We start from the raw sequence: 57,671 nt of genomic DNA on the forward strand, positions 1-57,671 counted from the left end.
GTTACTGTTCCACTCCGATCAGGGATCGCAATATGGCAGTCGCCAGTTCCGCCAGAGACTGTGGCGCTACCGCATTCGCCAGAGCATGAGCCGCCGAGGCAACTGCTGGGATAATGCACCGATGGAGCGAGTATTTCGCAGCTTGAAATCAGAGTGGATACCGACCACGGGCTACATGACCGGGCAGCAAGCTCAACGAGACATTGGCCAATACCTGATGAGCCACTACAACTGGATTCGACCTCATCAGTTCAACGATGGACTGGCTCCAGCGAAAGCTGAAGAAAAACTCAAAACCGTGTCCGGGATGAGTTGACCACTACACGGATAACTTGGACCTCAAACAATTTAGGAGTTATCCCATGGCATTGACACAACTGCTGATGACGGATTTGCTTCTGAGCCCGTTTGCTTCTCGAGTTACGTCTGGCCCGATGTTTGCCGCGTACTCGCCCTATGGCGATCACCGTGCGCCTACTGGTTTCACGAAAGTTGGCTTCACAGGTCAACTGCGCGAGCTGAAACCAGATATTTATTTGTTTGGTAATGGGTATAGAGCGTACAGCCCGGTGTTGATGCGCTTTCTTTCGCCGGATAGATTGAGCCCGTTCGGTGCTGGCGGCAGGAACGCTTACGCGTATTGTCAGGGGAACCCTGTCACTTTCCATGATCGAAGTGGTAGGTCATTTTTTTCGGCGCTTATTAGCGCGTGGAATTCGATTTCTTCACACACCGCCAATCTTCTGGGTTCCTCTGCGCCCGCTATTGGAAACGTGAGCGCCGCTATTGGGTCACGTTACAATCCTGAAACCACCAACCCTTTGCGAACAGTATCTGGAGTCGCTGAAACAACTGCCTCAGTGGTCGCAACCAGCGCTTTCTTTTTAGGTTCAGATCCTGTGATGAATACGGCGAATACGATAGCTGGCAGCATATCAATAGCTAACTCAGGCATGAATTTAGCCTCTGATTTTAGCCAGCCGCGTGCCAATATGGGCACTATTCCTGAAGGTATCGTCATTGATATTGGACCTGCCCAAGATCCTGGTGAGCAACGACCGTTGACCCAGGCCTACAATCGGCAGAACTCGGCCCTGAGTGGTGCTGAGGCCAATATTTTAAGGCAGGAGCTGGAGATCGCCAAGGCCGAAGCAACCAGTTGGGAGGCTCGAGCGTTAGCTGCTGAACAACGGCTTTCCCGTGTTCAGCAGAAAACCACTATTGCGCTTGAACGTATTCGGGGTGGCTGAAAGTTAACTCAACGTCGGCCATCTGCTGCAACAATGTTAGATATGCGGTTGCAGGCTGCGCGGTGACTGGCGTGGATGATTTTGACAGTGGCGTGCGCTCCGCTCCCCGGACACGATCGACGCTTGGTATTTTTGATAGTTGTCAGCTCCATGGGCCTAGGACAGGATCGAACCCATACCTTGCTCGTCTATTAACCTGGACCGCAAAGAATCGAGGGTTTGGCTTATGGGGCCGACACAGCTGCTGATTACGGATCTGCTCAAAAGCCCGGTTGCTGTTCGGTCTGCATCCGGCCCCATGCCCGTGGCGTACGTGCCCTATGGTTACCGACCTCTGTCTACCGGCTTCACGAAAATCGGTTTCACTGGCCAGCTGTTGGAGCTACGAGGGGGCCATTACCTGCTAGGCAATGGATACAGGGCTTACAATCCGGTACTGATGCGATTTCACTCACCAGATCATCTGAGTCCGTTCGGGCGGGGAGGCATCAATGCTTATACCTACTGTGAAGGTGACCCAGTCAATTGGCGGGACCTGTCTGGACGAAACAGAAAAAAGGCTTCTGGCAAGTCTGTCAGTTTGTCTTTGAGTAAAAAAAGCAAGACTGGGGATCTGTCGAGCGGAGAGCGCATATACTTAGAAAGAGTCTATGAGCCAGGTGTAAAAAGACGCAAGTATGAAGGACATTTGACCGCGCTAAGCACTGCAATAGACGATACCGAGAGACTCATTAACGCTCAACGCTCACCTAGAGGAGAGCCGCACTCCGATAAAAGCTTAAAACGTCTTGTTGAACTTGCGCAGCTAACAGTTGAGAGGGCGAAATACACTGATGCAATTACAAGGATTGAGAGGGAAATTGAAAAATCAAAGCGGAGCTTGTTGTATGGCGTTGATGCTATTCCGCAGGTTGACGCTCTGGATATTGATCTGGGATATGATCAGGCCATTCGGGGTATTGAGATGCGAGGTGATGATGATCTCCCTCCAGCCTACTCCTGGCGCGCTGGGTCATTCTGAATGCTTCTATAGTTCATCAACTGATTTGGTGACTGCGAACGCTTAAGTTTTCAAGATTCTCTAAATTCAACCCAGTAGTGACAATCGAGATCGTGGGAGTTCAGTGGCAAAGACTGAACCACGAGTAATCATGTCTATGGAGCCTACCATGCCCCACTCATTATCGATTTTTCAGTCAGACCGACAGTCCAGCGTGATGGCTTCGAGAGTGGACGGCGTACAACGATCAATTCAATACACTCCTTACGGTCATGCTAATCTTCCTGGGTTATCAAGGGCGGTTGGATATGCTGGGCAGTTGCGCGAGAAAAATTTTGGCTGGTATATGTTGGGGAACGGTTATCGCATTTACAATCCAATAATCATGCGCTTCCACTCGCCAGATCGCCTCAGCCCGTTCGAACGTGGAGGTGAAAACCCATACACGTATGTCGATAATGATCCGATGAACTTTACTGATCCGGATGGGCTATCTAAGCAGATGTGGGTGGTCGCTTCAACCGTTGGGCTTGCGAAGTCTGGAGTCGGGTTGATCCATAATGGAATTAAGTCGATAAAAAGTATGGGTTCAGCTCTTTCCTCTGATTCTTCAGTAGATCGCACCAAGGTAGTCATGGATGCGGCAGGCTATACACTTAAAGCCACCGGGGAATCAATTTCTTTTGTTGCGAGTGCTGTGAAACTATCGAAGTCGCTCAGAGAGATAGATCCAACCTATGCTGGGGTAGATGACAGTGCGAGTGATTTCGGTCTAGTCATCGCCTATGTGACCGGTCAAGCGTTAGCTGGAGTTGGAGAAACCTTGTTATTAGGCATGACAGTTACCGATCTTCTTCGCCGTTTTGTCAGGAGTGATGGAGACGCGGCGCATGCACATCAAGAACAAGTCAACCAGAAATTACTCCAGTGGGGCCCTGGCGAGCAGCAAATGTCACGTGACAATGAGAGAGGTTCCAGTCAATAAATGAGTAATGTCAGAACGAGAAATGACTGAAATTTTTAATCGTAAAAACTTTGCTTTTTGCCGTGGTTCTGATAGTGGCTCATGAATAGGGCTGATAGCACACCGTCAGCCATGGCGAGCGGGCGGTGTGCCTTGTACAGTGCTTATTGCGCCTGCACTTCCTTCAGGTAGCTTGCTGGCTCTGCCCCGAGGTTGTGCAGAACTCGCTGACTGTACCAGTCAATGAAGTTTACAACGCCAAATTCGTAAGTCTTCGAGTAGGGACCAGGCTGATACGCCGTGGAGTTGATTCCCCGCTGGTTCTCTTCCGCCAGTCGCCGATCCTGGTCATTGGTTGCATCCCACACCTTGCGCATGTCCTCGGGGTTGTAGTCCACCCCCTCCACTGCATCCTTGTGCACCAGCCACTTGGTGGTGACCATGGTCTCCTGCGCGCTGATCGGCCACACGGTGAACACGATCATGTGGTCGCCCATGCAGTGGTTCCACGAATGTGGCAGGTGCAGGATGCGCATCGAGCCCAGGTCCGGGTTCTTGATCCGGCCCATCAGCTTCTTGCACGCCACCTTGCCGTCCAGGGTCATCGACACGGTGCCCTTGAGCAGCGGCATGCGCACGATGCGGTTACGCAGGCCGTGGCTCTTGTGCAGGTATGGAATCTTCTCGGCTTCCCAGGCGGCGGCCGAGGTGGCGACGTGGTCCTTGAATTCCTGGCTGGCGCGCGGGTCGTTGGTGTCGTCCCACTCCAGCAGGGTCTTGAGCAATTCCGGGTGCGAGCCGTTGCAGTGGTAGCACTCGCGGTTGTTCTCCAGCACCAGCTTCCAGTTGGCCTTTTCCATCAAGGTGGTCTGCACCGCCACCTTGGTGTTCTCCATGTCGTACGGTTCCATGTAGTGGTCCAGGGTGGCGAGGAACTCGTCGATGGCCGGAGGGTTCTCGGCCAGGCTGATGAAGATGTAGCCACCGGCGACCTTCACGTTCACCGGCTTCAAGCCGTACTGGTTCATGTCGAAATCGACGCCCATCTCGGTGCCGGCGAACAGCAAGCGGCCATCGAGCTCGTAGGTCCACTGATGGTACGGGCAGACCAGCTTGGCCACCTTGCCCTTTTCGCTGACGCAAAGGCGCGAACCGCGGTGGCGGCAGACATTGTGGAAGGCGTGCACCTTACCTTCGGCGCCACGTACAACGATGATCGGGTTCTTGCCGATCTGCAGTGTGAGGTAGTTGCCCTTGGCCGGGATCTCGCAAACCAGGCCGGCGATCAGCCATTCCTTGTGGAAGATCTCCTGCATGTCGATCTGGAACAGGCGCTCGTCGCAGTAGAACGGCTGCGGCAGCGAGTAGGTGCGCTCGCGGGTCTGCAGCATCTCGGCGGTGGCCTTGCGTGCAGGTTCCAGTGGATCGCCCAGGCTCAGGGTTGCGGTGACGTCCATCGTGTGGTCCTCGGGGCCGCATGCGGCCGGCAAAAGGTGGCTAATCGTTGTTGTTGTGCCGCAAGGCTGTCTGCCAGAGGAAACAGCAGTGGGTGGTGCCGAGGAGTGTGCGTTCGGGCACTGAAACGACCATGCCCATGGGCGACATGGCCGAATCGAATTCCGACGCGCCAGCCCCTGTAGCGCGGGGCTGGTCGCGATAAGCACGCCGATGTCGCGGATGGGAATGTACGGCGGCGGCGGGATGCGCATTATCGGAGCCATAAGAAAGGCCGACAGTCGGCTGCTGGAGATGAACATGTCCGATACCTTCCTCAATCCGGTCACCACCCAGACCTGGGCCAATGGCCGCCACATCGTGCGCTGCGTCAAGGTCATCCAGGAGACCTGGGACGTGCGCACCTTCTGCTTCATGGCCGACCAGCCGATCATGTTCTTCTTCAAGCCGGGGCAGTTCGTCACCCTGGAGCTGGAGATCGAAGGCAAGCCTGTGATGCGTTCGTACACCATCTCCAGCTCGCCGTCGGTGCCCTACAGCTTCTCTATCACGGTCAAGCGGGTGCCGGGCGGGCTGGTGTCGAACTTCCTCCACGACACCATGCACGAAGGCGCAGAGTTGCCGGTACACGGGCCGGTGGGGCTGTTCAACGCCATCGACTTCCCGGCGCAAAAGCTGCTGTACCTCTCCGGCGGCGTCGGCATCACCCCGGTGATGTCCATGGCCCGCTGGTTCTACGACACCAACGCCAACGTCGACATGGTGTTCGTCCACAGCGCACGCTCGCCGAAGGACATCATCTTCCACCGCGAGCTGGAGCAGATGGCCTCGCGCATTCCCAACTTCAGCCTGCACATCGTCTGCGAGAAACACGGGCTGGGCGAGCCGTGGGCGGGGTATCGCGGCTATTTGAACCAGCGGCTGATGGAGCTGATCGCGCCGGACTATATGGAGCGGGTGATCTTCTGCTGTGGCCCGACGCCCTACATGAACGCGGTCAAGCGCATGCTCGAGGCGGTCGGCTTCGACATGCGCAATTACCACGAGGAATCGTTCGGCGCGACACCGGCGGAGGCCAAGGCCGACGCCGTGGAGCAGGCGGAGGCGGCGGCCGATGCGCCGGACGTGGACGTGGCCGATCTCAACCTGGTGGAGTTCGTCGGCAGCGACAAGAGCATTCGCGTGGCCCCAGGCGAGACCGTGCATGCAGCGGCGGCCAAGGTCGGGCTGATGATTCCCAAGGCCTGCGGCATGGGCATCTGCGGTACCTGCAAGGTGCTCAAGCTCGGCGGCGAGGTGGAGATGGAGCACAACGGCGGCATCACCGAGGAGGATGAGGCCGAGGGCTACATCCTGTCATGTTGCAGTGTGCCGAAGGGGGATGTGCGGATCGAGTATTGATCCGTCAGGAGCGCCGTGGGCAGGTCCGCTCCGGTGCCATGCAGGATGATTGCGACTTTAGCGTCTTGCGCGACAGCGCAATCAGCTGGGCGTGTACTGGCGTGAAGATATTGGCGAGCTGTCTGCTGAGCTCGCCTACCTGGTAACTTTGGCAGTTACATTACTGTTGAGCTGTTAGCACCATGCCGGGTATGACACTTCAGTAAGGTTCACCGTCATGTTGACCACTTGCTTGCTTGTCTGTGATCAGCAGAAGACGCCGCTCGGTAGCACCCGCTTTGCCAGCTGTGGCTACACGCCCTATGGATCGCTTCCTTCACACGACGGGCCGAAGGTCGCCTTCTGCGGCCAGGTGCGTGATAGGTGGAAGGATCTTTATCACCTTGGCAACGGCCACCGTGTCTACAACCCGGCCCTCATGCGCTTCCAATCGGCTGACAGGCTCAGCCCGTTCGAGGCGGGAGGTCTGAATGCTTACGGTTACTGTATCGGTGACCCGGTAAACCAGACCGACTCGAGCGGCAAAGCGCCAACCCCTGTATCTCGACGGCCAGGCATGTCCCAGCCCCAGGCTGGTGTGACGTTCGGAGCAGTGCTGAGCGAAGTGACGCCCATCGTGGCTATCAGTACCGCAGTGCTCCAGACGCTGAATGATGTTTCGAACCGGTACACCCAGTCGGCGGGCAATTACAAACCACTCTCTGCGTCGAAGCAGACAGGGATTGCGATCGCCTTCTGGGTCAGCGTTTCCAAGGCCGCTGGAGTGGCAGGGCTATTCGAGGTACCAACCGATGTTGTCACTAGCGCGTCGCTGGTGAGCACTGGCTTGAACTACTGGGAAACGACGCGGGATATCTATCAGCGCATGCGCTCATCGGAGGCTAGTGTCGTCGGTATGTTGGCCACGACTGCCTACCAGGTTACGGGTGCGAAGGTGGTCGTGGACCAGTTGAGGAGTAAGGGCGAGCAGATACGGGGCAGTGAGTATGAGTCTTTAGCGGGTGCTAATCGATTGGAGATGACGTTCGACTGACCGGCCCCTTGTGCTGCAGGCTGGCATTGGCTGCCAGCCTGCAGCACAAGGGTTCAGGTACGGAACCGCGCCACCAATCCATTCAGATCCACCGCCAGCCGCGACAGTTCGGCACTCGCCGCGCTGGTCTGGTGGGCGCCTGTGGCGCTCTGCACCGACAGGTCGTTGATGTTCACCAGGTTGCGGTCCACCTCGCGGGCCACCTGGGCCTGCTCCTCGGCGGCACTGGCGATCACCAGGTTGCGTTCGTTGATCTGCGCCACCGCGCCGGCGATGGTGTCCAGCGCCAGGCCTGCGCCACGGGCGATGTTCAGGGTCGACTCGGCGCGCTCGGTGCTGGTGCGCATCGAGTCCACGGCCTGTTCGGTGCCGCCCTGGATGCTGCCGATCATCCGTTCGATCTCGCTGGTGGACTGCTGGGTGCGGTGAGCCAGGGCCCGCACTTCGTCGGCGACCACGGCGAAGCCGCGGCCGGCTTCACCGGCGCGAGCAGCCTCGATGGCGGCGTTGAGCGCCAGCAGGTTGGTCTGGTCGGCCAGGCCGCGGATCACGTCGAGCACCTTGCCGATATCCCGGGACTGCTCGGCCAGGTGGGCGATCAGCTTGGCGGTGGCCTGCACGTCGCCGCTCATGCGCTCGATGGCGCCGACGGTCTCCATCACCAGGTCGCGGCCATCGCCGGCCGAACGGCTGGCTTCGCTGGATGCCTCCGAGGTGCTGACCGCGTTGCGTGCCACTTCCTCGACCGCGCTGGTCATTTCGGTGACGGCGGTGGCGGCCTGCTCGATCTCATTGTTCTGCTGCTGCAGGCCACGGGCGCTTTCGTCGGTGACACTGTTCAGCTCTTCGGCGGCCGAGGCCAGCTGGGTGGCGGAGCCGGCGATCAGTTGCAGGGTGTCGCGCAGCTTGTCCTGCATCTTGGCCATGGCCTTGAGCAGACGTGCGGCCTCGTCGGTGCCGTCGGCATGGATGCTGTGGGTCAGGTCGCCTTCGGCGATCTGCTCGGCGGCCTTGAGCGCCTCGTCGATGGGCTTGACGATGCTGCGGGTAAGCAGGAAGGCGAACAGCAGGGTCAGCACGGTGGCCGCGACCAGCAGTCCGATCACCAGGGCGAAGGCGTGGTGGTACTGGCTGGCGGCTGCATCGTTGGTGGCGGCGGTCTGCTCGGTGTTGATGCGCACCAGGGTGTCCATCAGCTTGTTGATCTGCTCGGAGTTGTCCAGCAGCTCGCTGTTGAGCAGGTCGCGCAACTCGTCGACGCGCCCGGCCTGGCTCAGGCTGCGCATGCGCGCCTCGAGCTGGCGGTACTGGTTGAGCAACTGGGTGTACTGGTTGAGCGCGGCTTTCTCGTCGGCGGCGCTGACCAGCGGCTCGTAGATGCGGCGGGCCTTGTCGATCTGCGCATTGCGCTCGTCGAGCAGGCGCAGGGTTTCCTGTTGCGTGGCCGGCTCGCGGTTGAGCAGCAGGCGGTAGGAGAGGGTCCGCAGGCGCAGGTTCAGCGCGGTCAGTTCGTCGAGGGTCTTGATGCTTGGCACGCTGACCTCTTCGATGATCACGCCGGCCTGACGGATGTTACCCATCTGGATCAGCGAGAAGACGCCCAGGCCAAGCATCAGCAGGCCGATCACGGAAAACCCGAGCAAGGCGCGCGGGGCGATATTCATGTTGCGTAGGGACATGGAGGCGGTATCCAGGGCAAGTAGAGGAGGCGCGGTCCATGCGACGAAAACAGATCTGCCTGCCTATCGGTCGCGCCCGGCGACTCTTTAGGGCAGAAAGATGAAATTGTGAGGCAGCTATCTAGTTTCCTGACCAGCGGTTGACCCAGGTCGGAACAAGGCGGGGGTTCCCCTGTCAACCTGACCAGGTAAAAACCTTTTGAATCCTATATTTAATGGCGGGGGCGCGGCTTTTTCCTTATCGTGTGCGCCCTTTGCAACAACCCGAGATAGACGCATGTTGGAAACTTCCCTGAATCAACTCGAGCAACTGGTCAGCGACCTGATGCACAAGAACGCGCAGCTGACCGAACAGAACGCCAGCCTCAGCCAGGAACTGGCCCAGTCCAAGGAAGAGAACGACAGCCTGCAGTTGTCCCTGATGGAACAGGAAGAGAAGCACGGCGCCACCGCCGCGCGCATCCAGGCCCTGGTCGATCGCGCCAGTGCAGGTGTCGTAGGCGCATGAGACTGCAAGCGCAGCCGATCAATGTCGTGTCGATCCTGGGCAACGACTACTCGATCAAGGCGCCCGAAGGCCAGGAAGAGACCCTCTCCCAGGCGGTGCGCATGCTCAACGTCGCCCTGGCCGAGACCAAGCGCAACTACCCGACCCTGATCGGTGACAAGCTGCTGGTGCTGGCGGCCCTGAACCTGTGCTCCAAGCAGATCGAACTGCAGCACGAGCACGCCCGGACCCTCGAGCGCACCCAGGCGCAGATCGACGCCACGGTCGACGCCATCAGCAAGGCCGTTTCCGACGTCTGAGCCGGCTCATCGCGGGGCAAGCCCGCTGTCACGTCGCAGCAAATGGCGTGGCAGCGGCCTTGCCCCGCGACGAGGGCGATCCTTCTTGCTAGCGATCGCTGGAACAACTGGATACTTGAGTGTATACACTTCCTGAAAACAATAATTATCAGGGAGCGGCACATGCGCATCTGGCGGCGGAGCATCCAAGGGCAATTGATCGCGAGCATGGGCGCCGCCCTGCTGGCGAGCATCCTGGTGGTGGCGGTGATCTACACGATGGCGCTCAACCGCCTCACCGAGCGCTATCTGGTCGACACGGCACTGCCGACCAGCATCGAGGCGATCCGCAACGATATCGAGCGCATGCTGGGGCAGCCGCTGGTGGCCGCTGCGGACATTGCCGGCAACACCCTGCTGCGTGACTGGCTCGCCACCGGCGAAGACCCTGCCGAGCTGCCGCGCTTCATCGAATATCTAGACGCCGCCAAACAGCGTAACCATGCCTTTACCACGCTGTTCGCCTCTACCGTGAGCGGCAACTACTACAACGAAAAGGGCCTGGATCGTACCCTCAGTCGTGCCAACCCCAAGGACCAGTGGTTCTACGGCTACATCGACAGTGGCGTCGAGCGCCTGCTCAACATCGACATTGACGGCTCCACCGGCGAGCTGGCGTTGTTCATCGACTACCGCGTGGAGAAGGCCGGCCAGCTGGTGGGCGTGGCCGGCATGGGCCTGCGCATGACCGAACTGTCGGCGTTGATCCACGACTTCAGCTTCGGCGAGCACGGCAAGGTCTTCCTGGTCCGCAATGACGGCTTGATCCAGGTCCACCCGGACCAGCAGTTCAGCGGCAAGCGCCAACTCGCCGAGCAACTCGACGCCGAGGCGGCCAAGGCCGTGATGAGCGGCGGCGATGCCCTGCGCAGCACCCGCTTCAGTCGCGACGGCGAGGCTTACCTGGCCCTTGGCCTGCCCCTGCGCGATCTCAACTGGACGCTGGTTGCCGAGGTACCGGAAGCCGAGCTGTATGCCCAGGCGCGCCAGGCCATCTGGCAGACCTGTCTGATCGGCGGCGCCGTGGCGTTGCTGTCGCTGCTGTTGGTGGTGCTGCTGGCGCGCGGGCTGGTGCGGCCGATTCGCCAGGTCACCGCGGCATTGGTGCAGATCGGCAGTGGCGCGGGCGACCTCAGCCATCGCCTGGATGATTCGCGCCAGGACGAACTGGGTGACCTGGCCCGCGGCTTCAACCGTTTCCTCGACAGCCAGCGCGACCTGATCGGTGAAGTGTTGCGCACCACCGAGCGTCTGCACCTGTCGGTGGAACAAGTGACCCAGGTGGTGGACAACACCGCCGAGCGTTCGGGCCGCCAGCAGGAAATGACCGAGATGGTCGCCACTGCCGTGCACGAGATGGGCCTGACCGTGCAGGACATCGCGCAGAACGCCGGTTCCGCTGCGCACGCCTCGCAGACGGCACGTGACGAGGCGTTGCAGGCACGGGAAGTGGTGCATCGCTCGATTCACAACATCGAGGGCATGTCTGGCGAGATCGGCCGCGCGGCAGAGGCGGTCACCCAGCTGGCTGACGAGGTCGCTTCGATCGACGAAGTGCTGACGGTGATCCGCAGCATTTCCGAGCAGACCAACCTGTTGGCGCTCAATGCCGCCATCGAGGCGGCCCGGGCCGGCGAGATGGGGCGTGGCTTCGCCGTGGTGGCTGACGAGGTACGCACCCTGGCGCGGCGGACCCAGTTGTCCACCGACGAAGTGCAACAGATGATCCAGCGCCTCAAGCATGGTGCAGGTGCGGCAGTGGCGTCGATGCAGGCCGGGCGCGAGGCGACCGGCAACGGTGTCGAGTCGAGCCAGCGCACGGGCGCCTCGCTGGGGGCGATCACCGACCAGGTCGAGCGCATCAGTGGCATGAACGAGCAGGTGGCCACGGCGACCGAGGAGCAGTCGGCGGTGACCGAGGAGATCAACCGCACGGTGCAGGGTATTTCCGACCTGGCACGGCAGACGGCGACCGAGGTGCAGGGATGTCGCGAGGAGTGTCAGGCGCTGCGAGGATTGGCCGATGACCTGGCACGGCAGATGGGCGGATTCAAGCTCTGAGTGTCCTTTTCGCTGATGCGAGCAGCGTGGGAGCGGACCTCGCATGAGGCCGCTCAGGTAACGCTCAGGCGCCGACGATGGCGCGGATATCGGCGGCCAGCTCTCGCACGCGCGCTTCCTGGGTATCCCACGAGCACATGAACCGCGCGCCGCCGCTACCAATGAAGGTATAGAAGCGCCAGCCCTTGTTGCGCAGGGCTTCCAGCGCCGGTTCGGGCATCTGCAGGAACACCCCGTTGGCCTCCACCGGGAACATCAGCTCCACCCCGGGCAGGTCGCTGACCAGCGATGCCAGCAACTGCGCGCAGTGGTTGGCGTGCCGGCCATGGCGCAGCCAGGCGTCGTCTTCCAGCAGCCCGACCCACGGTGCCGACAGGAAACGCATCTTCGAGGCCAGTTGCCCGGCCTGCTTGCAGCGGTAGTCGAAGTCCTCGGCCAGCTCGCGGTTGAAGAACAGGATCGCCTCGCCTACCGCCATGCCGTTCTTGGTGCCGCCGAAGCACAGCACATCGACGCCGGCCTTCCAGGTCAGCTCCGCAGGGCTGCAGCCGAGGAACGCGCAGGCATTGCTGAACCGCGCACCGTCCATGTGCAGGTTCAGGCCCAGCTCCTTGCAAGTGGCGCTGATGGCCTTGAGTTCGTCGGGGCGGTACACCGTGCCCACCTCGGTGGCCTGGGTGATGGTCACCACCCGCGGCTTGGGGTAGTGGATGTCCTGGCGCTTGAGCGCCACCTCGCGGATCGAGGCGGGAGTCAGCTTGCCGTTGACGCTGGCGGCGGTCAGCAGCTTGGAGCCGTTGGAGAAGAACTCCGGCGCGCCGCATTCGTCGGTTTCGACGTGGGCGGTCTCGGAGCAGATCACGCTGTGGTAGCTCTGGCACAAAGAGGCCAGGGCCAGGGAGTTGGCCGCGGTGCCGTTGAAGGCGAAGAACACTTCGCAGTCGGTCTCGAACAACTTGCGAAAGTACTCGGCGGCGCGTTCGGTCCACTGGTCATCGCCGTAGGCGCGTTCGTGGCCCTGGTTGGCCTTTTCCATCGCGGCCCAGGCTTCGGGGCAGATACCGGAGTAGTTGTCGCTGGCGAATTGCTGGTTGTTGTTGGTCATGACGCCTGTCCTTTTTACGACGCAGGCACGCACTCTAAACCATCGATTCGGCGGTTGCCTATACAGGTGATCCGAAGGCTGCGCCGCTCCCTCGTTGTTTGCCACCGCGTCTCGAGCAATGTCGTAAACGCGCCATTGCAAGGCGCGCGCAGGCATCTGTGCCCCCCGGCCCGGCCATACCATCGGCGCAAAGGGTGAGAAGACCCTCACTAGACAAGAAACGATCGCTGCCGGGAGATACACGATGTTCAGCAAGCAAGACCAGATCCAGGGTTACGACGATGCACTGCTGGCGGCGATGAATGCCGAAGAGCAGCGTCAGGAAGATCACATCGAGCTGATCGCCTCGGAGAACTACACCAGCAAGCGCGTGATGCAGGCCCAGGGCAGCGGTCTGACCAACAAGTACGCCGAGGGTTATCCGGGCAAGCGCTACTACGGTGGCTGCGAGCACGTCGACAAGGTCGAGGCGCTGGCCATCGAGCGCGCCAAGCAGCTGTTCGGCGCCGACTATGCCAACGTCCAGCCGCACTCCGGTTCCTCGGCCAACGGCGCGGTCTACCTGGCCCTGCTGCAGGCCGGCGACACCATCCTCGGCATGAGCCTGGCCCACGGCGGCCACCTGACCCACGGCGCCAAGGTGTCGTCCTCGGGCAAGCTGTACAACGCCGTGCAATACGGTATCGACACCAGCACCGGGCTGATCGACTACGACGAAGTCGAGCGCCTGGCCGTCGAGCACAAGCCGAAGATGATCGTTGCTGGCTTCTCGGCTTACTCGAAAACCCTCGATTTCCCACGTTTCCGCCAGATCGCCGACAAGGTCGGCGCACTGCTGTTCGTCGACATGGCCCACGTCGCCGGTCTGGTCGCCGCTGGCTTGTACCCCAACCCGATCCCGTTCGCCGACGTGGTCACCACCACCACCCACAAGACCCTGCGGGGGCCGCGTGGCGGCCTGATCCTGGCCAAGGCCAACGAAGAGATCGAGAAGAAGCTCAATGCCGCCGTGTTCCCTGGTGCCCAGGGCGGCCCGCTGATGCACGTGATCGCCGCCAAGGCAGTGTGCTTCAAGGAAGCGCTGGAGCCCGGGTTCAAGGCCTACCAGAAACAAGTCATCGAAAACGCCCAGGCCATGGCCCAGGTGTTCGTCGATCGTGGTTATGACGTGGTCTCCGGCGGCACCGATAACCATCTGTTCCTGGTCAGCCTGATCCGCCAGGGCCTGACCGGCAAGGACGCCGACGCCGCCCTGGGCCGCGCGCACATCACCGTCAACAAGAACGCCGTGCCCAACGACCCACAGTCGCCGTTCGTCACCTCGGGCCTGCGCATCGGTACTCCGGCGGTCACTACCCGCGGTTTCAAGGTCGCGCAATGTGTAGCCCTGGCCGGCTGGATCTGCGACATCCTCGACAACCTCGGTGACGCTGATGTCGAAGCCGATGTGGCGAAGAACGTCGCGGCCCTGTGCGCAGATTTCCCTGTCTACCGCTGAGTGGAGTCACACACCATGCAACGTTATTCGGGCTTCGGCCTCTTCAAGCACTCTCTCAGCCACCACGAGAACTGGCAGCGCATGTGGCGCACGCCAACACCGAAGAAGGTCTACGACGTGGTCATCGTCGGTGGTGGCGGCCATGGCCTGGCCACCGCCTACTACCTGGCCAAGGAGCACGGCATCACCAATGTCGCGGTGATCGAGAAGGGCTACCTGGGCGGCGGCAACACCGCGCGCAACACCACCATCGTGCGTTCCAACTACCTGTGGGACGAATCGGCGCACCTGTACGAACACGCGATGAAACTGTGGGAAGGGCTGTCGCAGGACATCAACTACAACGTGATGTTCTCCCAGCGCGGCGTCTACAACCTGTGCCACACCCTGCAGGACATCCGCGACTCCGAGCGCCGGGTCAACGCCAACCGCCTCAACGGTGTGGACGGTGAGCTGATCCGCACCGAGCAGGTCGCCGCCGAGATCCCATACCTCGACTGTTCGAAGAACACCCGCTACCCGATCCTCGGCGCCACCGTGCAACGACGGGGCGGCGTGGCGCGCCACGACGCGGTGGCCTGGGGCTTCGCCCGTGCCGCCGACGCCCTGGGCGTGGACCTGATCCAGCAGACCGAGGTGATCGGATTCCGCAAGGAGAACGGCGCGGTGATCGGTGTCGAGACCAACAAGGGCTTCATCGGTGCCAAGCGCGTCGGCGTGGTCACCGCCGGCAACTCCGGGCACATGGCCAAGCTGGCCGGCTTCCGCTTGCCGCTGGAATCGCACCCGTTGCAGGCGCTGGTGTCCGAGCCGATCAAGCCGATCATCGACAGCGTGATCATGTCCAACGCCGTGCACGGCTACATCAGCCAGTCCGACAAGGGGGACCTGGTGATCGGTGCCGGCATCGACGGCTGGGTCGGCTACGGCCAGCGCGGTTCCTACCCGATCATCGAGCACACCCTGCAGGCGATCGTCGAGATGTTCCCGATCCTCTCCCGGGTGCGCATGAACCGCCAGTGGGGCGGCATCGTGGATACCACCCCCGACGCCTGCCCGATCATTTCCAAGACCCCGGTGAAGAACATGTTCTTCAACTGTGGCTGGGGCACTGGCGGTTTCAAGGCCACCCCGGGCTCGGGCAACGTGTTCGCCGCGAGCCTGGCCAAGGGCGAGATGCACCCGCTGGCCGCGCCTTTCTCCATCGACCGTTTCTACAACGGTGCGCTGATCGACGAACACGGCGCCGCTGCCGTCGCCCACTGACCCGGAGACAACCGTCATGTTGCAAATCTTCTGTCCCCACTGCGGCGAGCTGCGCTCCGAGGAAGAATTCCACGCGTCCGGCCAGGCCCACATCGCCCGTCCGCTGGACCCGAACGCCTGCTCCGACGAGGAGTGGGGCACCTACATGTTCTTCCGTGACAACCCGCGTGGCATCCATCACGAGCTGTGGGATCACGTCGCCGGTTGTCGCCAGTACTTCAACGTCACCCGTGACACGGTGACCTACGAGATCCTCGAAACCTACAAGATCGGCGAGAAGCCTCAGGTCACCGCCACCACCCGGCAGAGCGCCGCGCCAGTGACCGCCAAGGCCCAAGGGGAAAAAGCATGAGCCAGACCTATCGTCTCGCCAGCGGCGGGCGCATCGACCGCAGCAAGGTGCTGAACTTCAGCTTCAACGGCAAGACCTACCAGGGCTATGCCGGCGACACCCTGGCCGCCGCGCTGCTGGCCAACGGCGTCGACATCGTCGGGCGCAGCTTCAAGTACTCGCGTCCGCGCGGCATCATCGCCGCCGGTACCGAGGAGCCGAACGCCATCCTACAGATCGGCTCCAGCGAAGCCACCCAGATCCCCAACGTGCGCGCCACCCAGCAGGCGCTGTACGCCGGCCTGGTGGCCAGCAGCACCAACGGCTGGCCGAACGTCAACAACGACATGATGGGCATCATCGGCAAGGTCGGCGGCAACATGATGCCGCCGGGGTTCTACTACAAGACCTTCATGTATCCCAAGTCGTTCTGGATGACCTACGAGAAGTACATCCGCAAGGCCGCGGGCCTCGGTCGCGCGCCGCTGCAGAACGATCCGGACAGCTACGACTACATGAACCAGCACTGTGACGTGCTGATCGTCGGCGCAGGCCCTGCCGGCCTGGCCGCCGCCTTGGCCGCGGCCCGCAGCGGCGCCCGGGTGATCCTCGCCGACGAGCAGGAAGAGTTCGGCGGCAGCCTGCTCGACAGCCGCGAGACCCTCGACGGCAAGCCGGCCGCCGACTGGGTCAACGCCGTGGTGGCCGAGCTGGAGGGCCTGGCGGACGTCACCCTGTTGCCGCGCAGCACGGTCAACGGTTATCACGACCACAACTTCCTGACCATTCATGAGCGCCTTACCGATCACCTTGGCGACCGCGCGCCGATCGGCCAGGTACGCCAGCGCGTGCACCGCGTGCGTGCCAACCGGGTGGTACTGGCGGCTGGCGCCCATGAACGTCCGCTGGTATATGGCAACAACGACGTGCCGGGCAACATGCTGGCCGGCGCGGTGTCCACCTACGTGCGCCGTTATGGCGTGGCCCCGGGCCGCAAGCTGGTGCTGTCGACCAACAACGACCATGCCTACCGCGCCGCGCTGGACTGGCACGACGCCGGCCTGCAGGTGGTCGCCATCGCCGATGCCCGCCACAACCCGCGTGGCTCGCTGGTGGAGGAGGCGCGTGCCAAGGGCATCCGCATCCTGACCTCCAGCGCGGTGATCGAGGCCAAGGGCAGCAAGCACGTCACCGGCGCCCGCGTGGCCGCGATCGATGTGCAGTCGCACAAGGTCACCAGCCCCGGCGAAACCCTCGAATGCGACCTGATCGCCACGTCCGGCGGCTACAGCCCGGTCGTCCACCTGGCCTCGCACCTGGGCGGTCGCCCGGTGTGGCGTGAGGACATCCTCGGCTTCGTGCCGGGCGATGCTCCGCAGAAGCGCGTATGCGTGGGCGGCGTGCATGGCGTGTATGCCCTGGGCGAGGTGATCGCCGACGGTTTCGAGGGTGGCGTGCGCGCGGCCACCGAGGCCGGTTTCAAGACCAGCGCCGGCACCCTGCCGAAGACCGTGGCACGCAAGGAAGAGGCCAGCGTGGCGCTGTTCCAGGTGCCCCACGACAAAGGCACCGCGCGTGCGCCCAAGCAGTTCGTCGACCAACAGAACGACGTTACCGCCGCCGCCATCGAGCTGGCGACCCGCGAGGGCTTCGAGTCGGTCGAGCACGTCAAGCGCTATACCGCGCTGGGCTTCGGCACCGACCAGGGCAAGCTGGGCAACATCAACGGCCTGGCCATCGCTGCCCGCTCGCTGGGTATCGGCATCCCGGAAATGGGCACCACCATGTTCCGCCCCAACTACACGCCGGTGACCTTCGGCGCGGTGGCGGGCCGGCATTGCGGTCACCTGTTCGAGCCGGTGCGCTTCACCGCGCTGCATGCCTGGCACCTCAAGAACGGCGCCGAGTTCGAGGACGTCGGCCAGTGGAAGCGGCCGTGGTACTTCCCCAAGCCGGGCGAGGATATCCACAGCGCCGTGGCCCGCGAATGCAAGGCGGTGCGTGACAGCGTCGGTCTGCTGGATGCCTCGACCCTGGGCAAGATCGATATCCAGGGCCCGGACGCGCGCGAATTCCTCAACCGCATCTACACCAACGCCTGGACCAAGCTCGACGTGGGCAAGGCCCGCTACGGCCTGATGTGCAAGGAAGACGGCATGGTCTTCGACGATGGCGTCACCGCCTGCGTCGGCGACAACCACTTCATCATGACCACCACTACCGGTGGCGCCGCCCGGGTGCTGCAGTGGCTGGAGCTGTACCATCAGACCGAATGGCCAGAGATGAAGGTGTACTTCACCTCGGTCACCGACCACTGGGCGACCATGACCCTGTCCGGCCCCAACAGCCGCAAGCTGCTGGCCGAGGTCAGCGATATCGACCTGGACAAGGACGCCTTCCCGTTCATGAGCTGGAAGGAAGGCCTGGTCGGCGGCGTGCCGGCGCGGGTGTTCCGGATCTCGTTCACCGGCGAGTTGTCGTACGAGATCAACGTCCAGGCCAACTACGCCATGGGCGTGCTGGAAAAGATCGTCGAGGCGGGCAAGCAGTACAACCTGACCCCGTATGGCACCGAGACCATGCACGTGCTGCGCGCCGAGAAGGGTTTCATCATCGTCGGCCAGGACACCGATGGCTCGATGACCCCGGACGACCTCAACATGGGTTGGTGCGTGGGCCGCAACAAGGCCTTCTCGTGGATCGGCCTGCGCGGCATGAACCGCGAAGACACCACCCGCGAGAACCGCAAGCAGCTGGTGGGCCTGAAACCGGTCGACCCGAACGTGTGGCTGCCCGAGGGCGCGCAGTTGGTGTTCGATCCCAAGCAGCCGATCCCGATGGACATGGTTGGCCATGTCACCTCCAGCTACGCGGCCAACTCCCTGGGCTATTCGTTCGCCATGGGCGTGGTCAAGGGCGGGCTCAAGCGCCTGGGTGAGCGGGTGTATTCGCCGCAGGCCGACGGCAGCGTGATCGAGGCCGAGATCGTCTCGGCGGTGTTCTTCGATCCGCAGGGCGAGCGGCAGAACGTTTGAATCGCAGGCCTGTAGGGGCGGTGCTTGCCCGGTTCGCCGGCAAGGCCGGCCCCTACCAGGTTGGTGCGCAGTCCTGTAGGCGCCGGCCTTGCCGGCGAACGGGCGAGCACGCCGCTGCATCTTTGCGACGAACAAGAATTCAAGGCAGGTAAGAAATGAGCGCTATCAACGTCTTCCAGCAAAACCCCGGCGCCGACGCCAAGGCCCAGTCGCCGCTGCACCACGCCGAGCTGGCCAGCCTGGTCGGCAAGGGCCGCAAGAACGCAGGCGTGACCCTGCGCGAGAAGAAATTCCTCGGCCACCTGACGATCCGTGGCGATGGCCATGACCCGGCCTTTGCCGGCGCCGTGCACAAGGCCCTGGGCCTGGAGCTGCCGGTGGCCCTGACCGTGGTGGCCAACGCCGATATGTCGTTGCAGTGGATGGGCCCGGACGAATACTTGCTGATCGTCCCCGGCGGGCAGGAGTTCGCCGTCGAGCAGAAACTGCGCGATGCCCTCGACGGCCAGCACATTCAGGTGGTCAACGTCAGTGGCGGGCAGACCCTGCTCGAGCTGCGCGGCGCCAACGTGCGCGACGTGCTGATGAAATCCACCAGCTATGATGTGCATCCGAACAACTTCCCGGTCGGCAAGGCCGTCGGCACCGTGTTCGCCAAGTCGCAACTGGTGATCCGCCGCACTGCCGAGGACACCTGGGAGCTGGTGATCCGTCGCAGCTTCTCCGACTACTGGTGGCTGTGGCTGCAGGACGCGTCGGCCGAGTACGGCCTGGCCATCGAAGCGTAAGGAGCAGCACCATGAGTCGGGCACCGGACACCTGGATCCTCACGGCCGATTGCCCGAGCATGCTCGGCACGGTCGATGTGGTGACGCGTCACCTCTACGAGCAGCGCTGCTACGTCACCGAGCACCACTCCTTCGACGATAGGTTGTCGGGGCGCTTCTTCATTCGCGTGGAGTTCCGCGCCCCGGACGCTTTCGACGAAGACGCTTTCCGCGCGGGCCTGGCCGAGCGCAGCGAAGCCTTCGGCATGGCTTTCGAGCTGACGGCGCCGAATCACCGCCCCAAGGTGGTGATCATGGTGTCCAAGGCCGACCACTGCCTGAACGACCTGTTGTACCGCCAGCGCATCGGTCAGCTGGCCATGGACGTGGTCGCGGTGGTGTCCAACCACCCCGATCTCGAACCCTTGGCGCACTGGCACAAGATCCCCTACTACCACTTCGCCCTCGACCCCAACGACAAGCCGGCGCAGGAGCGCAAGGTGTTGCAGGTGATCGAGCAGACGGGGGCGGAACTGGTGATCCTCGCCCGCTACATGCAGGTGCTGTCGCCGGAGCTGTGCCGACGGCTCGATGGCTGGGCGATCAACATCCATCACTCGCTGCTGCCCGGGTTCAAGGGCGCCAAGCCGTATCACCAGGCCTACAACAAGGGCGTGAAGATGGTCGGCGCCACCGCGCACTACATCAACAACGACCTGGACGAAGGGCCGATCATCGCCCAGGGCGTCGAGGTGGTGGATCACAGCCACTACCCCGAGGACCTGATCGCCAAGGGGCGCGACATCGAATGCCTGACCCTGGCGCGGGCTGTTGGTTATCACATCGAGCGGCGGGTGTTCCTCAACGCCAATCGCACCGTGGTGCTTTGACGATTGCCGGGGCTGCAAAGCGGCCCCGGCTTTTGCCTGCCGCAAAAAGGCATTCCCCTGTCGCATCCAGTCACCGCCCCACCTCCTATCCAGCCCACAATCCTCCTCATTCCAGTAACACAGGCCGCCCACGGAAATGGCGGCGCTTTCCACCACCGCTGCATAAATACAAATCAAGCGAGGTAAGAGCATGTCTGGTAACCGTGGAGTGGTGTATCTCGGCGCGGGCAAGGTCGAGGTGCAGAAGATCGACTACCCCAAGATGCAGGACCCGCGCGGCAAGAAGATCGAGCACGGTGTCATCCTGAAAGTGGTCTCCACCAACATCTGCGGCTCCGACCAGCACATGGTCCGCGGCCGCACCACCGCCCAGGTCGGCCTGGTACTGGGCCACGAAATCACCGGTGAAATCGTCGAGATGGGGCGTGACGTCGAGCGCCTGAAAATCGGCGACCTGGTGTCGGTACCCTTCAACGTCGCCTGCGGCCGCTGCCGCTCGTGCAAAGAGATGCACACGGGAGTCTGTCTCACCGTCAACCCGGCCCGTGCCGGTGGCGCCTACGGCTATGTCGACATGGGCGACTGGACCGGTGGCCAGGCCGAGTACGTGCTGGTGCCCTACGCCGACTTCAACCTGCTGAAACTGCCGGACCGCGACAAGGCCATGGAGAAAATCCGCGACCTGACCTGCCTGTCCGACATCCTGCCGACCGGCTACCACGGCGCCGTGACGGCGGGCGTCGGCCCGGGCAGCACCGTGTACGTCGCCGGTGCCGGTCCGGTCGGCCTGGCTGCCGCCGCTTCAGCCCGCCTGCTGGGCGCGGCCTGCGTGATCGTCGGCGACCTCAACCCGGCCCGCCTGGCCCACGCCAAGGCCCAAGGCTTCGAGGTGGTCGACCTGTCCAAGGACACCCCGCTGCACGAGCAGATCATCGATATCCTCGGCGAGCCGGAAGTGGACTGCGCCGTCGATGCCGTTGGCTTCGAAGCCCGTGGCCATGGCCATGAGGGCGCCAAGCACGAAGCCCCGGCCACCGTGCTCAACTCGCTGATGCAGGTGACCCGTGTGGCTGGCAAGATCGGTATCCCCGGCCTGTACGTGACCGAAGACCCGGGCGCGGTGGATGCCGCCGCCAAGATCGGTGCACTGAGCATCCGTTTCGGCCTGGGCTGGGCCAAGTCCCACAGCTTCCACACTGGGCAGACCCCGACCATGAAGTACAACCGCCAGCTGATGCAGGCGATCATGTGGGATCGCATCAACATTGCCGAGGTGGTGGGCGTGCAGGTGATCAGCCTGGACCAGGCGCCGGAAGGCTATGGCGAGTTCGACGCGGGCGTGCCGAAGAAATTCGTGATCGACCCGCACAAGACCTTTAGCGTGGTGTGAGTGAGGGAAACGCCCCGACAAGGGGCGTTTCTTCAGGGCCGTATGGTTTGGTATCAGGTGCAATATCGCCAGGGAAGCGTTCAAGTGCCTGAGAAGAAACCGACCAGACGGCGGGTGAAAGTGTCATCGGCTCGTAGTTTTTCCACTTTCGCATCAATCGTGCTCCAGTCGTCTATTGTCAGTTTGAATAGGTTTCGTGAAAGCCTGTGTCGTTCTAGTGTTATTTCGCGTTCTGTTTTCAGTTTTAGTTCCCTCATTTCCCTGATGTAGTTTCCCAAGAGCGGTGCTTCTATTTTCGTTAGCGGTGAATCAATACTAATGTGGCCATTTAAGGCTTGCTCGTTGATTTCGATACTTTCTTTCTGGATTTGCGTGAGTTTCTTAAGTTTTTCTATGCGCTTATAGGGATTTTGAATTTCCTCTGGCAGCGCAGGTATAGGTGTTCTGCTGAGTTTTTGTTTTGCTTCTTCTCGAGTCGGTGTGAGTTTACCGGGAGTGTCTATCTCATGAATTGTTGGTAAACCAGGCGGGGCGGACCAAGTGCGTGACTTCTCTCGATGGTTTCCCGACAGGTCTTGCCAGTTGATCGGATCCTGTTCGCAATAAGCATACGGATTGATTCCGCCCATGCCAAAAGGACTCCAAGCGTCTGGCGAGTGAAAACGCATCAGGACAGGATTGTAGGCGCGTTTGCCATTTCCCAATAGAGAGAGGCCTGCGGCCTCCAATATCTGTGCAGTGAATCCCGGCAACGGATATTTATCCAGGGTGCTGCCGCTAAAGCCAAACGGCGAGTAGATAAACACGTCACGGTTCCCAGCAACTTGACGCGTAATTACGGATCGTTGGTTGTCCAAGCCCAATAATACCGCCGCGGAACGTGGTGCATTGACCTTCAACATACGGCACCTGCGCGGGATTATCGATGGATTAGCTTGTTCGCTAATCCCAAGCGAGCGCAACTGATAAAAATACTAGCTATTAAGAATGGCAGCAATTCGTAAAATACCGGTCAAGCTGATTGCCCAGGGCAGAGATACCTGCTGATGAACGTGCAGTCACCCTCGGCAGTTGGTTCGGAACAAATCTCCTCCATCCCAGTCCAATCCTCGTTTCCCGGCCATTCCGGCCGACGAGGTCCCTCCCGATGAAAGCACTCACCCTGGCAACCCTGATGACCCTGGCCGCAAGCCCGGTGTTCGCCTTCAACCTCAACGATGTCGCCAATGCGGTGTCCGCCACGCAGAACCCGAGCGGTCAGGTGCAGGCTCCTGCGGCGCAGGCCAACCTGCTCAATACCTTGGGCAGCGAGCTGAAGATCACCCCGGAACAGGCCATTGGCGGGGCGGGAGCGATGCTCGGGCTGGCGCGCAACAACCTCAGTGGCGATGACTATGGGCAACTGACCAAGGCCGTGCCGGGGCTGGACCTGCTTTCCGGCAACAATGCCCTGGGTGGGTTGGGCGGCCTGGGGCAGTTGCTGGGCAAAGACAAGAACAGTTCGGCCCTGAGCAATGCCCTGGGCGGTGAGGTGGAGAACCGCAACGACCTGGATAACGCCTTCAAGGCACTGGGCATGGATACCGGGATGATCGGCCAGTTCGCGCCGTTGATCCTGCAGTACCTGGGGCAGCAGGGGATTGCCGGGTCGTTGCTGCAGAACCTGGGGAGCTTGTGGAATACCTCTGCGCCGTTGAGCCAGCCATCGGTCTGAGTGCCTGACGCGCCTACAGGGATCGCGAAATCCTGTAGGCGCGGGTTTGTGGCTTCAGCGCATCTCGGCGCGCAGTTCCTCGATCCGCTGGTCCTTGTCCAGCCACAGCTGGTTCACCCAGGCCTGCACCGTCTGGCGGAACGCCGGGTCGTTCTCGTAATCGCCCTCGCACAACGCCGGGTCGAGCTCGCGCACGCGGATATCGATGATCACCCGGCTGATGCTGCCGTTGAGCAGGTCCCAGAACCCCGGCGCCTTGTTGCCCGGGTAGACGATGGTCACGTCCAGCAGCGCATCGAGTTGCTCGCCCAGCGCTGCCAGCACGAAGGCCACGCCGCCGGCCTTGGGCTTGAGCAGGTGGCGATAGGGCGATTGCTGTTCCTGGCGCTTGGCCTCGGTGAAGCGGGTGCCTTCCAGGTAGTTGACCACGGTCACTGGCTGGCGCTTGAACAGCTCGCAGGCGGCCTTGGTGATCTCCAGGTCCTTGCCCTTGAGCTCGGGGTGCTTCTCCAGGAACGCCTTGCTGTAGCGCTTCATGAACGGGTAATCGAGCGCCCACCAGGCCAGGCCCAGCAGCGGGACCCAGATCAGTTCCTTCTTGAGGAAGAACTTGAAGAACGGCACCCGGCGGTTGAGGCTTTCGATCAGTGCGGGGATGTCGACCCAGCTCTGGTGGTTGCTGACGCACAGGTAGGAGGTGTCCTGGCGCAGGTTCTCGATGCCGCGGATGTCCCACTGGGTGGGGATGCACAGGGCGAAGATGGCCTTGTCGATTTCCGACCAGGTCTCGGCGATCCACATCACCGCCCATGAGGCGTAGTCACGGCCACGGCCAGGCAGGACCAGCTTGAACAGGGCGAAGACCAGCAGCGGGCCGATCAGCACCAGGGTGTTGAGCAGCAGCAGGGTGAGGGTGAGGATGCCGGTCAGCAGGCGACGCATAAGGAGACTCTTGTGGTGTGTAGTGAACGATCGGCAATGATAAGCAGCGCGGGGGCCTTAGCCAAACGTCGTACGTCCATTAACCGGGACAAATGTTTCACATTGTGTTGTTTAACCTGTGGCATCGAACCTATCCTGCCAGCGCAGTCCAAGTACTGTCTCATCTCAAGGAAGCCTGCCCAGTGAAAGCCCTGCTCGCCCTGCTGTCTCTCGTCGCGTTGCCGGTATTGGCCGCGCAACCCACGATCTACGGCCGTTACGAGAACATCAAGCTGCCGGAAATCGGCGAAACCCTGAAAGCCAAGATGGACACCGGCGCCTGGACCGCCTCGCTGTCGGCCAAGGATATCGAGCTGTTCAACCGCGACGGCGAAGAGTGGGTGCGTTTCCGCCTGGCGACCAAGGACGCCGACGGCAAGGTCTATGAACACAAGGTCGCGCGCATCAGCAAGATCAAGAACCGCGCGGACGAGGACGACGAGAGCGAGACCCCCGAGCTGTCCAAGCGCCCGGTGGTCGACCTGGAGCTGTGCCTGGGTGACGTGAAGCGTACCGTGGAGGTCAACCTGGTCGACCGCAGCCACTTCAACTACCCGCTGCTGATCGGCTCCAAGGCCTTGCGCGAGCTCAAGGCCGCAGTGGACCCACGGCAGAAGTTCACCGCCGGCAACCCAGGTTGCTGATAGCCAACTGAGTCGCTCAAGCGTCAATCGCCAGCCTGTCGTGTGATCAGGCCACCGGGAAGGTGGCGAGCATCGACGGCCGCTGGCTCACCTGGATGAACCAGGCAGCCAGCCCCGGGTATTGCGCGCGCCAGTCGAACTCAGGCTGGCGCAGGTCGAGGTAGCCCAGGGCACAGGCCACGCCGATTGCCGCGATATCGAAGCCCGCGGCCAGTTCGGCGAGGTGTTCCCGCTCCAGGTTCGCCAGCCCGCGGCGGATCTTCTCGCCTTGGGCTTCGACCCAACCGTGCCATTGCTTGTCCGTCGGGCGCAGGAACGTCTCGTAGCGCGTGGCTACCGCCGCATCCATGATCGCGTCCGCCTGGGAGGCCAGGGTCAGGCGCCGCCAGCGCGTAGAGCCCTCGCGGGGGATCAGCGGGTTGCCGACATGCTGGCTGTCGAGGTACTCGCAGATCACCCGGCTGTCGTGCAGCACGCTGCCGTCGTCCAGGCGCAGGGCCGGGATCTTGCCGATCGGGTTGCCCTGGTTGAGCTGATCGTCGCCGTTGACCGGGCTGATGTTGACGCCCTGCAGGGTGACGCGTTGCTGTTGGCCGGTCTCGTGCAGCACGATCATGACCTTGCGCACGAAGGGCGACAGCGGCGAATGGAACAGGATCATGTTCAGTTACCCTGCAGGCTGGGTGGCAGGCACACGCCGGTGCCACCGATGCCGCAGTAGCCGTCCGGGTTCTTGGCCAGGTACTGCTGGTGGTAGGCCTCGGCGAAGTACACGGTCGGCGCCTGGTCGATCTCGGTGGTGATCGCGCCGAAGCCGGCCTTGTGCAGCTCGGCCTGGAAGGCGTCGCGGCTGGCCTTGGCTTCGTCCAGTTGCTGTGGCGAGGTGCAGTAGATCGCCGAGCGGTACTGGGTGCCGACATCGTTGCCCTGGCGCATGCCCTGGGTCGGGTTGTGCAGTTCCCAGAACATCGCCAGCAGCTCGCGGTAGCTGACCTTGTTCTTGTCGAACACCACCAGCACCACTTCGGTGTGGCCGGTCAGGCCCGAGCAGACTTCCTCGTAGGTGGGGTGGGGAGTGAAGCCGCCGGCATAGCCGACCACGGTGCTGACCACGCCTTCACGCTGCCAGAAGCGCCGCTCGGCGCCCCAGAAGCAGCCCAGGCCGAAGATGGCGAAATCGATGTCGCCTTCGAAGAAGGGGCCAAGCAGCGGGGTGCCTTCGAACACGTAGTGGAATTCGGGCAGGGTCATCGGGGTTTCGCGGCCAGGCAGGGCCTGTTCCGCGGTGGGCAGGACATTTTTGTTCACCAGGATTTGCGAACGCAGGACCATGGCCGTTCCTCTCTTAGGTATTCAACAACCTGGGGCCGCTTTGCGGCCCATCGCAGGCTATCGCCAGCTCCCACAGTAGTTGTGAAGTCATTGTGGGAGCTGGCGATAGCCTGCGAAGGGCTCAAAGCAGCCCCAGAAGGCAAGTGATGCCTATAGTGCCCGAGGTTTGTGCCGCTGTCAGTCCATCGGACCGCGTGGGTAGCGGCGCAGTTTCTCGTTGAGCTCACGCCCCGGAATCGGCCGGTCGAACAGGTAGCCCTGGCCCACGTCGCAGCGGTGCCGGCGCAGGAATGCCAGCTGCGCGGGAGTCTCGATCCCTTCGGCCACCACCTTGAGCTTGAGGTTGTGGGCCATGGCCACCACCGCCGAGGTGATCTCCATGTCGTCCTGGTTGTCGGGGATCTCGTTGATGAAGCTGCGGTCGATCTTGATGATGTCGATCGGAAACTTCTTCAGGTAGCTCAGCGACGAGTAGCCGGTGCCGAAGTCGTCCATCGCCAGGGTCAGGCCCAGGGCCTTGAGCTCGTCGAGCTGACGGTGGGTGTCCTCGCTGGCTTCGAGCAGCAGGCCTTCGGTCAGCTCCAGCTCCAGCAGGTGCGGCGGCAGTGCTTCTTCCTTGAGGATGCTGCCGATCGAACTGACCAGCTCGGGGTCGGAGAACTGCTTGGGCGACAGGTTGATGGCCACGTGCAGGTTGCCGAAGCCGGCCTCGCGCAGTTGCTGGCTCATGCGGCAGGCCTGGCGTACCACCCACTTGCCGATGGGGATGATCAGGCCGGTTTCCTCGGCGACGCTGATGAACTGGTCGGGGCGGATCATGCCGCGCTCCGGATGATTCCAGCGCAGCAGCGCTTCCAGGCCGAGCAGGCGTCCGCTACGCAGGCACAGCTTGGGCTGGTAGAAGACTTCCAGCTCGTTCTGGGTCAGCGCGCGGCGCAGGTTGTTCTCGACGAACAGTTTGTAGCTGGCCTCGGCGTTGAGCACTTCGGTGAACACCTGGACCTGGTGCTTGCCGTTGGCCTTGGCCTTGTGCAGGGCGAGGCCGGCGTTCTTCATCAGCGTGGCCGGGTCGCTACCGTGCAGCGGCGCGCAGGCCAGGCCCACCGAAGCGGTGACGTTGATCAGCTGGTTGTCGACGAACATCGGCTTGTCGAGGGTGCGCAGCAGTTGATGGGCGACGTCCTGGCCATTCTCGAGCGGGGTCTCGTCGAGCAGCAGGGCGAATTCGTTGCTGGCGAAGCGAGCCAGGCTGCCACCACTGCTCAGGCTGTTGCGCAGGCGCCGGGCGAGGCTGATCAGCAGCTTGTCGCCGGTCTGGTGGCCGAGGCTGTCGTTGATCCGCTTGAAGTTGTCGATGTCCACCAGCAGCAGGCAGATGGGGCTGGCGCTGTCGCGGGCGAAGCGCTCGTCGAGGTTGCGGATGAACGCCGGGCGGTTGCCCAGGTTGGTCAGGTTGTCGGTGTAGGCCAGGCGTTCGATGCGCTGCTGCGCCAGCTTGCTCTGGGTGATGTCCTCATAGATGCCGATGTAGTGCGTCAGCTCGCGGTTGTCGCCATACACCTTGGAGATCGACAGCTGGCCCCAGTAGGGTTCGAGGTTCTTGCGCCGGCTCTTGAACTCGCCTTGCCAGCTGTTGCCCATGGCCAGGCTCGAGGGCGAATCGAACAGCAGCTCGCTGAGGTTCTCCAGCGCCGGCAGTTCGGCCAGGTGGTGGCCCTGGACTTCTTCGGTACTGTACTGGGTGATGGCGGTGAAGCTGGGGTTGACGTACTCGACCACGCCGTCGCGATTGACCAGCAGGAAAGCGCTGGCGCTCTGTTCGACAGCACGCTGGAACAGGTGCAGGGCACTGGCGGCGGTGCGCCGGTTGTGATTGTTGATCACCTGGGCGAACTGGTCGGCCAGTTCGCCGGCGAAGGCGATCTCGTCCGACTGCCAGGCCCGGGCGCGGCCGGTCTGCTCCAGGCACAGCACGCCGATCACCTGGCCGTCGATGCGGATGCTGGCATCGAGCATGGCGTTGTCGTCGGTGCTGTAGAGCGTCTCGGCCATCTCGCGGGTGCGCGGGTCGTGGCTGGCGTTGTGGGCGTCGATGGCGCGGCTGGCGTGCAACGCTTCGAGGTAGTTCGGAAAGCGGCTGACGTCGATCGCCTCGGGCAGGCGGTGCTGCCGTTCGCGGCGGTACCAGGCAATGATCGGCTCCAGGCGCTGCTCGTCCAGGTACCAGATGCTGGCGCAGTCGACGTTGTAGATTTCGCAGGCGCTCTGGGTGATCAGCTCGGCGGCTTCGAGCAGTGAGTTGCCGATGCTGTAGCGCTGGCGGGCCAGGCGCAGGATCAGGTCCTGCTGGGCGCGCACCCGCTCCAGGTGCTCGAGCTGCTCCTGCTGGGCGCGCTGGTTGAGCTGCAGGGCCAGTTGCAGGCGGTTGTTGCGCGACTCGAGGTCGTCGGTGTCGTGCCCCGCGTCGTCGTCCTGCTGGTCGTCGAGCACGGTCAGGTAGCCACGCAGCAACTGGCGGTTGTGCTGCTTGTAGCTCTCGCCGACTTCCAGCAGGCGCAGGCTGTCGGGGCTGGCGTGCAGGGTGTAGCGCACCCGATAGTGGCCGCGTCGGGACAGCTGCAACTGGATTTCGTCGTGCAGCTTGTAGCGCGCCTCGGGTTCCATGAGGCTGGCGTAGGGCGCGCCGATCAGGGCGCAGAGGTCGGCGGCGGCCAGGCCGAACTGGCGCTCGCAGGCCGGATCGAGGTAGAGCATCGCCCAACTGGCTTCGTTGAGCCGTTCGAAACGCAGCATGCCGAGCCGCGAGGGCACGGGGAGCTGCGTGACGACCTCGGCTGCCACACGGCTGGCGGCATCGGGTTGGCTTTTCATCGAAGACTCGCTTGAAGAAGGCGGTTGGTGCGGCGGGTCGCGGGTTATGCGGCGGCGCTTCGGGCAAGGTTGCATCATGTCCCGAGGGCTGGCAAGCGGCCGTGGACAATGCTGTGAACAGGTTGTCGGCCGGGATGCGAAAATCTGTAGGCGCCGGCCTCGCCAGCAAGGCCGGCGCCTACGAAATGGAGGGCAAAAAAAGCCCCGCCAGGTGGCGGGGTTGAGGTACGAGCGTGGCAGCTCGAAAACGGTGCTGCCCCCCGGAGAGGGGCAGCGTGCAGCTTTACAGCAGCATGGTGCGGATGTCGCCCAGCACGTCGCCCAGGCGCTTGGTGAAGCGCGCGGCGGCGGCGCCGTTGATCACGCGGTGATCGTAGGACAGCGACAGCGGCAGCATCAGCTTCGGCTGGAAGGCCTTGCCATCCCAGACCGGCTGCATGGTGGCCTTCGACACACCAAGGATCGCCACCTCAGGCGCGTTGACGATCGGCGTGAAGCCGGTGCCGCCAATGTGGCCGAGGCTGGAAATGGTGAAGCAGGCGCCTTGCATCTCGTCGGCCGACAGCTTCTTGGTGCGGGCCTTCTCGGCCAGCGAGGCGGCTTCGGCAGCCAGTTGCAGCAGGCTCTTCTGGTCGACGTTCTTGATCACCGGGACCAGCAGACCATCCGGGGTGTCCACGGCGAAGCCGATGTGCACGTACTTCTTGCGGATGATCGCCTTGCCGCTTGGGGCCAGCGAGCTGTTGAAGTCCGGCAGTTCCTTGAGCAGGAAGGCACAGGCCTTGAGCAGCAGTGGCAGCACGGTCAGCTTGACGCCGGCCTTTTCGGCGACGGCTTTCTGCGCGACGCGGAAAGCTTCCAGCTCGGTGATGTCGGCAGAGTCGAACTGGGTCACGTGCGGCACGTTCAGCCAGCTGCGGTGCAGGTTGGCGGCGCCGACCTGCATCAGGCGGGTCAGGGCGACTTCTTCCACTTCACCGAACTTGCTGAAGTCCACGGCCGGGATCGGCGGGATGCCGGCGCCGCCGGTCGCGCCAGCAGCCGGCGCTTCCTTGGCCTTCTGCATCATGGCCTTGACGTAGACCTGCACGTCTTCCTTCAGGATGCGGCCGTGCGGGCCGGTCGCGGCAACCGCGCCCAGGTCGACACCGAACTCGCGAGCCAGCTGGCGAACCGCAGGGCCTGCGTGGACCTTGGCGTTGCTGCCGGCAGCCGGTGCGGTAGCGACCGGTGCAGGGGCGGCGGCCGCAGCGGCAGGAGCGGCGGCCGGAGCCGCCTCAGCCTTGGCCGGGGCAGCCGCGGCAGGTGCCGGAGTGGCAGCTGGGGCAGCGCCTGCGACCTTGAGCTTGAAGATCAGGTCGCCAGTGCCGACTTCGTCTTCCAGCTTGCACAGGACTTCTTCGACCACGCCAGCGGCGGGCGACGGGATTTCCATGGAGGCCTTGTCGGACTCCAGGGTGATCAGCGACTGGTCGGCCTCGACGCTGTCGCCGACCTTGACCAGCACTTCGATGATCTTGGCCTTGCCCGACGAACCGATGTCCGGCACGTGGATGTCCTGCACGCTGGCAGCAGCCGGGGCGGCAGCAGGCGCAGGAGCCGGGGCGGCTTCAGCGGCCGGAGCCGGTGCAGCAGCCTGGGCCGGGGCTGCGGCCGGAGCCTCGGGAGCCGCAGCAGCGGCGCCCTCGGCTTCCAGGACCAGCAATTCGTCGCCTTCTTTCAGGCGGTCGCCCAGCTTGACCTTCAGTTCCTTGACGATGCCGGCCTTGGGGGCCGGGATCTCCATGGAGGCCTTGTCGGACTCCAGGGTCAGCAGGCTCTGGTCGGCCTCGATACGGTCACCGACCTTGACGAACAGCTCGATGATTTCACCTTCACCGCTGCCGATGTCAGGTACGCGAATGAGTTCGCTCACTTAAAAATACTCCTCAGCAGTCCAGTGGGTTGCGCTTGTCCGGATCGATGCCGAACTTGACGATGGCGTCAGCCACAACCTTGGGTTCGATCTCGCCACGGTCGGCCAGGGCTTCCAGGGCGGCCAGCACCACGAAGTGGCGGTCGACTTCGAAGAAGTGACGCAGCTTCTTGCGGCTGTCGCTGCGGCCGTAACCGTCGGTACCCAGGACCTTGAACTCCTTGCTCGGGACCCACTGGCGGATCTGCTCGGCGAACAGCTTCATGTAGTCGGTGGAGGCGACGACCGGGCCCTTGCGGCCGGCCAGGCACTGCTCGACGTAGGTCTGCTGTGGCTTCTGGCCAGGCTTGAGGCGGTTGGCGCGTTCCACGGCCAGGCCGTCGCGACGCAGTTCGTTGAAGCTGGTGACGCTCCACACGTCGGCGCCGACGTTGAACTCTTCACGCAGGATCTTCGCCGCTTCGCGGACTTCGCGCAGGATGGTGCCGGAGCCCATCAGCTGGACGTGGTGCGCGGCTTCGCGGGTGTCTTCCTCGAGCAGGTACATGCCCTTGACGATGCCTTCCTCGACACCGGCCGGCATGGCTGGCTGCTGGTAGGACTCGTTCATCACGGTGATGTAGTAGAAGATGTCCTGTTGCTCTTCGGTCATCTTCTTCATGCCGTCCTGGATGATCACCGCCAGCTCGTAGCCGTAGGTCGGATCGTAGGTGCGGCAGTTCGGGATGGTGCCCGCCATCATGTGGCTGTGACCGTCTTCGTGCTGCAGGCCTTCACCGTTGAGGGTGGTACGGCCGGCGGTACCGCCGATCAGGAAACCACGGGTACGGCTGTCGCCGGCAGCCCAGGCCAGGTCGCCGATACGCTGGAAGCCGAACATCGAGTAGAAGATGTAGAACGGCAGCATCGGCTGGTTGTGGCAGCTGTACGAGGTACCGGCGGCGATGAACGACGACATGGCGCCGGCTTCGTTGATGCCTTCCTCGAGGATCTGGCCCTTCTTGTCCTCGCGGTAGAACATCACCTGGTCCTTGTCGACCGGCTCGTAGAGCTGGCCCACGGACGAGTAGATGCCCAGCTGGCGGAACATGCCCTCCATACCGAAGGTACGGGCTTCGTCCGGGATGATCGGAACGATGCGCTGGCCGATTTCCTTGTCCTTGACCAGTTGCGCCAGGATGCGCACGAAGGCCATGGTGGTGGAGATTTCACGGTCGCCCGAGCCGTCGAGGATCGCTTTGAGCGTTTCCAGTGGCGGGGTCGGCACGCTGAAGCTCTTGGCACGGCGCTGCGGCACGAAGCCACCCAGGGCGGCGCGGCGCTCGGCCAGGTACTTGGCTTCGGCGGAGCCTTCTTCCGGACGGAAGAACGGCAGGTTCTCCAGGTCGGCATCCTTGACCGGGATGTCGAAGCGGTCACGGAAGTGACGCAGGCTGTCGACGTCGACCTTCTTGGTGTTGTGCGCGGTGTTCTTGGCTTCGCCGGCACCGGTACCGTAACCCTTGATGGTCTTGGCCAGGATGACGGTCGGCTGACCCTTGTGGTTGGTCGCCTGGTGGTACGCCGCGTAGACCTTGTACGGGTCGTGGCCGCCGCGGTTGAGCTTCCAGATCTCGTCGTCGGACAGGTCTTCGACCATGGCCTTGAGTTCCGGGGTGTTGAAGAAGTTCTCGCGGACGTACGCGCCGTCCTTGGCCTTGTAGTTCTGGTACTCGCCGTCGATGACTTCGTCCATGCGGCGCTGCAGGGCACCGTCGGTGTCCTTGGCGAACAGCGGGTCCCAGAAGCGGCCCCAGACCACTTTGTTGACGTTCCAGCCACCGCCGCGGAACACGCCTTCGAGTTCCTGGATGATCTTGCCGTTGCCGCGAACCGGGCCGTCGAGGCGCTGCAGGTTGCAGTTGATGACGAAGATCAGGTTGTCCAGCTTCTCGCGGCCGGCCAGGGCGATCGCGCCCAGGGATTCCGGCTCGTCGCACTCGCCGTCGCCCATGAAGCACCAGACCTTCTGCTTGCCGGCCGGGATGAAGCCACGGGCTTCCAGGTACTTCATGAAGCGTGCCTGGTAGATCGCCTGGATCGGGCCCAGGCCCATGGAAACGGTCGGGAACTGCCAGAAGTCAGGCATCAGCCACGGGTGCGGGTACGAGGACAGGCCCTGGCCGTCGACTTCCTGGCGGAAGTTGTTCATCTGGTCTTCGTTGATGCGGCCTTCGAGGAACGCACGGGCATAGATGCCTGGGGAGGCGTGGCCCTGGAAGAAGATCAGGTCGCCGCCGTGTTCTTCAGTCGGGGCCTGGAAGAAGTAGTTGAAGCCGATGTCGTACAGGGTCGCGCTGGAGGCGAAGCTGGAGATGTGACCACCCAGGTCCGAGTCGCGCAGGTTGGTGCGCATGACCATGGCCAGGGCGTTCCAACGCACCATCGAGCGGATGCGGCGTTCCATGAACAGGTCGCCAGGCATGCGTGCTTCGTGGGTGACAGGGATGGTGTTGCGGTAGGGCGTGGTGATGGCATACGGCAGCTGGGAGCCACTACGGGTGGCCAGCTCGCCCATACGGGTCATCAGGTAATGAGCGCGGTCTTCGCCTTCTTTGTCGAGGACCGACTCCAGGGCATCCAGCCATTCCTGGGTTTCGATTGGATCGAGGTCTTGCATGGCTTGCTCCAGGGCGGAAAGGCCACCAGAATCGATGGCCTGAGTTTGCGACTGGCCTTATGGGCAGACGTCGTGAATTCTTGGATTACCGGACAGTCATCCGGCGCGGTGTAGTTTTACTACAAATGGTTTCGCATTTCATGCTTTTGCGCGCCATGGGTAGTAGTAAAACTACATAAATGCGACGTTTGGTCGCACCTCGGCTTGTGAGGAAAAACGTTCATGTTGGTTGGCGTTGTGTCGCGAACGGGTGATTCTTGATGTTTCTTGCCAATGATTCGTTTTTTTCAGCTATTTCCAACTTTTGTACGACAGTCCAACCGTGGTCCGGCTCCCCTTCGACCGCTCCAACCCCTCTCTTTCACGCCGATCAAGGATAGACCATGCGCCTGCCTTTGCCGCTCGACCTGCCCGTCTCCCTGCAACCGCTGGTCGTGCGTAATCGCCAGTTCCTGGAAGAGGCCCTGGCCGCCCGGCCTGGGCTGAGCCTGGATACCTGGAGCGACGAGCAGCGACGGCAGTTCGACCAGGTCGCCGCAGCCAGCGACTTCGTCCTGGCCCAGGCCCAGCGCGAGCCCGCCATGCTCTGCGAACTGCTGGCTTGCGGCGAGCTTGCCCGTCCCTATGCGTCCGGCGAGTTGCGCGCCCGGCTCAAAGCCGTGGCCCAGGCCGCGCAGGACGAAGACGAGCTGGCGCGCAACCTGCGTCGCGAGCGCAACCGTCAGCAGCTGCGCATCATCTGGCGCGACATCACCCGCCAGGCGGCCCTGGCCGAGACCTGTCGCGACCTTTCCGATCTGGCCGACGGCGCCATCGACGAGGCCTACCAGTGGCTGTATCCGCGCCATTGCCAGCAGTTCGGCACGCCGATCGGCAACCGCAGCGGCCAGCCCCAGCACATGGTAGTGCTGGGCATGGGCAAGCTGGGGGCGGTGGAGCTCAACCTGTCGTCCGACATCGACCTGATCTTCGCCTTCCCCGAGGGTGGCGAGACCGAAGGGGTGAAGCGCTCGCTGGACAACCAGGAGTTCTTCACCCGCCTGGGCCAGCGTCTGATCAAGGCGCTCGACCCGGTGACCGTCGATGGCTTCGTGTTCCGCGTCGACATGCGCCTGCGCCCCTATGGCTCGGCCGGCGCGCTGGTGCTGAGCTTCAACGCCCTGGAGCAGTACTACCAGGACCAGGGGCGCGACTGGGAACGCTACGCGATGATCAAGGCACGGGTGGTGGCCGGCGACCAGGCGGCCGGCGCGCAGTTGCAGGAGATGCTGCGACCGTTCGTCTACCGGCGCTACCTGGACTTTTCCGCCATCGAGGCGCTGCGCACCATGAAGCAGCTGATCCAGCAGGAGGTGCGGCGCAAGGGCATGGCCGAGAACATCAAGCTGGGCGCCGGTGGCATCCGCGAGGTGGAGTTCATCGCCCAGGCTTTCCAGCTGATTCACGGCGGACGCGACCTGAGCCTGCAGCAGCGACCCCTGCTGAAGGTGCTGGCGACCCTGGAAGGGCAAGGCTACCTGCCGCCTGCCGTGGTCACCGAGCTGCGCGATGGCTATGAATTCCTGCGTTATACCGAGCATGCGATCCAGGCTATCGCCGACCGCCAGACGCAGATGCTGCCGGAGGACGACACCGACCGGGCACGCGTCGCGTACATGCTTGGCTTTGCCGACTGGGCCAGCTTCCATGAGCAACTGGTGCATTGGCGCGGGCGTATCGACTGGCACTTCCGCCAGGTGATCGCCGACCCTGACGAGGATGACGCCGAGGGCGAGCTGGTGGTAGGCGGCGAATGGTCGCCGCTGTGGGAGCAGGCCCAGGATGAAGAGGCCGCTGGTCGCCAGCTGGAGGAGGCCGGGTTCCGCCAGCCTGTCGAGGCCCTGCGCCGGCTCAACGCGCTGCGGGTCAGCCCGACCCTGCGCTCGATGCAGCGTATCGGCCGCGAGCGCCTGGATGCCTTCATTCCACGCCTGCTGGCCCAGGCGGTGGAGCACGACAATCCCGACCTGGTGCTGGAGCGGGTGCTGCCACTGGTCGAGGCGGTGGCCCGGCGCTCCGCCTACCTGGTGCTGCTCACCGAGAACCCGGGCGCCTTGCGTCGGCTGCTGACCCTGTGCGCGGCCAGCCCGTGGATCGCCGAACAGATCGCCCGCTACCCGCTGCTGCTCGACGAGTTGCTCAACGAGGGGCGGTTGTTCAGCCCGCCGCTGGCGCCGGAGCTGGCTGCCGAGCTGCGCGAGCGCCTGACCCGCATCCCCGAGGACGACCTGGAGCAGCAGATGGAGGCCCTGCGCCACTTCAAGCTGGCCCACAGCCTGCGGGTGGCGGCTTCGGAGATCACTGGCAACCTGCCATTGATGAAGGTCAGCGACTACCTCACCTGGCTGGCCGAGGCGATCCTCGACCAGGTGCTGGCCCTGGCCTGGCGCCAGACCGTGGCGCGCCATGGCCAGCCGCAGCGCAGCGACGGCAGCTTGTGCGACCCGGGCTTCATCATCGTCGGTTACGGCAAGGTCGGCGGTATCGAGCTGGGCCATGGTTCGGACCTGGACCTGGTGTTCATCCACGATGGCGATCCGAACGCCGAGACCGATGGCGCCAAGCCCATCGACGGCGCGCAGTTCTTCACCCGCCTGGGGCAGCGCATCATCCACCTGCTGACCACCCAGACCAACTCCGGCCAGCTCTATGACGTGGACATGCGCCTGCGGCCATCCGGCGCCTCGGGGCTGCTGGTCAGTTCGCTGGGTGCGTTCGAGCGCTACCAGCAGAACGAGGCCTGGACCTGGGAGCACCAGGCCCTGGTGCGTGCCCGTGTGCTGGTGGGTTGCCCGCAGGTGGCGAGGGCCTTCGAAGGCGTGCGGGCCAAGGTACTGGGCCAGCCCCACGACTTGGAAAAGCTGCGTGTGGAGGTGAGCGAAATGCGCGCCAAGATGCGCGGCAACCTGGGCACCAAGAGCACGGCGGCCGGCACTGCCGGCAATGCGTTCGATGCCGGTCAGCCGTTCGATATCAAGCAGGATGCCGGCGGTATCGTCGATATCGAATTTATGGTGCAATACGCCGCTTTGGCCTGGTCCCACGACCATCCGGCCATCCTGCGCTGGACCGACAACATCCGTATCCTCGAGGAGCTCGAGCAGGCGGGGTTGATGCCAGCCAGCGATGCGGTGCTGTTGCGTGAGGTGTACAAGGCGTTTCGCTCGGCCTCGCACCGCCAGGCCTTGCAGAAACAGGCCGGGGTGCTCGACGCCGCACAGTTTGCCGACGAGCGCCGCGAGGTGCGGCGGATCTGGAGCGAGCTGGGGTTGACTTGAGCGCGCCGGGGCCGCCAGGCGGCCCCAAAGGCTCATGCCTCACCACCGGTGGTACACTGTCCGCCACATAGCCTGAATATAAAGAGGGGAGGCCAGGTTGCAGATCAGCCTGCAGCCTCCCCGAATGTTTCTGGATAAAGCATGAGAATACTGATCATTGGCCCCAGCTGGGTCGGCGACATGGTGATGGCGCAGACCCTGTTCCAGTGCCTGAAGCAACAGCACCCTGAATGCGTGATCGACGTGCTGGCCCCCGAGTGGAGCCGGCCGATCCTCGAACGCATGCCCGAGGTGCGCCAGGCCTTGAGCTTCCCGCTCGGCCATGGCGCGCTGGAGCTGGCTACGCGGCGGCGCATCGGCAAGTCGCTGGCAGGCCAGTACGACCAGGCGATCCTGCTGCCCAACTCGCTCAAGTCGGCACTGGTGCCGTACTTCGCGGGCATTCCCAAGCGCACCGGCTGGCGTGGCGAGATGCGCTACCTGCTGCTCAACGACGTGCGCAAGCTGGACAAGGCACGCTACCCGTTGATGATCGAACGCTTCATGGCCCTGGCCTATGCGCCGGGTGCCGAGCTGCCGCAGCCGTACCCGCGCCCGAGCCTGCGCATCGAGGCCGCTAGCCGCGACGCCGCGCTGGCCAAGTTCGGCCTGGAGCGGGACCGTCCGGTGCTGGCGCTGTGTCCGGGCGCCGAGTTCGGCGAGGCCAAGCGTTGGCCGGTCGAGCACTACGCCAGCGTTGCCGACGCGATGGTTCGCCAGGGCTGGCAGGTCTGGCTGTTCGGCTCGAAGAACGACCACGCGGTCGGCGAGCAGATCCGCGAACGGCTGATTCCTGGGTTGCGCGAGGAGTCGTTCAACCTGGCTGGCGAAACCTCGCTGGCCGAGGCTATCGACCTGATGTCCTGCGCCAGCGCCGTGGTTTCCAACGATTCCGGTCTGATGCATGTGGCCGCCGCGTTGAACCGCCCGCTGGTGGCGGTCTATGGCTCGACCTCGCCGGGCTTCACCCCGCCGCTGGCCGACCAGGTGGAGATCGTGCGCACCGGCATCGAATGCAGCCCGTGCTTCGAGCGCACCTGTCGCTTCGGCCACTACAACTGCCTGCGCCTGCTGGAGCCGGGCAAGGTCATCGCCGCCCTGCATGGCCTGGGCGGGTCAGACCTGATCGCCACCGTGGCCGAGGTCGACTGAGTGCGGGTACTGATCATCAAGACCTCGTCGCTGGGCGATGTCATCCATACCCTGCCGGCGCTGACCGACGCCGCCCACGGCATTCCCGGGATCCGTTTCGACTGGGTGGTCGAGGAAGGCTTCGCCGAAATCCCCAGCTGGCACCCGGCGGTCGACCAGGTGATTCCGGTGGCCATCCGCCGCTGGCGCAAGAACCTCTGGCAGACCTTCAGGAGCGGCGAGTGGAGGGCGTTCAAGCAACGCCTGCGCGAACGCCAGTACGACCTGGTGATCGATGCCCAGGGCCTGGTCAAGTCCGCCTGGCTGACGCGCTACGTCAAGGCGCCGGTGGCCGGTCTCGACCGCTACTCGGCGCGCGAGGGCTGGGCCAGCCGCTTCTATGATCGACGGTTGTCGGTCGCGGTCGGCCAGCATGCCGTGGAGCGTGTGCGCCAGCTGTTCGGGCTGGCCCTGGCCTACGACCTGCCTGAAGGGCTGGGCGACTACGGCCTCGACCTGGATCGCCTGCAACTGCCGCCAGCCGCGCCCTACGTGGTGTTCCTGCATGGCACCACCTGGGCCACCAAACACTGGCCCGAGGCCTACTGGCGCGAGCTGGCCGAACGCATGGGCCGGCGCCGCCTGCAGGTCATGCTGCCGTGGGGCAACCCGGCCGAGAAGGCGCGTGCCGAGCGCATCGCCCAGGGCTTGAACAATTGCCAGGTACTCCCCAGGTTGAACCTGGTGGGTGTAGCCCGCGTGCTCGCGGCCGCCAAGGCCTGCGTGGCGGTGGACACCGGGCTGGGGCACCTGGCCGCGGCGCTGGATGTGCCCACCATTTCCCTGTTCGGCCCCACCAACCCTGGTCTGACCGGTGCCTATGGACGTGCCCAGATCCACCAGGCGAGCAACTTCCCCTGCGCCCCGTGCCTGCAGAAGAAGTGCACCTACAAACCGAGCGCCGAGGATCAGCGCCGGTTCGATCTCAAACGCGAGTGGCCGCTGTGCTTCACTCGCCTGAATCCCGAGCATGTGGCGGGCCGCTTGAGCGCGCTGCTGCTGGCTGAGGATGTGCGTTGATGCAACTGGCTTTTGTGCTCTACAAGTATTTCCCTTTTGGCGGGCTGCAGCGCGACTTCATGCGCATCGCCCTCGAATGCCAGAAGCGTGGCCATCAGATCCGTGTCTACACCCTGATCTGGGAAGGTGACATCCCGCCGGGCTTCGAGGTGCTGGTGGCGCCGGTGAAGGCGCTGTTCAACCATCGCCGCAACGAGAAACTCAGCGCCTGGATGGAGGCTGACCTGGCCAAGCGTCCGGTCGACCGCCTGATCGGCTTCAACAAGATGCCGGGGCTGGACGTCTATTACGCCGCCGACGGCTGCTTCGAGGACAAGGCCCAGACCCTGCGCGGCGGCCTGTACCGGCGCTGGGGCCGCTATCGTCACTTTGCCGACTACGAGCGGGCAGTGTTCGCCAAGGATGCGCGCACCGAGATCCTGATGATCTCCGAAGTGCAGCAGCCGTTGTTCATCAAGCACTACGCCACCCCCGAGGCGCGCTTCCACCTGCTGCCCCCTGGCATCTCCCAGGACCGCCGCCGTCCGGCCGATGCCGAGGCGATCCGCGCGGATTTTCGCAAGGAATTCGGCCTGGCCGACGACCAACTGCTGCTGGTGCAGATCGGCTCGGGCTTCAAGACCAAGGGCGTGGACCGCAGCCTCAAGGCCCTGGCCGCGCTGCCGTCGGCATTGCGCAAGCGCACCCGGCTGATGGTCATCGGCCAGGACGATCCCAAGCTGTTCCAGGTGCAGAGCACGGCGCTCGGCCTGGGCGACCAGGTGCAGTTCCTCAAGGGTCGCAGCGACATCCCGCGCTTCCTGCTGGGTGCCGACCTGCTGATCCATCCGGCCTACAACGAGAACACCGGCACCGTGCTGCTCGAGGCGCTGGTCGCCGGGTTGCCGGTGCTGGTGTCGCAGGTGTGTGGCTACGCCCATTACATCGCCGAGGCCGACAGCGGCCTGGTGCTGGACGAGCCGTTCGAGCAGGAGCAGTTGAACCGCTACCTGCAACGCATGCTCGAGGACGGCGAGGCCCGCATGGCGTGGTCGCGCAATGGCGTTGCGTTCGCCGACAGTGCCGACCTGTACAGCATGCCGCAGCATGCCGCCGACGTGATTCTCGCCGAGGAGCGCCCATGAAACTGATGCTGGACGAGCCGTTCAAGCGCCTGTGGGCCGGACGCGATCCGTTCGATGCCGTCGAGCAGTTGCAGGGCGAGGTGTACCGCGAGCTGGAAGGTCGCCGCACCCTGCGCACCGAGGTCGATGGCGAGGGTTTCTTCGTCAAGATCCACCGCGGCATCGGTTGGGGCGAAATCTTCAAGAACCTGTTCAGCGCCAAGCTCCCGGTACTCGGCGCCGGCCAGGAGTGGCAGGCCATCCAGCGCCTGCACGAAGCAGGCGTGCCAACCATGACGGCGGTTGCCTATGGCGAGCGTGGCGCCAATCCGGCGACCCAGCACTCGTTCATCGTCACCGAGGAACTGGCACCGACCGTCAGCCTGGAGGACTTCAGCCTCGACTGGGCCCGCCAGCCACCCGAGCCGCGCCTCAAGCGCGCGCTGATCGGCGAAGTGGCGAAGATGACGGGCGGCATGCACCGCGCTGGGGTCAACCACCGCGACTGCTACATCTGCCATTTCCTGCTGCATACCGACCGTCCGGTGACGGCGGATGACTTCAAACTGTCGGTGATCGACCTGCACCGGGCGCAAACCCGGGCGAAAATCACCCGGCGCTGGCGCGACAAGGACCTCGCTGCCCTGTATTTCTCGGCGTTGGACATCGGTCTTACCCGCCGTGACAAGCTGCGCTTCCTGCGTGGCTACTTCCAGCGTCCATTGCGCCAGGTCCTCAAAGAGGAGGCCGCGCTGCTCGCGTGGCTCGAGCGCAAGGCGCAGAAACTCTACGATCGCAAGCAACGCTATGGGGATGCACTCTGATGGCGCGTTGGAACCTGGCGCCGGAGTACGCACACCTGGCGGCGGACTTTGGCAGTCTCGACGCGGTGTTCGCCCTCAAGGGCGAACACCTGACCCGTGACCCGCTCAGCGAGGTCAGCCGGATCCAGCGCGATGGCGTGTGGTACTACGTCAAGCGCTATACCGGTGCCGGCAAGCACATGCGCCGCTACCTGGGGCGCCCGCGAATCAAGGCCGAGTGGCAGAACCTCAAGCAGTTCGCCAAGTGGGGCATCCCCACCGCCGAAGTGGTGGCCTGGGGGCTGGAGCGCAATGGCCTGGCCTTCGGCCGTGGCGCGATGGTGACCCGCGAGCTGCCGCGCACCGAAGACCTGTCCGTGCTGGCCGAGCGCAACGATCCCTTGCTGCGTGACCGCGCCTGGGTCGACCACATCAGCCGCCAGTTGGCTCGCTACACCCGGGTGATGCACGAGCACCACTTCGCCCACAACGACCTGAAGTGGCGCAACCTGCTGGTGGACGACCAGGGCACGCTGTTCCTGATCGACTGCCCGACCGGCGACTTCTGGCGCGGTTTCATGCTGCGCCACCGTCTGATCAAGGACCTGGCGTGCCTGGACAAGGTTGCCAAGTATCACCTGTCGGCCACCCAGCGCCTGCGTTTCTACCTGCAGTACCGTGGGCGCGAGCGCCTGAACGCCAAGGACAAGCGCCGGATCCGCCAGGTACTGAGCTTTTTCGAGGGAAGGGAATGACCGACTACCTGGCCAGCGCCGACCAGGCGCTGTTGCAACGTCATGGCCTGGGCGACTTCGAGTCGCTCTGGGCGCTGCAGCTGGACGCCGTGGACGAGCCCAATATCGGCCGCGGCGGCTGGAGTCGCGTGTTCCGCCTGGAGCTGGAGGGCAAGGGCTACTACCTCAAGCGTCAGAGCAACTATTTCACGCGCACCTTGCACCGGCCTTTCGGCGAGCCGACCTTCGCCCGTGAGTTCCGCAACATCAGCCGCTACGAAAAACTCGGTATCCCGGCGCTGCAGGCCGTGTTCTACGGCGCGCGCAAGCACGCCGGCGAGCACCGGGCGATCCTCATGACCCGGGCGCTGGACGAATGGACCGACCTCGACCAGTTGCTGGCCCGCTGGGCGCAACTGCCACAGGCGCAACGCGATGGCATTCTCCAGGCCTGCGGCGAGCTGGCGCGCACCCTGCACGCCGCTGGCCAGGTACATGGCTGCTTCTATCCCAAGCACATTTTCCTGCGTGAACGCCGCGATGGCTGGCAGGCCCAGCTGATCGACCTGGAGAAGACCCGGCCGCTGCTGCTGGGCATGCGGGACCGTCTCAAGGACCTGGAGCCGCTGTTGCGTCGTGCCGGTGCCTGGAGCGAGGCGGACGTCCGCCAACTGCTCGGGGCCTACCTGGCACAGCCCGTGGACAGCGGGTTGACCACGACCTGGCTGCAACGCCTGACCCAACGCCGTCGTCACAAAGAGAACCGCTGATGCGCTTGTCCGAACTCAAGGATGCCGGGCGTAGCCCGTCGTTGCCCCTGACTGTCACCCTGGCCGATGCTGCGGGCGTGGCCGACCTGCAACTGCTCAGCCTGTTGCGCGTGCTGCCTGGCCAGCGCTATGTCGGCGCCGGTATCTGGCGTGGTACCAAGGTGTTGGCCAAGCTGCTGGTCGGCGCCAGTGCCGCCCGGCACTTCCAGCGTGAGCTCGAGGGCGTGCGCCTGTTGGCCGGCCAGGGGCTGGTCACCCCGCAACTGCTGGCTGACGGCCTGAAAGAGGGCGAGGGTGGCTGGCTGCTGTTCGAATACCTGGAGGACGCCGAGAGCCTGGCCGATGCCTGGGCCCAGGTCGAGCGCCTGCCGGTGCTCGCCGACGAGCAGCACCTGGTGCTCGGCGAGGCGCTGACCGCAGTGGCGCAGATGCATGCCAAGGGCCTGTGGCAGGAAGACCTGCACCTGGACAACCTGCTGCGTCATGGCGCTCGTCTGTACCTGATCGATGGCGCCGGGATCAAGGCCGAGACGCCAGGCCAGCAGTTGTCGCGCCAGCGTGTGCTGGAGAACCTCGGGGTGTTTTTCGCCCAGTTGCCCAAGCGCCTTGAACCGTTCATCGAAGAGTTGCTGGTGCACTACCTGCTGGCCAACGCCGAGCACGCGTTGCCACTGGAAGCGCTGCAGAAGCAAGTGGACAAGGTGCGTACCTGGCGGATGAAGGACTACCTGGACAAGGCCGGACGCGAATGCACGTTGTTCAGCGTGCAGCGCAACCTGTCCGGGCTGCGTGCCATTCGCCGGAGCGAGGTCGAGGCCATGCTGCCGGTGCTGGAGCAGGCCGACGCGCTGATCGACCAGGGCCACCTGTACAAGACCGGCGGCGCGGCCAGCGTGGCGCGTATCGAGGTCGGCGGCCGCAGGCTGGTGCTCAAGCGCTACAACATCAAGAACACCGCCCACTGGTTCAAGCGCTTCTGGCGCCCGAGCCGGGCTTGGCATTCGTGGATCGAAGGCAACCGCCTGGCGTTCCTCGACATCGCTACCCCACGGCCTCTGGCGGTGCTCGAGCAGCGGGTCATGGGGCTGCGCAGCCGTGCCTACCTGGTGACCGAATACCTCGACGGCCCTGACCTGGCAGCTTGCTTCGCACCTTATGTGGAGAACGGCGATGCACCCGAGGAGCAGGTCGATGCGCTGGTGGCGCTGATGCAACAACTGATCCGCGAGCGCATCAGCCATGGTGATTTCAAGGGCCACAACCTGTTCTGGCAGGACGGCCAGTGGTCGCTGATCGACCTGGACGCCATGTGCCAGCATGCCACCCAGCTCAGCTTCGCCCCGGCCTATTCCCGCGACCGTGCACGCCTGCTGCGCAACTGGCCGAGCGGCAGCGCTCTGCATCAGCGCCTGGATCGCCTGTTGCCGCGCCTGGCCGAGTAACCTGTACAGCCACTCATGTGCCCCGCAGGTACGTGAGTGGCTGAGGTCGGGCTTAGTCAGTCCAGCGTCAGCCAGCCACTGCTGCGACCAGCCTGGCGTACCCGTATCCGCCACCTGTCCCCCAGTTTGCGCAGCACTGCCCAGGCCTGAACCATGCCTTGGGCGTTCTCGGCGATCTGCAGGTGATAGTGCCCATCCAACAAGTGCCTGCGTACCGGTAGCTGCCTGCCGTTTATCTCCAGGTAAAGGTAGCCCTGGGCTTCGAACAGCTCCGTTTGCTCCGCCATCGGCGTTCCTGCCCGTGCAGGTTCTAGCCGGCTGTCGTCGAGGAGCTGGCGTATGTCCGGCAGGCCGTCATGCCAGAGCACGGTCGAGTCGATCACCCAGGTGCCGTCGCGCAGGCGCTTCACGGGTTGCCTGATATAGGCATCCGGCTGACTGGGGTCGGTCGCACGCCAGCGCTGGCCGTCGAAACTGACCTGGTAGAAGCGTCCTTGGGGGTCGCGGATGTAGTACTGGGTCAGGCCAGGGTTGGTGCCGGTCTTTTCAAACACCCCCTCGCCGTGGAGGCCGTCGATGCGATAGCGCAACTGGCTGGCCTCGACGGGTGCCGCATAGCGCGGTGGCAGGGTAAGGGGACGTGGTGGTGGCAGCCCCCTGACCGCGCGGCGCATCAGCGTCGAGCCGGAAAAGCCCTTGACCCCGGTCGCGCCGGGGCTCAGGCCGCCGACGATATTGTTCACGGCATCGAGGCTGTGGCTAAGGGCCGAGAACGTGTGGTGCAGGGCTTCCTCATGGTTGTCCATGCCCATGGCTTGCACGCCATCCAGCACTGAGATGACCAGGCGGCCGAACGCCAGGGCGGCCATGGCCGGGTAGGGCAGCACCAGGCTGACCAGGTCGAGTGTCAGGCGCAGCGCATCCAGGCCGAAGCGGCCCAGCAGTTCGCGATTGCTGCGGCTGGCCGCGTCGGTCTGGGCCATCATGCTGCTGACCTCGGCACGGTAGATTGCGTCGAACAGGTGGCCTTCGATGATCGGGCGCTGCACATGGGGCCCCAGCCTGCCTTTGCGCAGCAGCTTGTCGAGCTTGCGCGGATTGGCCAGTGGCATGCGCGCGAGCACGTACTCGCGCAGCGGCGCCTGGCCACGCAGGTCGCGCAATAGTTCGCGGGTATTGCGGTACTCACGCCAAGGGCGTCGATCCGGCACGTCCGGTGCGTAGATCACCACCCGCGTGCTGCGTGGCTGGTCGCTGTCGAGCAGGAGCAGGCCTTGCACGGTATGGCCCTGGATGAGCAACTGGCGTGCGTTGATCCGCTGACCGGTGGAGGCCAGGCGTCCATGATGCTCCGGTTGTTCGATGAGCGAGCGGGCCCAGGCATAGCCATGCTCGTCGGGGTCGGCGAGAAAGTGCCCGGCATAGCGCGCCTTGGCGGCCTCGGCGTGCAGGCGCGCGCGGTTGATCCGGGCGTGGGCCTGGCGACGCCATTGCGCCTGTTCCGAATCGAGCAGGTGTCGCTTGAGAAAGCGGTTGTAGCTGGTGCCTGCCTCAAGGTCGCGAACGAGCTGTTTGACTCGCTGCGGGGTCAGGGCCTCGATGGCTTCGCCGTCGTTCCGGTGCACCCGGGCCGTGAGCCAGTAGTCGACATCGAACCAGGCGATGTTGAGCAAGGCGAGGTTCTCGAGTGTGTAGGTAACCGGGATCCGTTCGATCGTCTCGTCGGTATGCGCGCGACTGTTGGCGGCTATGTAGGCCGAAGGTAGCAAGGGGTTGATCAGGGGGCCGGTACGCCGGGCCAGGGTGACGCTGACGCGGATGTCCTCGGCAGGTATGTCGATCCCGGGGTTCCAGCGCAAGCCTTCGTCCAGGCGGGCCCGGACCCAGCTCGACAGGGTGTTGCGTTGCTGGAACTGTTCCAGCGTCAGCAGGCCGGGAGCGCCGGCCAGGGCGATCGCCCCCGCCAGCTCTTGCAGGGTCTGCATGATATGCGCAAGGGCTTGCGGGGAGGCTTCGTGCAGCCAGGGCGGCAAGTGCTTTTCCAGCAGCAGGGCATAGCGGGTGGCGAGCGGTTGTTTACTGCCGATCTGCGCTGTCAGGTCCAGTGCCTGCTCGAGCTGGTCGGCCTGCGCGGTCGATGGCATCTGCCATAGGGCGCCGAGTCGGGCCCGCTGCTGCTCGATCAGGCAGTCGGCCTGATAGACAAAAGGGTCGTCGGCGTACCACTCGTAGCGCAGCCGGTCGGCCTGCTGAACGGTCGTCAGGTCTTCCGGGCGTTCGAGCAGTGCCAGCAAGGCCTGGGACTGCAAGGGATCGTCGAGTCGTTCGCAAAGCTCGACATGCAGCGCGGCCAGGTCGCTGAAGGCTTCTATGCCGTGGGGCAAGCTGTACAACAGGGCCTTGCCCTGGATCTGCCCGGGAACAGCTTCGAGGCCGGGCGGCGCGGCGACGATCACCAGGGTACCCGGCAGATGACAGCGGCGGTTCGGGCTGCGTGTACTGAAGCATGGGCGGAAGATCTCGGCGCGAAGCTGCCTCGAGGCCTGGCGTTGCCAGGCTAACGGGTAGCTCAGGCAGGTGCGCAGGAGGAATTCGTCCGTGTCGTCGAGGGTGCCGTCGGCCAGGCGCAATTCGAGTTCGGCCAGCAGTTGCGCCTGGCGTAGCCGGGCCAGCTGAGTCTGGCGGTTATCGCCGTTGGCCCCTTTGGTGTGCCAGAAGTGGGCCAGTGCGCTGTACAACTGCTGGCGTTGCTGCGCGGGTGCAAGGCGCGGGTCGAGGGTCGGCTGCCCCAGTTGCAGCGCAGTGATGCGCGCATCCAGGGCTTCGAGGCGTTGAAGAGGGGTCATGGTGCAGCTCCTTGGCAAACGGGAGCCCACCCTGCGGGTTGCCAGGCGAGGCCTGGCGGTAACCGGCTATCGCTGGCGCCGCGGCCAGAAGCCGCTCAACCCCAGCGCCGCCGACAGCCCCAGGCCCAGCCAGGCCAGGCTGTCCCAGACCCCGTCACCGAGCAGGGCGGCGAACAGCCCGGCGCCGCTGAGCACGGCGATCAGCAGCGGCCAGGCGAATATCCGTCGAGTCGATTGCGACCTGTGGCTCATGCCCGTGCCTCCCGTGGCTTGCGCTGTTTGCCCCACCACAGGTACAGGCCGCTGCCGAGCACGATGATGGTCAGGATGTCGAGCAGAGCCCAGAGGATCTGCATTGGCCGTCCGCCGTAGTCACCGAAGTGCAGGGGTTGCGATAGACCCATGGCGTCCATGTACCAAGGGCGCTCGCCGACTGCTGTCACCTCCAGGGTGCGGGCATCGATCAGCACGGGTGTGAGCAGGTGCGAGGTCAGGTGGGTGGCGCCGTTCATGAAGACTGCGTAATGGTGCTCGCTGGAGAACCGGGTGCCGGGGAAGGCGATGAAGTCCGGGCGCATGCCGGGCGCGGCCTCGGCGGCGATGTCCAGCAGCCGCGTGGCGGGTGCGCGTTCGGTGAGCGGCGGGGCATCGCGGTAGGGCGCGACCATCGCTGCCAGGCTGTCGTTGCGCCAGGCGGCGATGACCAGGTCGGACAGCGCGCTGATCACCCCGGTGACCCCGACCACCAGGGCCCAGGTCAGGGTGACCACGCCGATCAGGTTGTGCAGGTCGAGCCAGCGCAGCCGACGCGACTTGTCGTGGCGCACCGTGGCGAAACGCAGGCGGCGCATGAACGGCGCGTACAGCACGGTGCCGGAGATGATCGCGACGATGAACAGCACGCCCATGAACGCCAGCAGCAGCTTGCCGGGCAGGCCGGCGAACATGTCCACGTGCAGGCGCAGCATGGTCATCATGAAGCCGCCGTTGGACGCCGGCATGGCTACCGCCTCGCCGGTGCGGGCGTCGAGCATGAAGGTATGCGAGTCGTTGGGGTCGGTACCGGCGGTGGCGGCCATGATGGTCAGCACCCCGTCGGGTTCGTCCTTGTCGTAGCCGAAATACTGCACCACTTCGCCGGGGCGGTGCCGCTCGGCCTGGATGACCAGTTGCTGCAGGTCAAGCTGCGGGGTGCCGGCGGGCATCTCGCGCAATTCGGGGGCATCGCCCAGCAGGTGCTCGAGTTCGTGGTGGAAGATCAGCGGCAGGCCGGTCAGTGCGAGCAGCAGCAGGAACAGCGTGCATACCAGGCTGCTCCAGGTGTGGATCGCCGACCAGCGGCGGATGGTTTGGCTTTTCATCACGGCTCCTTACGCCATCGCGGGGCAAGCCCGCTTCCACGCCGAGAGGGAACGGCGTGTGAGCGGGCTGGCCACGCGATGGGTATTCACCACTTGTAGGTGGCGCTGGCGACCACGCTGCGCTGGTCGCCGTAGTAGCAGTAGTACCCGTCGCAGGTGGAGAGGTAGTCCTTGTTCAGCAGGTTGGTGGCGTTGATTGCCACCGAGGCGCCTTTGAGGCTGTTGTCCAGGCGGCCCAGGTCGTAGTGCACGGCGGCGTCGAACACGGTGTAGGCATTGGCCTTGCCCAGCCAGGTGTTCTCCTGGTTGCCATAGGTGTTGCCGGTGTAGCGTGCGCCCAGACCGATACCGAATCCGTCGAGCACGCCGGTGTGCCAGGTGTAGTCGGTCCACAGCGAGGCCTGCTGATTCGGCATCAGTTGCAGCCGGTTGCCTTTGTACTGGCCGTTCTGCACCTCGGATTTGGCCAGGGTATAGGCGGCCACCACTTTCAGGTTCTCGGTCACATCGGAGACGGCTTCGAGTTCCAGGCCGCGAACCTTGACCTCGCCAGTCTGGCTGGTGACGGCTACACCGCCGTTGTTGTTGGTGACCAGGATGTTCTTCTGGGTCAGGTCATACACTGCGGCGGAGAGCAGGGTATTGGAGCCAGGTGGCTGGTACTTGATGCCCAGTTCCCATTGCTTGCCTTCGGTGGGCTTGAAGGTTTTCAGTGGGTCGGCATCGGCACTGCTGGCCGGCTGGAAGGACTCTGCGTACGACAGGTAGGGCACGAAACCGGAGTCGAAGACGTAGCTGATCGCCGCATTGCCACTGAACTGGCTGTCGCGCTGGGTATTGGTGGCATCGCCCTTGTTGAAGAACTTGGTACCGGTGTGTACCCAGTCCTGACGTCCGCCCAGGGTCAGGCGCCACTTGTCCAGCGCCATCTGGTCCTGGAGGTAGAGGCCGGTCTGGACGGTCTTCTGGTTGTAGTCGTAGAACGCCTCGGAGCGGTCCGGGCGAGTGATCGGCACGCCGTAAACCGGGTTGATGGCATTGGTGGGGGGGACGTTGAAACCGTAGATCGCCAGGTAGTCGTGATCGGTGCGCTGGTGGTCCAGGCCGATCAGCACAGTGTGGCTGATGGCGCCGGTGGCGAAGTCTGCCTGGAAGTTGTTGTCCACGGCGAACTGGCCGATGTCCTCATCGACATTGGTGGACATGCGGTTGACCGTGCCATCGTTCTGAACAGGGCCGCCGGGTGAGTAGTAGGCGCCGGGGGTAATGGTCTGGAACGACAGGTCCGATTTTGTGTAGCGCAGGTTCTGACGGAATTGCCAGACATCATTGAAGCGATGCTCGAAGGCATAGCCCAGCGCATAGTAGGTACGGTCGTAGAACTCGTAGTCTGGGTCGCCGAGGTTCTTGTGGTGCGAGATCTTGCCGAACGGCATGCCGATCTTGGTGCCCTGGATCGGGCGGAACTGGCTGGTGGCCCCGGTATCGTCGCGGGTGAACTGCGAGAGGAAGGTCAGCGATGTGTCTTCGTCGATGTTCCACGTCAGGCTCGGGGCGATGTTGTAGCGCTTGTCCTCGATATGGTCGACCTGGGTGCCGCCGTCGCGCAGCACGCCACTGATGCTGTAGAGGAACTGGCCTTGGTCATCGATCTTGCCGGTGCTGGCAAAGTTGATCTGACGATGGTTGTCGCTGCCGTATTGCAACTGGACCTCATGGCTGCTCTCGGCTTGCGGGCGACGACTGACCATGTCCAGCAGGCCGCCGGGCGGGGTCTGGCCGTAGATCGAGGAGGCGGGGCCGCGCAGCAGTGCGAGGCGGTCCAGGTTCCAGGTTTCGGCTTTGGGGTTGGCATAGACGCCGCGTGGCAGTGGCAGGCCGTCGAGGAACTGGGTCGGCTCGAAGCCGCGTACCCGCATCCAGTCGTAGCGGGTGTCGTTGCCATAGCTGGCGGAGACGATGCCAGGCATGTACTTCACCGCGTCATCGAGGCTGTGCACGCCGCGGTCGCTCATCTGCTGGCGCGTGGCGACGGAAATGGAACGTGGTACTTCGACCAGCGCGGTGTCGGTCTTGGTACCGGCGGCGGTGCGCTTGGCGGTATAGCCCTCCACGGGGCCCCAGGCGCTTTCATAGCTGCTGTTGGCGTCGATGTTGGTTTCCGGCAGCGCCAGGCTGCCCTCGACTACGGCCACCAGGCTGTAGCTGCCGGCGTTGCTCTGCTGCAGTTGCAAGCCGGTACCCCGCAGGGCGGCCTGCAACGCGCCGGCGGCGTCGTACTGGCCATTGACGGGGGCCGAGGTGCGGCCATCGACCAGGCCTGGGTCCAGGGCCAGGGCGATGCCGGCCTGGCTGGCGATCTGGTTCAGGGTGTTGGCCAGCGGGCCGCTGGGCAGGTTGTAGGCCCGTGGCGCGGTCTGTTCGGCGGCGAACAGGGCCGGGCTGGCCAACGGGGCGGCCAGGCCGATGGCCAGGGCCATCAGGCTGGGGCGAAGCAAAGCATCAACGGCACGGGACATGCAGCGGCTCCTCGACGAAATAGTGCTGACTGCTTCCTTGCCGAGCGAGAGTGGAAAAGTGACAGGGGGCTGGTTAAATTTTTTTGCAGCGTCCGGACGGGGTGTCGGTGACCGGGCTATCGTGCGCTGACGGTCACCCACCACGGCGTGTGCCGCTCGATCTTCACCGGCAGTGCCGGCACCAGCGAGGCCAGGGCCAGGTCGGTGTCGCTCAGTGGGAAGCTGCCGCTGACGCGTAGGTCGGCGACGGCGTCGGCGACCCCGAGGTGGCCGTTGCGGTACTGGCCAAGGGTCGCGACCAGGTCGGCCAGGCGCACGTTGTCCACCACCAGCATGCCGCGGGCCCAGGCATCGCTGCCGACCGCCACGGGGCCGACCTGGCCGAGGCCATCGGCGCTCATCAGCACTTGCTGGCCTTCGCGCAGGACCTGCTCGTCACCGCTGTTCTGCGGCTTGGCCGCCACCGACGATTGCAGCACCTCGAGGCGGGTGCCGGCGTCCTCGCGCTTGACCAGGAAACGCGTACCCAGCGGGCGCAGGCGGCCGTCATCGGTACGGACCAGCAACGGACGGCTGTCGTCGTGGCCGGTCTCCACGGAGATCTCCCCCTGGTGCAGCACGATCAGCCGTTGCTCGCCCTTGAAGTCGATGTCCACGGCGGTGTGGGTGTTCAGGCTCAGCAGGGTGCCGTCTTCCAAGCGCAGGGTGCGCATCTCGCCAGTGGCGGTACGCTGGTCGGCCAGCCAGTAGCTCGGCGCCAGCGTCGGCACTCCGGCCCAGGCCAGCAGGCCGCCCAGCAGCAGTACGCTGGCCAGGCCGCCACCAAGGCCTGCGAGGCGTTGGCGCAGGCCGGCGCGCGATTGCATCAGGGTGTGGCGCACCGGGCCGGCCATGACGCTGACGCGCTGGTCGAGCACGCCCAGTTGCCGCCAGGCGCGGGCGTGCTCTTCGTTGGCGGCGTGCCAGTGCATGAAGGCGCTGTGCTGCTCCGAGGTACCGCTGTCTTCGTCCAGGCACAGCTTCCAGGCGATGGCCGCTTCCAGCACCTTGCCCGAGACCGGGGCATTGCTCATGTCGGCTCCCCGTACAGGGCGATGTAGCACTGGCGCAGGCCCTGGGCGATGTACTGGCGCACGCGGGACACCGAGACGCCCAGGCGCTCGGCGATCTCGGCGTGGCCCAGGCCGTCCAGACGGTTGTGCAGGAAGGCGGCGCGGGCCTTGCTCGACAGTTTGCCGAGCAGGTGGTCGATGGCCTTGAGGTCTTCGAGGATCAGTTGCTGGGTTTCCGGGGACGGGTGTTCGGCCTCGGGCAGCAGGGCCAGTTCCGCCAGGTAGGCCTGCTCGAGGGCGGCGCGGCGAAAATGGTCGAACAGCAGGCCCTTGGCGACGGCGACCAGGAATGCGCGGGGTTCGCGGGGGGCGTCCAGGCGGTCGCGGCCGAGCAGGCGCACGAAGGTGTCCTGGCTCAGGTCCTCGGCGCGCTGGCGACAGGCGATGCTGCGCTGCAGCCAGGCCAGCAGCCAGCCGCGATGGTCGCGGTACAGCGCGCCGACCAGGGCGGCATGTGGACTGTGCACGGAGCTCAAGGAGCGTCCCCCGAAAAGAATGCGTTAACTAACGATAATTATTCGCGATTGTGGCAGAGGCCGGGTGGGGGCGCAATTGACGCTTATCGGAATGCCATCAGGTGATGGCCCGCTCGCGGGCAAGGCCAGTATCGGCAGAAATGCCGTGGGGGTATTGCCGACTGCTGGCCTGGAAGGGCTCAGAATCCCTGGCTCTGGGCCTTGCGCCGGTGCCATTGCTTGAGCCGTTGCTCGAGCTGCAGTGGGCTGTCCAGCTGCTGGCGGCGGGCCTGGCTGAACAGGATCAGTGCCAGTTCCGCAGTGACCTGGGCATCGGCGCTGGCATGGTGGCGGCTTTGCACCTCCAGGCCGAAGCGGGCGATCCAGTCGTCCAGTCCGGCTTCGCGCAGCACGGTGTCGGGGTTGAGCATCGGCGCCAGTTCGGCGACGTCGAGGAATGCATGCTGCAGGCGCAGGCCCAGGCTGTCCTTGAGGGCGCGTGCCAGCATGCGCTGGTCGAACGGCGCATGGAAGGCCAGTACCGGGCTGTCGCCGATGAAGTCCATCAGGTCGAGCAGGGCCTGGGCCGGGTCGCAGCCGGCGGCCAGGGCACTGGGGCCGAGGCCGTGGATCAGCACGCTGGCATTGGTCTTCTGCTGTGGCCGGTGCAGGGTGCGTTCGAATGGGCGGCCGAGATCGATGGCGCCGTCTTCGATGGCTACAGCGCCGATCGACAGCACCTGGTCGCGATTGAGGTTCAGGCCGCTGGTCTCGAGGTCCAGCACCACCCAGCGCTGCTCGCGCAGGGTGCACACGCCCAGGGGCGACGGGGTCGGCAGGCTGGCGAGGCGCTGGCGCAGTTCGCCATCGAGCTCGGGCGCTGGTGGGCGTAGCCAGGCGAACAGCTTCACAACTGGTACCGCAGCGCCAGGCTGCTTTGCAGGCGCTGGGCCTGGCGCAGGGACTCGCGCAGGATGCGTCGGTCCAGGTGATTGAGGCTGTCCGGGTCGAGCCGGTTGGAATAGGGCAGGTTGTCGCGGGTCTGGCGTTGGTGCTGTTGCATGCGGGTCTGCTGGATGAAGTGATAGGCCTCTTCGTAGGCGGCGCCGTCCAGGGGCTCGATGACGCCCTTGTCCACCAGCTGGCGCAGACGTTCGAGGGTGTTGCAGGCCTGGATGCCGTTGGCCAGGGCCAGCAGGCGGGCACCGTCGACGAAGGGGGTCAGGCCCTGGACCTTGAGGTCGAGGGTGGCGGCCTTGTCGTCGCCCTGGCGGGTCAGCACGAACTCGCGCAGGCGTCCTACCGGCGGGCGCTGGCGCAGCGCGTTGTCGGCCATCATGCGCTGGAACAGGCGGTTGTCGGCGATCTGCTCGAGCAGGCCTTGACGCAGCTGCTCGCAGCCCTGCTCGTCGCCCCAGACCACACGCAGGTCGAAATAGATGCTCGAGCCCAGCAGGTTCTCCGGGCTGGCCTCGCGAACGAAGCCAGCGAAGCGCCTGGCCCACTCGCTGCGCGACAGGCACTGCTCGGGGTTGCCGGCCATGACGTTGCCCTTGCACAGGGTAAAGCCGCACTGGGCCAGGTGGTGATTGATCTGCTGGGCCAGCGGTAGCAGCTTGGCGCGAATGGCCTCGGCCTCGGCGCTGTCCCGGGCTTCGAAGAGGATGCCGTTGTCCTGGTCGGTATGCAGGGTCTGCTCGCGTCGGCCTTCGCTGCCGAAGCACAGCCAGCTGAACGGTACGCCCGGGTCGCCGCGCTCGGCGATGGCCAGCTCGATCACCCGGCACACGGTGTGGTCGTTGAGCAGGGTGATGATCTGGGTGATCTGGGTGGACGATGCACCGTGGGCGAGCATGCGCTCGACCAGTTGGCCGATCTCGCCGCGCAGCGACACCAGGGTGTCCAGCCGCGGGGCGCTGCGGATGGTGCGCGCCAGGTGCACCAGGTCGACCCGTTGCAGGGAGAACAGGTCGCGTTCGGAGATCACCCCGCACAGGCGCTGGTTCTCCACCAGGCAGACATGGGCGATGTGCCGCCCGGTCATCGCCATGGCGGCGTCGAAGGCACTGGCCTGGGGGTTGAGGTGGAACGGCCTGGCGGTCATGTAGCGCTCGATCGGCGCGGTCAGCTCGGCGCTGGGGTCGGCCACCACCTGGCGCAGGTCGCGCAGGGTGAAGATGCCGATGGGGAAGCGCTGGCCATCGATCACCACGATGCTGCCGACCTGCTGCTCGTGCATCAGCCGTACCGCTTCGCGCAGCGGCGTGTCTGGCGGGCACACCACCGGGTGGCGCAGGGCCAGTTCGCCAAGCGGGGTATTGAGCGAGTACTGGGTGCCGAGGGTCTCCACCGCGCGCTGGCGCACCTGGCGATTGACCTGGTCGAGCAGGCTGCTGACGCCACGCAGGGCAAAGTCGCGGAACGGTTCGGACATGGAGAACAGGCGGATGAACGCGGCCTTGTTCAACTGCAGGCAGAAGGTGTCCTCGCCTGCCAGGTGTTCGGTGCGCGTGGCCCGCTCGCCCAGCAGCGCAGCCAGCGGGAAGCATTCGCCGCTGGTGATCTCGAAGGTGGTTTCGGTGCCTGGGCGGGTGACGTGCTGACGCTCGCCGACCACCCGGCCCTGCTTGACGATGTAGAAATGTTCGACCGGCCCGTCGGCGGGCTTGATGATGCTTTCGCCGCCCGCGTAGAAACGCAGCTGGCACTGCTCCACCAGGTAGGCCAGGTGGCTGAGTTCCATCTGATTGAACGGCGGGAAGCGCTGCAGGAACTGCAAGGTGCCCTGGATGTTCTGCTGCACTGCTGTTCTGCCCGCCTGGCTGTAGGCGTCCTTTTTGCTCATGAAGCTGACCGTATCGCTACGCCGAACTATATATATCTATCTATAGGGCTCGGCTTTGTTGTTCTCGACCTCCATGGTCGGCTGGCGGCCGGGTGGTGCCCATTGGACGTAAGTCTAGAATCACGGCTGCCGAGGATCCGACGAAAGGCGGGTCGGCTAGCGCGGGTTTTGCGGTCGTATCGAGTGAGCGGGATTTTTCTGACGAGAGCACCATGGCTGAGCATGACGGGATTTTGAGTGACGCCGAGCGCGAGGCGTTGGCCATGGTTTCCGACCTTCCTGCGTCGAAGCAACTGGTGCTGGTGGTGGACGACAACCCAGTCAACAGCCTGGCGTTGTGTCGCTACCTGAAGAGCAAGGGGGTCGAGGCGGTGAGCGCCGATGGTGGCGACGCTGCCATGGACGTGCTGGAGCGCGAGCCACGGGTGGGCCTGATGATCACCGACTTGCGCATGCAACCCATGGACGGCCTTGAGCTGATTCAGTGGGTACACCGTTCGGGATGGGCAGCGTTGCCGATCATCGTTGTGTCGGGCGACACCGATGTGGAGGAGGCGGTGGACGTGATGCACCTGGGGGTGGTGGATTTTCTGCTCAAACCGGTGGATCTGGACCGGTTGATGGTGCATGTGCGGTACGTGTTGAGGATGGATCAGGGCTGAAAATGATCGCGGGGCCAGCCCGCTCCCACGTGGGAGCGGGCTGGCCCCGATGTGTTGCTGCGGCTTACAACCCGTTGCGCGCCTTGAACTCGCGACGACGGCGGTGCAGGACCGGCTCGGTGTAGCCGTTCGGCTGCTTGGCGCCTTCGATCACCAACTCGACAGCCGCCTGGAACGCGATGTTGTCATCGAAGTTCGGCGCCATCGGCCGGTACTGGGCGTCGCCGGCGTTCTGCGTGTCGACCACCGCGGCCATGCGCTTGAGACTTTCCAGCACCTGGTCCTGGGTGACGACGCCGTGGCGCAGCCAGTTGGCCAGCAATTGGGCCGAGATACGCAGGGTGGCGCGGTCTTCCATCAGGCCGACATCGTTGATGTCCGGCACCTTCGAGCAACCCACGCCCTGGTCGATCCAGCGCACCACGTAGCCGAGGATGCCCTGGGCGTTGTTGTCCAGCTCGTTGCGGATCTCGTCGGCCGACCAGTTGGTGTTGGCGGCCAGCGGGATGGTCAGGATGTCGTCGACCGAAGCCGGCGTGCGCGACGCCAGTTCGCGCTGACGGGCCTGCACGTCGACCTTGTGGTAGTGCAGGGCGTGCAGGGTGGCGGCGGTCGGCGACGGCACCCAGGCGGTGTTGGCGCCGGCCAGCGGGTGGGCGATCTTCTGCTCGAGCATGGCGGCCATCAGGTCAGGCATGGCCCACATGCCCTTGCCGATCTGCGCGCGGCCTTGCAGGCCGGTAGCCAGGCCGACGTCGACGTTGTTGTTCTCGTAGGCGCCGATCCACTTCTCGTTCTTCATGGCGCCCTTGCGCACCACGGCGCCGGCTTCCATGGAGGTGTGGATCTCGTCACCAGTGCGGTCGAGGAAGCCGGTGTTGATGAACACCACGCGCTCGGCGGCGGCCTTGATGCAGGACTTGAGGTTGACCGTGGTGCGGCGCTCCTCGTCCATGATGCCGACCTTGACGGTGTTGCGCGGCATGCCCAGCAGGTCCTCGACGCGGCTGAAGATCTCGGCGGCGAACGCCACCTCTTCCGGTCCGTGCATCTTCGGCTTGACGATGTATACGCTGGCGCTGCGGGTGTTCTTGCGGCTGGTGTTGCCGTTGAGGTTGTGCAGGGCGATCAGGTTGGTGAACAGACCGTCCTGGATGCCTTCGGGGATCTCGTTGCCTTGTGCGTCGAGGATCGCCGGGTTGGTCATCAGGTGACCGACGTTGCGCACGAACAGCAGCGAGCGGCCGTGCAGGGTGACGCTGCCGCCGTTGGGCGCGGCGTATTCGCGGTCCGGATTCATGGTGCGGGTGAAGGTCTTGCCGCCTTTGGTCACGCTCTCGGCCAGGTCGCCTTTCATCAGGCCCA

46 protein-coding genes (2 of these 46 cut by a window edge) are annotated in these 57,671 nt (G+C 64.1%); 27 read left to right on the forward strand and 19 right to left on the reverse strand.

Translation table 11 applies throughout. The annotated features are described in order from the left end of the window. The 4 genes from F3J43_RS10050 to F3J43_RS10065 form a co-directional block, all read left to right on the forward strand. Positions 1-316 (forward strand): IS3 family transposase gene (locus tag F3J43_RS10050; RefSeq protein WP_166885327.1); it begins 847 nt to the left of the window's first position. Within the gene, positions 1-316 belong to an annotated coding region that runs on past the window's edge; the region does not span the whole gene. Between the two features lie 46 nt (positions 317-362). After that, a complete protein-coding gene (locus F3J43_RS10055) occupies positions 363-1,250 on the forward strand; it encodes an RHS repeat-associated core domain-containing protein (protein ID WP_166885329.1) in 888 nt (295 codons plus the stop codon). A gap of 226 nt (positions 1,251-1,476) precedes the next feature. Next, on the forward strand, positions 1,477-2,271 hold the full coding sequence (locus tag F3J43_RS10060; RefSeq protein WP_166885332.1) for an RHS repeat-associated core domain-containing protein: 795 nt from the start codon (positions 1,477-1,479) through the stop codon (positions 2,269-2,271). 148 nt (positions 2,272-2,419) lie between these two features. Then, positions 2,420-3,235, forward strand: coding sequence for an RHS repeat-associated core domain-containing protein (locus F3J43_RS10065; protein WP_286184438.1), 816 nt, complete (start codon positions 2,420-2,422; stop codon positions 3,233-3,235). A 143-nt stretch (positions 3,236-3,378) separates the two neighbouring features. Here the strand turns inward: F3J43_RS10065 and gbca are convergent, their stop codons facing one another. Further along, positions 3,379-4,671, reverse strand: coding sequence for a glycine betaine monooxygenase oxygenase subunit (gene gbca, locus F3J43_RS10070; protein WP_166885336.1), 1,293 nt, complete (start codon positions 4,669-4,671; stop codon positions 3,379-3,381). Positions 4,672-4,969: 298 nt separating this feature from the next. Here gbca and gbcB point away from each other — a divergent pair, with 298 nt between their 5' ends. Continuing rightward, positions 4,970-6,070 carry a glycine betaine monooxygenase reductase subunit gene (gene gbcB / locus F3J43_RS10075; RefSeq protein ID WP_166885339.1) on the forward strand — a complete coding sequence of 367 codons (1,101 nt, stop codon included), beginning with the start codon at positions 4,970-4,972 and terminating at the stop codon, positions 6,068-6,070. A gap of 217 nt (positions 6,071-6,287) precedes the next feature. Then, a complete protein-coding gene (locus F3J43_RS10080) occupies positions 6,288-7,103 on the forward strand; it encodes an RHS repeat-associated core domain-containing protein (RefSeq protein WP_166885341.1) in 816 nt (271 codons plus the stop codon). Between the two features lie 53 nt (positions 7,104-7,156). Here the strand turns inward: F3J43_RS10080 and F3J43_RS10085 are convergent, their stop codons facing one another. Continuing rightward, positions 7,157-8,782: a methyl-accepting chemotaxis protein gene (locus F3J43_RS10085; protein WP_166885343.1), complete on the reverse strand. Its 1,626-nt coding sequence runs from the start codon at positions 8,780-8,782 to the stop codon at positions 7,157-7,159. 277 nt (positions 8,783-9,059) lie between these two features. On the opposite strand from F3J43_RS10085, the gene F3J43_RS10090 reads away from it, so the two are divergent. The 3 genes from F3J43_RS10090 to F3J43_RS10100 all read left to right on the forward strand — a co-directional run bounded on the left by F3J43_RS10090 (position 9,060) and on the right by F3J43_RS10100 (position 11,689). After that, on the forward strand, positions 9,060-9,290 hold the full coding sequence (locus F3J43_RS10090; protein WP_166885345.1) for a hypothetical protein: 231 nt from the start codon (positions 9,060-9,062) through the stop codon (positions 9,288-9,290). Beyond that, entirely contained in the window at positions 9,287-9,589 is a 303-nt protein-coding gene (locus F3J43_RS10095; protein ID WP_166885347.1) for a cell division protein ZapA, read from the forward strand. Before F3J43_RS10090 ends, F3J43_RS10095 begins: the two co-directional genes overlap by 4 nt. A gap of 162 nt (positions 9,590-9,751) precedes the next feature. After that, positions 9,752-11,689: a methyl-accepting chemotaxis protein gene (locus F3J43_RS10100; protein WP_166885350.1), complete on the forward strand. Its 1,938-nt coding sequence runs from the start codon at positions 9,752-9,754 to the stop codon at positions 11,687-11,689. 64 nt (positions 11,690-11,753) lie between these two features. On the opposite strand, the gene F3J43_RS10105 is transcribed toward F3J43_RS10100, so the two are convergent. Beyond that, positions 11,754-12,794 (reverse strand): threonine aldolase family protein, encoded by a 1,041-nt coding sequence (locus F3J43_RS10105; RefSeq protein ID WP_166885352.1) that lies wholly within the window; start codon positions 12,792-12,794, stop codon positions 11,754-11,756. A 244-nt stretch (positions 12,795-13,038) separates the two neighbouring features. Between F3J43_RS10105 and F3J43_RS10110 the strand changes: the two genes are divergently transcribed. The 7 genes from F3J43_RS10110 to fdhA all read left to right on the forward strand — a co-directional run bounded on the left by F3J43_RS10110 (position 13,039) and on the right by fdhA (position 21,971). Beyond that, entirely contained in the window at positions 13,039-14,292 is a 1,254-nt protein-coding gene (locus F3J43_RS10110) for a serine hydroxymethyltransferase (RefSeq protein WP_166885354.1), read from the forward strand. A gap of 15 nt (positions 14,293-14,307) precedes the next feature. Then, on the forward strand, positions 14,308-15,558 hold the full coding sequence (locus F3J43_RS10115; protein WP_134689883.1) for a sarcosine oxidase subunit beta family protein: 1,251 nt from the start codon (positions 14,308-14,310) through the stop codon (positions 15,556-15,558). A gap of 16 nt (positions 15,559-15,574) precedes the next feature. After that, positions 15,575-15,910, forward strand: a complete 336-nt coding sequence (locus tag F3J43_RS10120; protein WP_166885356.1) for a sarcosine oxidase subunit delta — start codon at positions 15,575-15,577, stop codon at positions 15,908-15,910. Further along, positions 15,907-18,924 carry a sarcosine oxidase subunit alpha gene (locus F3J43_RS10125; protein WP_166885358.1) on the forward strand — a complete coding sequence of 1,006 codons (3,018 nt, stop codon included), beginning with the start codon at positions 15,907-15,909 and terminating at the stop codon, positions 18,922-18,924. The genes F3J43_RS10120 and F3J43_RS10125 overlap by 4 nt, the downstream gene beginning before the upstream one ends. 155 nt (positions 18,925-19,079) lie before the next feature. Continuing rightward, entirely contained in the window at positions 19,080-19,712 is a 633-nt protein-coding gene (locus tag F3J43_RS10130; protein ID WP_166885360.1) for a sarcosine oxidase subunit gamma, read from the forward strand. A gap of 11 nt (positions 19,713-19,723) precedes the next feature. Next, complete coding sequence (gene purU, locus F3J43_RS10135) at positions 19,724-20,581, forward strand: formyltetrahydrofolate deformylase (RefSeq protein WP_166885362.1); 858 nt, start codon at positions 19,724-19,726, stop codon at positions 20,579-20,581. Positions 20,582-20,771: 190 nt separating this feature from the next. Further along, a complete protein-coding gene (gene fdhA / locus F3J43_RS10140; RefSeq protein ID WP_166885364.1) occupies positions 20,772-21,971 on the forward strand; it encodes a formaldehyde dehydrogenase, glutathione-independent in 1,200 nt (399 codons plus the stop codon). 80 nt (positions 21,972-22,051) lie between these two features. On the opposite strand, the gene F3J43_RS10145 is transcribed toward fdhA, so the two are convergent. Then, positions 22,052-22,873, reverse strand: coding sequence for an RHS repeat-associated core domain-containing protein (locus F3J43_RS10145; protein WP_166885366.1), 822 nt, complete (start codon positions 22,871-22,873; stop codon positions 22,052-22,054). Between the two features lie 245 nt (positions 22,874-23,118). On the opposite strand from F3J43_RS10145, the gene F3J43_RS10150 reads away from it, so the two are divergent. Beyond that, the gene (locus F3J43_RS10150) at positions 23,119-23,685 is read left to right on the forward strand and encodes a DUF2780 domain-containing protein (protein WP_166885368.1); all 567 of its coding nucleotides are present in this window, start codon (positions 23,119-23,121) and stop codon (positions 23,683-23,685) included. A gap of 54 nt (positions 23,686-23,739) precedes the next feature. On the opposite strand, the gene yihG is transcribed toward F3J43_RS10150, so the two are convergent. Continuing rightward, positions 23,740-24,627 carry a 1-acylglycerol-3-phosphate O-acyltransferase, YihG family gene (gene yihG, locus F3J43_RS10155; protein ID WP_166885371.1) on the reverse strand — a complete coding sequence of 296 codons (888 nt, stop codon included), beginning with the start codon at positions 24,625-24,627 and terminating at the stop codon, positions 23,740-23,742. Positions 24,628-24,809: 182 nt separating this feature from the next. On the opposite strand from yihG, the gene rloA2 reads away from it, so the two are divergent. Next, positions 24,810-25,310 (forward strand): retropepsin-like aspartic peptidase RloA2, encoded by a 501-nt coding sequence (gene rloA2 / locus F3J43_RS10160; protein ID WP_166885373.1) that lies wholly within the window; start codon positions 24,810-24,812, stop codon positions 25,308-25,310. A 46-nt stretch (positions 25,311-25,356) separates the two neighbouring features. Here rloA2 and F3J43_RS10165 read toward each other — a convergent pair whose 3' ends face one another. From F3J43_RS10165 to aceE, 5 genes are all read right to left on the reverse strand, one after another. Further along, positions 25,357-25,971 (reverse strand): glutathione S-transferase, encoded by a 615-nt coding sequence (locus tag F3J43_RS10165; protein ID WP_166885375.1) that lies wholly within the window; start codon positions 25,969-25,971, stop codon positions 25,357-25,359. Between the two features lie 2 nt (positions 25,972-25,973). Further along, positions 25,974-26,642, reverse strand: a complete 669-nt coding sequence (msrA, locus tag F3J43_RS10170) for a peptide-methionine (S)-S-oxide reductase MsrA (RefSeq protein ID WP_166885377.1) — start codon at positions 26,640-26,642, stop codon at positions 25,974-25,976. Between the two features lie 177 nt (positions 26,643-26,819). Next, positions 26,820-29,513: a putative bifunctional diguanylate cyclase/phosphodiesterase gene (locus F3J43_RS10175; protein ID WP_166885379.1), complete on the reverse strand. Its 2,694-nt coding sequence runs from the start codon at positions 29,511-29,513 to the stop codon at positions 26,820-26,822. A 283-nt stretch (positions 29,514-29,796) separates the two neighbouring features. Then, positions 29,797-31,428 carry a dihydrolipoyllysine-residue acetyltransferase gene (gene aceF, locus F3J43_RS10180; protein WP_166885381.1) on the reverse strand — a complete coding sequence of 544 codons (1,632 nt, stop codon included), beginning with the start codon at positions 31,426-31,428 and terminating at the stop codon, positions 29,797-29,799. A gap of 13 nt (positions 31,429-31,441) precedes the next feature. Continuing rightward, positions 31,442-34,087, reverse strand: coding sequence for a pyruvate dehydrogenase (acetyl-transferring), homodimeric type (gene aceE / locus F3J43_RS10185; RefSeq protein WP_166885383.1), 2,646 nt, complete (start codon positions 34,085-34,087; stop codon positions 31,442-31,444). A 383-nt stretch (positions 34,088-34,470) separates the two neighbouring features. On the opposite strand from aceE, the gene glnE reads away from it, so the two are divergent. From glnE to F3J43_RS10225, 8 genes are all read left to right on the forward strand, one after another. Then, positions 34,471-37,404 (forward strand): bifunctional [glutamate--ammonia ligase]-adenylyl-L-tyrosine phosphorylase/[glutamate--ammonia-ligase] adenylyltransferase, encoded by a 2,934-nt coding sequence (gene glnE, locus F3J43_RS10190; protein ID WP_166885385.1) that lies wholly within the window; start codon positions 34,471-34,473, stop codon positions 37,402-37,404. 141 nt (positions 37,405-37,545) lie between these two features. Beyond that, positions 37,546-38,595 carry a lipopolysaccharide heptosyltransferase II gene (gene waaF / locus F3J43_RS10195; protein ID WP_166885387.1) on the forward strand — a complete coding sequence of 350 codons (1,050 nt, stop codon included), beginning with the start codon at positions 37,546-37,548 and terminating at the stop codon, positions 38,593-38,595. Further along, positions 38,596-39,654, forward strand: coding sequence for a lipopolysaccharide heptosyltransferase I (waaC, locus tag F3J43_RS10200; RefSeq protein WP_166885389.1), 1,059 nt, complete (start codon positions 38,596-38,598; stop codon positions 39,652-39,654). Beyond that, positions 39,654-40,778: a glycosyltransferase family 4 protein gene (locus F3J43_RS10205; protein ID WP_166885391.1), complete on the forward strand. Its 1,125-nt coding sequence runs from the start codon at positions 39,654-39,656 to the stop codon at positions 40,776-40,778. The genes waaC and F3J43_RS10205 overlap by 1 nt, the downstream gene beginning before the upstream one ends. Continuing rightward, positions 40,775-41,581, forward strand: coding sequence for a lipopolysaccharide core heptose(I) kinase RfaP (rfaP, locus tag F3J43_RS10210; protein WP_166885393.1), 807 nt, complete (start codon positions 40,775-40,777; stop codon positions 41,579-41,581). Before F3J43_RS10205 ends, rfaP begins: the two co-directional genes overlap by 4 nt. Next, positions 41,581-42,315 carry a lipopolysaccharide kinase InaA family protein gene (locus tag F3J43_RS10215; RefSeq protein ID WP_166885395.1) on the forward strand — a complete coding sequence of 245 codons (735 nt, stop codon included), beginning with the start codon at positions 41,581-41,583 and terminating at the stop codon, positions 42,313-42,315. Before rfaP ends, F3J43_RS10215 begins: the two co-directional genes overlap by 1 nt. Continuing rightward, positions 42,312-43,064 carry a lipopolysaccharide kinase InaA family protein gene (locus tag F3J43_RS10220; RefSeq protein WP_166885397.1) on the forward strand — a complete coding sequence of 251 codons (753 nt, stop codon included), beginning with the start codon at positions 42,312-42,314 and terminating at the stop codon, positions 43,062-43,064. Before F3J43_RS10215 ends, F3J43_RS10220 begins: the two co-directional genes overlap by 4 nt. Continuing rightward, entirely contained in the window at positions 43,064-44,506 is a 1,443-nt protein-coding gene (locus F3J43_RS10225; protein WP_166885399.1) for a lipopolysaccharide kinase InaA family protein, read from the forward strand. Before F3J43_RS10220 ends, F3J43_RS10225 begins: the two co-directional genes overlap by 1 nt. Before the next feature lie 56 nt (positions 44,507-44,562). Here the strand turns inward: F3J43_RS10225 and F3J43_RS10230 are convergent, their stop codons facing one another. The 8 genes from F3J43_RS10230 to F3J43_RS10265 all read right to left on the reverse strand — a co-directional run bounded on the left by F3J43_RS10230 (position 44,563) and on the right by F3J43_RS10265 (position 55,644). Continuing rightward, positions 44,563-47,352: a dermonecrotic toxin domain-containing protein gene (locus tag F3J43_RS10230; protein WP_166885401.1), complete on the reverse strand. Its 2,790-nt coding sequence runs from the start codon at positions 47,350-47,352 to the stop codon at positions 44,563-44,565. Positions 47,353-47,418: 66 nt separating this feature from the next. Beyond that, entirely contained in the window at positions 47,419-47,604 is a 186-nt protein-coding gene (locus F3J43_RS10235; protein ID WP_166885404.1) for a DUF4175 domain-containing protein, read from the reverse strand. Next, positions 47,601-48,713, reverse strand: coding sequence for a PepSY-associated TM helix domain-containing protein (locus tag F3J43_RS10240; RefSeq protein WP_166885406.1), 1,113 nt, complete (start codon positions 48,711-48,713; stop codon positions 47,601-47,603). Before F3J43_RS10240 ends, F3J43_RS10235 begins: the two co-directional genes overlap by 4 nt. 86 nt (positions 48,714-48,799) lie before the next feature. Then, positions 48,800-51,232, reverse strand: coding sequence for a TonB-dependent siderophore receptor (locus F3J43_RS10245; RefSeq protein ID WP_166885408.1), 2,433 nt, complete (start codon positions 51,230-51,232; stop codon positions 48,800-48,802). A 116-nt stretch (positions 51,233-51,348) separates the two neighbouring features. Then, positions 51,349-52,305 (reverse strand): FecR domain-containing protein, encoded by a 957-nt coding sequence (locus F3J43_RS10250; RefSeq protein WP_166885410.1) that lies wholly within the window; start codon positions 52,303-52,305, stop codon positions 51,349-51,351. Beyond that, positions 52,302-52,811 (reverse strand): RNA polymerase sigma factor, encoded by a 510-nt coding sequence (locus tag F3J43_RS10255; protein WP_353618212.1) that lies wholly within the window; start codon positions 52,809-52,811, stop codon positions 52,302-52,304. The genes F3J43_RS10250 and F3J43_RS10255 overlap by 4 nt, the downstream gene beginning before the upstream one ends. A gap of 188 nt (positions 52,812-52,999) precedes the next feature. Next, entirely contained in the window at positions 53,000-53,710 is a 711-nt protein-coding gene (locus F3J43_RS10260) for a 3'-5' exonuclease (RefSeq protein ID WP_166885413.1), read from the reverse strand. Further along, entirely contained in the window at positions 53,707-55,644 is a 1,938-nt protein-coding gene (locus tag F3J43_RS10265) for a putative nucleotidyltransferase substrate binding domain-containing protein (RefSeq protein ID WP_166885415.1), read from the reverse strand. Before F3J43_RS10265 ends, F3J43_RS10260 begins: the two co-directional genes overlap by 4 nt. Before the next feature lie 212 nt (positions 55,645-55,856). Here F3J43_RS10265 and F3J43_RS10270 point away from each other — a divergent pair, with 212 nt between their 5' ends. Continuing rightward, entirely contained in the window at positions 55,857-56,306 is a 450-nt protein-coding gene (locus tag F3J43_RS10270; RefSeq protein WP_166885417.1) for a response regulator, read from the forward strand. Positions 56,307-56,370: 64 nt separating this feature from the next. Here F3J43_RS10270 and F3J43_RS10275 read toward each other — a convergent pair whose 3' ends face one another. Further along, positions 56,371-57,671 carry the 3' portion of a malate synthase G gene (locus F3J43_RS10275; RefSeq protein WP_166885419.1) on the reverse strand. The gene runs 877 nt beyond the window's last position, so 1,301 of the gene's 2,178 nt are visible here — the last part of the coding sequence; its start codon lies beyond the right edge, outside the window — the gene reads right to left on this strand; it ends in the stop codon at positions 56,371-56,373.

Origin of the sequence: Pantoea sp. Cy-639, from assembly GCF_011752525.1 — a bacterium.
Classification (GTDB): domain Bacteria; phylum Pseudomonadota; class Gammaproteobacteria; order Pseudomonadales; family Pseudomonadaceae; genus Aquipseudomonas.

What these genes read in the sequence shown, in the direction of transcription:
- F3J43_RS10055 (WP_166885329.1), top strand. Translation starts at nt 363, where the DNA reads ATGGCATTGACACAACTGCTGATGACGGATTTGCTTCTGAGCCCGTTT.
- F3J43_RS10060 (WP_166885332.1), top strand. Translation starts at nt 1,477, where the DNA reads ATGGGGCCGACACAGCTGCTGATTACGGATCTGCTCAAAAGCCCGGTT.
- F3J43_RS10065 (WP_286184438.1), top strand. Translation starts at nt 2,420, where the DNA reads ATGCCCCACTCATTATCGATTTTTCAGTCAGACCGACAGTCCAGCGTG.
- gbca (WP_166885336.1), bottom strand. Translation starts at nt 4,671, where the DNA reads ATGGACGTCACCGCAACCCTGAGCCTGGGCGATCCACTGGAACCTGCA.
- gbcB (WP_166885339.1), top strand. Translation starts at nt 4,970, where the DNA reads ATGTCCGATACCTTCCTCAATCCGGTCACCACCCAGACCTGGGCCAAT.
- F3J43_RS10080 (WP_166885341.1), top strand. Translation starts at nt 6,288, where the DNA reads ATGTTGACCACTTGCTTGCTTGTCTGTGATCAGCAGAAGACGCCGCTC.
- F3J43_RS10085 (WP_166885343.1), bottom strand. Translation starts at nt 8,782, where the DNA reads ATGTCCCTACGCAACATGAATATCGCCCCGCGCGCCTTGCTCGGGTTT.
- F3J43_RS10090 (WP_166885345.1), top strand. Translation starts at nt 9,060, where the DNA reads ATGTTGGAAACTTCCCTGAATCAACTCGAGCAACTGGTCAGCGACCTG.
- F3J43_RS10095 (WP_166885347.1), top strand. Translation starts at nt 9,287, where the DNA reads ATGAGACTGCAAGCGCAGCCGATCAATGTCGTGTCGATCCTGGGCAAC.
- F3J43_RS10100 (WP_166885350.1), top strand. Translation starts at nt 9,752, where the DNA reads ATGCGCATCTGGCGGCGGAGCATCCAAGGGCAATTGATCGCGAGCATG.
- F3J43_RS10105 (WP_166885352.1), bottom strand. Translation starts at nt 12,794, where the DNA reads ATGACCAACAACAACCAGCAATTCGCCAGCGACAACTACTCCGGTATC.
- F3J43_RS10110 (WP_166885354.1), top strand. Translation starts at nt 13,039, where the DNA reads ATGTTCAGCAAGCAAGACCAGATCCAGGGTTACGACGATGCACTGCTG.
- F3J43_RS10115 (WP_134689883.1), top strand. Translation starts at nt 14,308, where the DNA reads ATGCAACGTTATTCGGGCTTCGGCCTCTTCAAGCACTCTCTCAGCCAC.
- F3J43_RS10120 (WP_166885356.1), top strand. Translation starts at nt 15,575, where the DNA reads ATGTTGCAAATCTTCTGTCCCCACTGCGGCGAGCTGCGCTCCGAGGAA.
- F3J43_RS10125 (WP_166885358.1), top strand. Translation starts at nt 15,907, where the DNA reads ATGAGCCAGACCTATCGTCTCGCCAGCGGCGGGCGCATCGACCGCAGC.
- F3J43_RS10130 (WP_166885360.1), top strand. Translation starts at nt 19,080, where the DNA reads ATGAGCGCTATCAACGTCTTCCAGCAAAACCCCGGCGCCGACGCCAAG.
- purU (WP_166885362.1), top strand. Translation starts at nt 19,724, where the DNA reads ATGAGTCGGGCACCGGACACCTGGATCCTCACGGCCGATTGCCCGAGC.
- fdhA (WP_166885364.1), top strand. Translation starts at nt 20,772, where the DNA reads ATGTCTGGTAACCGTGGAGTGGTGTATCTCGGCGCGGGCAAGGTCGAG.
- F3J43_RS10145 (WP_166885366.1), bottom strand. Translation starts at nt 22,873, where the DNA reads ATGTTGAAGGTCAATGCACCACGTTCCGCGGCGGTATTATTGGGCTTG.
- F3J43_RS10150 (WP_166885368.1), top strand. Translation starts at nt 23,119, where the DNA reads ATGAAAGCACTCACCCTGGCAACCCTGATGACCCTGGCCGCAAGCCCG.
- yihG (WP_166885371.1), bottom strand. Translation starts at nt 24,627, where the DNA reads ATGCGTCGCCTGCTGACCGGCATCCTCACCCTCACCCTGCTGCTGCTC.
- F3J43_RS10165 (WP_166885375.1), bottom strand. Translation starts at nt 25,971, where the DNA reads ATGATCCTGTTCCATTCGCCGCTGTCGCCCTTCGTGCGCAAGGTCATG.
- msrA (WP_166885377.1), bottom strand. Translation starts at nt 26,642, where the DNA reads ATGGTCCTGCGTTCGCAAATCCTGGTGAACAAAAATGTCCTGCCCACC.
- F3J43_RS10175 (WP_166885379.1), bottom strand. Translation starts at nt 29,513, where the DNA reads ATGAAAAGCCAACCCGATGCCGCCAGCCGTGTGGCAGCCGAGGTCGTC.
- aceE (WP_166885383.1), bottom strand. Translation starts at nt 34,087, where the DNA reads ATGCAAGACCTCGATCCAATCGAAACCCAGGAATGGCTGGATGCCCTG.
- glnE (WP_166885385.1), top strand. Translation starts at nt 34,471, where the DNA reads ATGCGCCTGCCTTTGCCGCTCGACCTGCCCGTCTCCCTGCAACCGCTG.
- waaF (WP_166885387.1), top strand. Translation starts at nt 37,546, where the DNA reads ATGAGAATACTGATCATTGGCCCCAGCTGGGTCGGCGACATGGTGATG.
- F3J43_RS10205 (WP_166885391.1), top strand. Translation starts at nt 39,654, where the DNA reads ATGCAACTGGCTTTTGTGCTCTACAAGTATTTCCCTTTTGGCGGGCTG.
- rfaP (WP_166885393.1), top strand. Translation starts at nt 40,775, where the DNA reads ATGAAACTGATGCTGGACGAGCCGTTCAAGCGCCTGTGGGCCGGACGC.
- F3J43_RS10215 (WP_166885395.1), top strand. Translation starts at nt 41,581, where the DNA reads ATGGCGCGTTGGAACCTGGCGCCGGAGTACGCACACCTGGCGGCGGAC.
- F3J43_RS10220 (WP_166885397.1), top strand. Translation starts at nt 42,312, where the DNA reads ATGACCGACTACCTGGCCAGCGCCGACCAGGCGCTGTTGCAACGTCAT.
- F3J43_RS10225 (WP_166885399.1), top strand. Translation starts at nt 43,064, where the DNA reads ATGCGCTTGTCCGAACTCAAGGATGCCGGGCGTAGCCCGTCGTTGCCC.
- F3J43_RS10230 (WP_166885401.1), bottom strand. Translation starts at nt 47,352, where the DNA reads ATGACCCCTCTTCAACGCCTCGAAGCCCTGGATGCGCGCATCACTGCG.
- F3J43_RS10235 (WP_166885404.1), bottom strand. Translation starts at nt 47,604, where the DNA reads ATGAGCCACAGGTCGCAATCGACTCGACGGATATTCGCCTGGCCGCTG.
- F3J43_RS10240 (WP_166885406.1), bottom strand. Translation starts at nt 48,713, where the DNA reads ATGAAAAGCCAAACCATCCGCCGCTGGTCGGCGATCCACACCTGGAGC.
- F3J43_RS10245 (WP_166885408.1), bottom strand. Translation starts at nt 51,232, where the DNA reads ATGTCCCGTGCCGTTGATGCTTTGCTTCGCCCCAGCCTGATGGCCCTG.
- F3J43_RS10250 (WP_166885410.1), bottom strand. Translation starts at nt 52,305, where the DNA reads ATGAGCAATGCCCCGGTCTCGGGCAAGGTGCTGGAAGCGGCCATCGCC.
- F3J43_RS10265 (WP_166885415.1), bottom strand. Translation starts at nt 55,644, where the DNA reads ATGAGCAAAAAGGACGCCTACAGCCAGGCGGGCAGAACAGCAGTGCAG.
- F3J43_RS10270 (WP_166885417.1), top strand. Translation starts at nt 55,857, where the DNA reads ATGGCTGAGCATGACGGGATTTTGAGTGACGCCGAGCGCGAGGCGTTG.